General features: G+C 59.2%; 55 protein-coding genes and 1 tRNA gene (2 of these 56 only partly in view). 32 read left to right on the top strand and 24 right to left on the bottom strand.

Annotated features, from left to right (window positions below):
• On the top strand, window positions 1–19 hold the end of the coding sequence (locus tag QRN60_RS10635; protein WP_004430633.1) for an outer membrane protein. It extends 614 nt beyond the left edge of the window; only the last 19 of its 633 coding nucleotides appear in the window; its start codon lies off the left edge, out of view; its stop codon occupies window positions 17–19.
• Between the two features lie 211 nt (window positions 20–230).
• Window positions 231–602, top strand: a complete 372-nt coding sequence (locus QRN60_RS10640) for a hypothetical protein (RefSeq protein WP_112278315.1) — start codon at window positions 231–233, stop codon at window positions 600–602.
• A gap of 159 nt (window positions 603–761) precedes the next feature.
• Here the strand turns inward: QRN60_RS10640 and QRN60_RS10645 are convergent.
• Window positions 762–837: transfer RNA gene (locus QRN60_RS10645), tRNA-Ile, on the bottom strand.
• 177 nt (window positions 838–1,014) lie between these two features.
• Between QRN60_RS10645 and QRN60_RS10650 the strand changes: the two genes are divergently transcribed.
• Window positions 1,015–1,758 carry an SIMPL domain-containing protein gene (locus QRN60_RS10650; RefSeq protein WP_004430464.1) on the top strand — a complete coding sequence of 248 codons (744 nt, stop codon included), beginning with the start codon at window positions 1,015–1,017 and terminating at the stop codon, window positions 1,756–1,758.
• 168 nt (window positions 1,759–1,926) lie between these two features.
• Here the strand turns inward: QRN60_RS10650 and QRN60_RS10655 are convergent, their stop codons facing one another.
• Window positions 1,927–2,262: a hypothetical protein gene (locus QRN60_RS10655; RefSeq protein ID WP_004430463.1), complete on the bottom strand. Its 336-nt coding sequence runs from the start codon at window positions 2,260–2,262 to the stop codon at window positions 1,927–1,929.
• A 152-nt stretch (window positions 2,263–2,414) separates the two neighbouring features.
• Complete coding sequence (locus QRN60_RS10660) at window positions 2,415–2,837, bottom strand: secondary thiamine-phosphate synthase enzyme YjbQ (protein ID WP_004430462.1); 423 nt, start codon at window positions 2,835–2,837, stop codon at window positions 2,415–2,417.
• 253 nt (window positions 2,838–3,090) lie between these two features.
• Between QRN60_RS10660 and QRN60_RS10665 the strand changes: the two genes are divergently transcribed.
• Window positions 3,091–5,643: an HWE histidine kinase domain-containing protein gene (locus QRN60_RS10665; RefSeq protein ID WP_129564909.1), complete on the top strand. Its 2,553-nt coding sequence runs from the start codon at window positions 3,091–3,093 to the stop codon at window positions 5,641–5,643.
• Window positions 5,644–5,925: 282 nt separating this feature from the next.
• Here QRN60_RS10665 and QRN60_RS10670 read toward each other — a convergent pair whose 3' ends face one another.
• From QRN60_RS10670 to dnaG, 3 genes are all read right to left on the bottom strand, one after another.
• Complete coding sequence (locus QRN60_RS10670) at window positions 5,926–6,843, bottom strand: DUF930 domain-containing protein (RefSeq protein ID WP_060725258.1); 918 nt, start codon at window positions 6,841–6,843, stop codon at window positions 5,926–5,928.
• Between the two features lie 195 nt (window positions 6,844–7,038).
• The gene (rpoD, locus tag QRN60_RS10675; RefSeq protein ID WP_003494761.1) at window positions 7,039–9,093 is read right to left on the bottom strand and encodes an RNA polymerase sigma factor RpoD; all 2,055 of its coding nucleotides are present in this window, start codon (window positions 9,091–9,093) and stop codon (window positions 7,039–7,041) included.
• 393 nt (window positions 9,094–9,486) lie between these two features.
• Window positions 9,487–11,472, bottom strand: a complete 1,986-nt coding sequence (dnaG, locus tag QRN60_RS10680; RefSeq protein WP_129564910.1) for a DNA primase — start codon at window positions 11,470–11,472, stop codon at window positions 9,487–9,489.
• A 198-nt stretch (window positions 11,473–11,670) separates the two neighbouring features.
• On the opposite strand from dnaG, the gene QRN60_RS10685 reads away from it, so the two are divergent.
• Both QRN60_RS10685 and QRN60_RS10690 read left to right on the top strand, forming a co-directional pair.
• On the top strand, window positions 11,671–11,952 hold the full coding sequence (locus QRN60_RS10685; RefSeq protein WP_129564911.1) for a BrnT family toxin: 282 nt from the start codon (window positions 11,671–11,673) through the stop codon (window positions 11,950–11,952).
• The gene (locus QRN60_RS10690; protein ID WP_060725127.1) at window positions 11,915–12,244 is read left to right on the top strand and encodes a BrnA antitoxin family protein; all 330 of its coding nucleotides are present in this window, start codon (window positions 11,915–11,917) and stop codon (window positions 12,242–12,244) included. The genes QRN60_RS10685 and QRN60_RS10690 overlap by 38 nt, the downstream gene beginning before the upstream one ends.
• A gap of 360 nt (window positions 12,245–12,604) precedes the next feature.
• Here QRN60_RS10690 and QRN60_RS10695 read toward each other — a convergent pair whose 3' ends face one another.
• Window positions 12,605–13,114: a GNAT family N-acetyltransferase gene (locus QRN60_RS10695; protein WP_129564912.1), complete on the bottom strand. Its 510-nt coding sequence runs from the start codon at window positions 13,112–13,114 to the stop codon at window positions 12,605–12,607.
• 250 nt (window positions 13,115–13,364) lie between these two features.
• A complete protein-coding gene (locus QRN60_RS10700; protein WP_004430448.1) occupies window positions 13,365–13,817 on the bottom strand; it encodes a GatB/YqeY domain-containing protein in 453 nt (150 codons plus the stop codon).
• 335 nt (window positions 13,818–14,152) lie between these two features.
• Here QRN60_RS10700 and carA point away from each other — a divergent pair, with 335 nt between their 5' ends.
• The gene (gene carA, locus QRN60_RS10705; RefSeq protein ID WP_004430447.1) at window positions 14,153–15,358 is read left to right on the top strand and encodes a glutamine-hydrolyzing carbamoyl-phosphate synthase small subunit; all 1,206 of its coding nucleotides are present in this window, start codon (window positions 14,153–14,155) and stop codon (window positions 15,356–15,358) included.
• Between the two features lie 37 nt (window positions 15,359–15,395).
• On the opposite strand, the gene QRN60_RS10710 is transcribed toward carA, so the two are convergent.
• Window positions 15,396–16,793 (bottom strand): MATE family efflux transporter, encoded by a 1,398-nt coding sequence (locus QRN60_RS10710; protein WP_020808732.1) that lies wholly within the window; start codon window positions 16,791–16,793, stop codon window positions 15,396–15,398.
• Window positions 16,794–17,121: 328 nt separating this feature from the next.
• Here QRN60_RS10710 and mcpU point away from each other — a divergent pair, with 328 nt between their 5' ends.
• Both mcpU and QRN60_RS10720 read left to right on the top strand, forming a co-directional pair.
• Window positions 17,122–19,212, top strand: a complete 2,091-nt coding sequence (gene mcpU, locus QRN60_RS10715) for a methyl-accepting chemotaxis protein McpU (protein WP_080866317.1) — start codon at window positions 17,122–17,124, stop codon at window positions 19,210–19,212.
• A gap of 306 nt (window positions 19,213–19,518) precedes the next feature.
• A complete protein-coding gene (locus tag QRN60_RS10720; protein WP_020808734.1) occupies window positions 19,519–19,998 on the top strand; it encodes a DUF2938 domain-containing protein in 480 nt (159 codons plus the stop codon).
• Between the two features lie 30 nt (window positions 19,999–20,028).
• Here the strand turns inward: QRN60_RS10720 and ypfJ are convergent, their stop codons facing one another.
• Together ypfJ and QRN60_RS10730 are read right to left on the bottom strand one after the other, a co-directional pair.
• Window positions 20,029–20,961 (bottom strand): KPN_02809 family neutral zinc metallopeptidase, encoded by a 933-nt coding sequence (gene ypfJ, locus QRN60_RS10725; protein WP_004430442.1) that lies wholly within the window; start codon window positions 20,959–20,961, stop codon window positions 20,029–20,031.
• Window positions 20,962–21,059: 98 nt separating this feature from the next.
• Window positions 21,060–21,548, bottom strand: a complete 489-nt coding sequence (locus tag QRN60_RS10730; protein ID WP_129564913.1) for a DUF2306 domain-containing protein — start codon at window positions 21,546–21,548, stop codon at window positions 21,060–21,062.
• A gap of 92 nt (window positions 21,549–21,640) precedes the next feature.
• Between QRN60_RS10730 and QRN60_RS10735 the strand changes: the two genes are divergently transcribed.
• The 3 genes from QRN60_RS10735 (at window position 21,641) to QRN60_RS10745 (ending at window position 26,510) form a co-directional block, all read left to right on the top strand.
• A complete protein-coding gene (locus tag QRN60_RS10735; RefSeq protein ID WP_165000635.1) occupies window positions 21,641–22,462 on the top strand; it encodes a LytTR family DNA-binding domain-containing protein in 822 nt (273 codons plus the stop codon).
• Window positions 22,463–22,619: 157 nt separating this feature from the next.
• Window positions 22,620–26,108, top strand: a complete 3,489-nt coding sequence (carB, locus tag QRN60_RS10740; RefSeq protein WP_020808737.1) for a carbamoyl-phosphate synthase large subunit — start codon at window positions 22,620–22,622, stop codon at window positions 26,106–26,108.
• 216 nt (window positions 26,109–26,324) lie between these two features.
• The gene (locus QRN60_RS10745) at window positions 26,325–26,510 is read left to right on the top strand and encodes a type II toxin-antitoxin system antitoxin (protein ID WP_020011319.1); all 186 of its coding nucleotides are present in this window, start codon (window positions 26,325–26,327) and stop codon (window positions 26,508–26,510) included.
• A 35-nt stretch (window positions 26,511–26,545) separates the two neighbouring features.
• On the opposite strand, the gene QRN60_RS10750 is transcribed toward QRN60_RS10745, so the two are convergent.
• The 3 genes from QRN60_RS10750 to QRN60_RS10760 form a co-directional block, all read right to left on the bottom strand.
• The gene (locus tag QRN60_RS10750; protein WP_080866319.1) at window positions 26,546–27,685 is read right to left on the bottom strand and encodes a GGDEF domain-containing protein; all 1,140 of its coding nucleotides are present in this window, start codon (window positions 27,683–27,685) and stop codon (window positions 26,546–26,548) included.
• Window positions 27,686–27,829: 144 nt separating this feature from the next.
• Window positions 27,830–29,278 carry a UdgX family uracil-DNA binding protein gene (locus tag QRN60_RS10755; RefSeq protein WP_129564914.1) on the bottom strand — a complete coding sequence of 483 codons (1,449 nt, stop codon included), beginning with the start codon at window positions 29,276–29,278 and terminating at the stop codon, window positions 27,830–27,832.
• A complete protein-coding gene (locus QRN60_RS10760) occupies window positions 29,278–30,510 on the bottom strand; it encodes a putative DNA modification/repair radical SAM protein (protein WP_065695261.1) in 1,233 nt (410 codons plus the stop codon). The genes QRN60_RS10755 and QRN60_RS10760 overlap by 1 nt, the downstream gene beginning before the upstream one ends.
• A gap of 221 nt (window positions 30,511–30,731) precedes the next feature.
• On the opposite strand from QRN60_RS10760, the gene greA reads away from it, so the two are divergent.
• Both greA and QRN60_RS10770 read left to right on the top strand, forming a co-directional pair.
• Entirely contained in the window at window positions 30,732–31,208 is a 477-nt protein-coding gene (gene greA / locus QRN60_RS10765; RefSeq protein WP_004430419.1) for a transcription elongation factor GreA, read from the top strand.
• Window positions 31,209–31,296: 88 nt separating this feature from the next.
• A complete protein-coding gene (locus QRN60_RS10770; RefSeq protein ID WP_004430416.1) occupies window positions 31,297–32,352 on the top strand; it encodes a glycosyltransferase family 4 protein in 1,056 nt (351 codons plus the stop codon).
• 31 nt (window positions 32,353–32,383) lie between these two features.
• Here the strand turns inward: QRN60_RS10770 and QRN60_RS10775 are convergent, their stop codons facing one another.
• Window positions 32,384–32,851 (bottom strand): Lrp/AsnC family transcriptional regulator, encoded by a 468-nt coding sequence (locus QRN60_RS10775; RefSeq protein WP_004430414.1) that lies wholly within the window; start codon window positions 32,849–32,851, stop codon window positions 32,384–32,386.
• 254 nt (window positions 32,852–33,105) lie between these two features.
• Here QRN60_RS10775 and trxB point away from each other — a divergent pair, with 254 nt between their 5' ends.
• The 4 genes from trxB (at window position 33,106) to QRN60_RS10795 (ending at window position 37,128) form a co-directional block, all read left to right on the top strand.
• Window positions 33,106–34,080 carry a thioredoxin-disulfide reductase gene (trxB, locus tag QRN60_RS10780; RefSeq protein ID WP_004430412.1) on the top strand — a complete coding sequence of 325 codons (975 nt, stop codon included), beginning with the start codon at window positions 33,106–33,108 and terminating at the stop codon, window positions 34,078–34,080.
• Between the two features lie 24 nt (window positions 34,081–34,104).
• The gene (locus QRN60_RS10785) at window positions 34,105–35,001 is read left to right on the top strand and encodes a LysR family transcriptional regulator VtlR (RefSeq protein ID WP_020011327.1); all 897 of its coding nucleotides are present in this window, start codon (window positions 34,105–34,107) and stop codon (window positions 34,999–35,001) included.
• Window positions 35,002–35,601: 600 nt separating this feature from the next.
• The gene (locus tag QRN60_RS10790; protein ID WP_026363860.1) at window positions 35,602–35,892 is read left to right on the top strand and encodes an ArsR/SmtB family transcription factor; all 291 of its coding nucleotides are present in this window, start codon (window positions 35,602–35,604) and stop codon (window positions 35,890–35,892) included.
• Window positions 35,893–36,015: 123 nt separating this feature from the next.
• Complete coding sequence (locus tag QRN60_RS10795; RefSeq protein WP_060725136.1) at window positions 36,016–37,128, top strand: alkene reductase; 1,113 nt, start codon at window positions 36,016–36,018, stop codon at window positions 37,126–37,128.
• 54 nt (window positions 37,129–37,182) lie between these two features.
• Here QRN60_RS10795 and QRN60_RS10800 read toward each other — a convergent pair whose 3' ends face one another.
• Window positions 37,183–37,572 (bottom strand): DUF6220 domain-containing protein, encoded by a 390-nt coding sequence (locus QRN60_RS10800; RefSeq protein WP_004430402.1) that lies wholly within the window; start codon window positions 37,570–37,572, stop codon window positions 37,183–37,185.
• Window positions 37,572–38,609 (bottom strand): NAD-dependent epimerase/dehydratase family protein, encoded by a 1,038-nt coding sequence (locus tag QRN60_RS10805; RefSeq protein WP_099086029.1) that lies wholly within the window; start codon window positions 38,607–38,609, stop codon window positions 37,572–37,574. The genes QRN60_RS10800 and QRN60_RS10805 overlap by 1 nt, the downstream gene beginning before the upstream one ends.
• Window positions 38,610–38,698: 89 nt before the next feature.
• On the opposite strand from QRN60_RS10805, the gene QRN60_RS10810 reads away from it, so the two are divergent.
• Window positions 38,699–39,643 (top strand): LysR family transcriptional regulator, encoded by a 945-nt coding sequence (locus tag QRN60_RS10810; RefSeq protein WP_020011333.1) that lies wholly within the window; start codon window positions 38,699–38,701, stop codon window positions 39,641–39,643.
• Window positions 39,644–39,678: 35 nt separating this feature from the next.
• Here the strand turns inward: QRN60_RS10810 and QRN60_RS10815 are convergent, their stop codons facing one another.
• Window positions 39,679–39,945 (bottom strand): DUF2188 domain-containing protein, encoded by a 267-nt coding sequence (locus QRN60_RS10815; RefSeq protein WP_004430396.1) that lies wholly within the window; start codon window positions 39,943–39,945, stop codon window positions 39,679–39,681.
• Window positions 39,946–40,138: 193 nt separating this feature from the next.
• On the opposite strand from QRN60_RS10815, the gene QRN60_RS10820 reads away from it, so the two are divergent.
• Window positions 40,139–41,245, top strand: coding sequence for a calcium:cation antiporter (locus QRN60_RS10820; protein WP_087744659.1), 1,107 nt, complete (start codon window positions 40,139–40,141; stop codon window positions 41,243–41,245).
• A 163-nt stretch (window positions 41,246–41,408) separates the two neighbouring features.
• Here the strand turns inward: QRN60_RS10820 and QRN60_RS10825 are convergent, their stop codons facing one another.
• Window positions 41,409–42,611 (bottom strand): pyridoxal phosphate-dependent aminotransferase, encoded by a 1,203-nt coding sequence (locus QRN60_RS10825; RefSeq protein WP_004430390.1) that lies wholly within the window; start codon window positions 42,609–42,611, stop codon window positions 41,409–41,411.
• Between the two features lie 210 nt (window positions 42,612–42,821).
• Here QRN60_RS10825 and QRN60_RS10830 point away from each other — a divergent pair, with 210 nt between their 5' ends.
• The 4 genes from QRN60_RS10830 (at window position 42,822) to QRN60_RS10845 (ending at window position 45,924) form a co-directional block, all read left to right on the top strand.
• Window positions 42,822–43,748, top strand: a complete 927-nt coding sequence (locus QRN60_RS10830; protein WP_087744662.1) for an EAL domain-containing protein — start codon at window positions 42,822–42,824, stop codon at window positions 43,746–43,748.
• A 146-nt stretch (window positions 43,749–43,894) separates the two neighbouring features.
• Complete coding sequence (locus tag QRN60_RS10835) at window positions 43,895–44,206, top strand: hypothetical protein (protein ID WP_080868451.1); 312 nt, start codon at window positions 43,895–43,897, stop codon at window positions 44,204–44,206.
• 154 nt (window positions 44,207–44,360) lie between these two features.
• On the top strand, window positions 44,361–45,263 hold the full coding sequence (locus tag QRN60_RS10840; protein ID WP_060725141.1) for a DMT family transporter: 903 nt from the start codon (window positions 44,361–44,363) through the stop codon (window positions 45,261–45,263).
• 445 nt (window positions 45,264–45,708) lie between these two features.
• The gene (locus tag QRN60_RS10845) at window positions 45,709–45,924 is read left to right on the top strand and encodes a cold-shock protein (protein WP_003494703.1); all 216 of its coding nucleotides are present in this window, start codon (window positions 45,709–45,711) and stop codon (window positions 45,922–45,924) included.
• A gap of 86 nt (window positions 45,925–46,010) precedes the next feature.
• Here the strand turns inward: QRN60_RS10845 and QRN60_RS10850 are convergent, their stop codons facing one another.
• On the bottom strand, window positions 46,011–46,655 hold the full coding sequence (locus QRN60_RS10850) for an MBL fold metallo-hydrolase (RefSeq protein WP_113076553.1): 645 nt from the start codon (window positions 46,653–46,655) through the stop codon (window positions 46,011–46,013).
• A gap of 233 nt (window positions 46,656–46,888) precedes the next feature.
• Between QRN60_RS10850 and QRN60_RS10855 the strand changes: the two genes are divergently transcribed.
• The 4 genes from QRN60_RS10855 (at window position 46,889) to QRN60_RS10870 (ending at window position 50,357) form a co-directional block, all read left to right on the top strand.
• Entirely contained in the window at window positions 46,889–47,488 is a 600-nt protein-coding gene (locus tag QRN60_RS10855; protein ID WP_060725143.1) for a DUF1236 domain-containing protein, read from the top strand.
• A 214-nt stretch (window positions 47,489–47,702) separates the two neighbouring features.
• The gene (locus QRN60_RS10860; RefSeq protein ID WP_020011340.1) at window positions 47,703–48,230 is read left to right on the top strand and encodes a MarR family winged helix-turn-helix transcriptional regulator; all 528 of its coding nucleotides are present in this window, start codon (window positions 47,703–47,705) and stop codon (window positions 48,228–48,230) included.
• Between the two features lie 2 nt (window positions 48,231–48,232).
• Window positions 48,233–48,946 carry a response regulator gene (locus QRN60_RS10865; RefSeq protein ID WP_020011341.1) on the top strand — a complete coding sequence of 238 codons (714 nt, stop codon included), beginning with the start codon at window positions 48,233–48,235 and terminating at the stop codon, window positions 48,944–48,946.
• Window positions 48,947–48,977: 31 nt separating this feature from the next.
• Window positions 48,978–50,357, top strand: coding sequence for an ATP-binding protein (locus tag QRN60_RS10870; protein ID WP_099086026.1), 1,380 nt, complete (start codon window positions 48,978–48,980; stop codon window positions 50,355–50,357).
• Window positions 50,358–50,371: 14 nt separating this feature from the next.
• Here the strand turns inward: QRN60_RS10870 and QRN60_RS10875 are convergent, their stop codons facing one another.
• The 4 genes from QRN60_RS10875 to QRN60_RS10890 form a co-directional block, all read right to left on the bottom strand.
• A complete protein-coding gene (locus tag QRN60_RS10875) occupies window positions 50,372–50,713 on the bottom strand; it encodes a tRNA-binding protein (RefSeq protein WP_060725144.1) in 342 nt (113 codons plus the stop codon).
• 11 nt (window positions 50,714–50,724) lie between these two features.
• Window positions 50,725–51,543: a pyrroline-5-carboxylate reductase gene (gene proC, locus QRN60_RS10880; RefSeq protein WP_060727431.1), complete on the bottom strand. Its 819-nt coding sequence runs from the start codon at window positions 51,541–51,543 to the stop codon at window positions 50,725–50,727.
• Between the two features lies 1 nt (window position 51,544).
• On the bottom strand, window positions 51,545–52,045 hold the full coding sequence (locus QRN60_RS10885; RefSeq protein WP_003522870.1) for a type III secretion system chaperone family protein: 501 nt from the start codon (window positions 52,043–52,045) through the stop codon (window positions 51,545–51,547).
• 429 nt (window positions 52,046–52,474) lie between these two features.
• Window positions 52,475–52,738, bottom strand: a complete 264-nt coding sequence (locus tag QRN60_RS10890; RefSeq protein WP_003522871.1) for an accessory factor UbiK family protein — start codon at window positions 52,736–52,738, stop codon at window positions 52,475–52,477.
• Between the two features lie 310 nt (window positions 52,739–53,048).
• Between QRN60_RS10890 and lgt the strand changes: the two genes are divergently transcribed.
• The 4 genes from lgt to QRN60_RS10910 all read left to right on the top strand — a co-directional run.
• Entirely contained in the window at window positions 53,049–53,861 is an 813-nt protein-coding gene (gene lgt / locus QRN60_RS10895; RefSeq protein WP_162687105.1) for a prolipoprotein diacylglyceryl transferase, read from the top strand.
• Window positions 53,862–53,876: 15 nt separating this feature from the next.
• On the top strand, window positions 53,877–54,977 hold the full coding sequence (locus QRN60_RS10900) for a class I SAM-dependent methyltransferase (protein ID WP_004430340.1): 1,101 nt from the start codon (window positions 53,877–53,879) through the stop codon (window positions 54,975–54,977).
• A 151-nt stretch (window positions 54,978–55,128) separates the two neighbouring features.
• Window positions 55,129–55,923: a peptidoglycan editing factor PgeF gene (pgeF, locus tag QRN60_RS10905; protein ID WP_004430337.1), complete on the top strand. Its 795-nt coding sequence runs from the start codon at window positions 55,129–55,131 to the stop codon at window positions 55,921–55,923.
• A 1-nt stretch (window position 55,924) separates the two neighbouring features.
• On the top strand, window positions 55,925–56,616 hold the 5' portion of the coding sequence (locus QRN60_RS10910; RefSeq protein ID WP_111792213.1) for a M24 family metallopeptidase. It continues 460 nt past the right edge of the window; the window shows 692 of its 1,152 coding nt (coding positions 1–692); its start codon is at window positions 55,925–55,927; its stop codon lies beyond the right edge, outside the window.

Below are 56,616 nucleotides of genomic sequence, written 5' to 3' on the forward strand. Positions count from 1 at the left end.
TCTCGGCGTGAAGTTCTGATCGCGACCGAAGGATTTCGACAAGAAGCCCGGCCGTCCGCCGGGCTTTTTTATTGCGGAAAGCGTGCATCTTCCGCGATCCTGCAGTCGGAAATCAGGAAAATATGAACCGCTTAAAAATGAGATATTCACAGGCCGTTCACCCGTCCCGTGCCATCATCCGGGCATAATGAGCCTCTATCTCCCGAAGCAGGCTTATGGAGTAGCCCCCGATGAAAAAGATAATTCTTTCCACTATTGCCGCGCTGGTCGCCACCGGCAGCATTTTTGCATCCTATGGCACCGCTGCCGCGCAGGACTATCCCTATCGCCCGCGCTACGACCGGGGTTATGACCGTGGCGGCCCACCCCCGCCGCCCTACCGCGAACATCGCCGCCACAATGATGGCGCAGCGATTGCCGGCGGCCTCGCCGCAGGCGTCATCGGCGGCCTGATCGGCGGCGCCATCGCCAACGGCAACGGCGGCCCCCGCTACTACGAACCGCCACCGCCGCCCCCGCCGCGCTGCTGGTTCGAAGACCGCCGCATTCCCAATTCTTATGATGGCGGCTGGCATACGGAGAGTATGCGGGTTTGTAACTGACCCGATAGCCGAAAATTTAATCTTGATGATCCGATCAGCCTAACCGGCTGGTCGGATTTTTTGTTGGATGGAACAAAAAATCCAGAAGAGGGCAATGATCGATGGAAATAGGGATCCGCTGCCTGGAATCTCGCTATTTTGTCTAAAATATGAGAAAAATGGTGGGCCCGGAGAGACTCGAACTCCCAACCAAGCGGTTATGAGCCGCCGGCTCTAACCATTGAGCTACAGGCCCTTTCGGAAAACCGATCCGAAACACCGGCTTCGCAATGGTTCGAATCCGGTGGTCACGCTCTAACGTAATTTTTTGAGCCCGACAAGCCATTGATGCTTTCCCAAAACAGCGCCGCCGTATTAGCTACACAATCTAAGGCAATACCCTTCAAAGGGACTCAATCAACGAGGAAACACCATGAAGACAAAAACGGCCCGCCTTTTCGCACTCACCGCAATGACCGCAGCTGCCATGATGCCGCTTGCCGCCCAGGTGTCTGCGCAGGAGGCTTCCCCGCGCGAAGCCACCATCAGTGTTTCCGGTGAAGGCCAGGCGGCCATTGCCCCTGATATGGCGATCCTGTCCTTCAGCGTCGTCAAGCAGGCGGAGACTGCGGCTGCGGCTCTTACCGAAAATTCCAAGGCGCTCGCCGACGTTCTGAAAGCGCTGAAAGAGGCCGCCATTGAAGACCGCGACCTGCAGACCAGCAATTTCTCCGTGCAGCCGCTCTACAAGCACTATGAGCCTAAGGACGGCGTCTATGTTGCGCCCGAGATCACCGGCTATCAGGTATCCAACGGCCTGACCGTGCGGGTGCGCGACCTGAAGAAGCTCGGCACGATCCTCGATACCTCCGTCAAGCTCGGCATCAACCAGGGCGGCGACATCACCTTCACCAATGACAAGCCCGAAGCGACGGTGACCGAGGCCCGCAAGCAGGCCGTCGCCGATGCGCTGGCCAAGGCGAAGACGCTGACGGAAGCGGCGGGCGTGAAGCTTGGCCGTGTCATTCAGATCAGCGAAAACTCGCAGCGCCCGATGCCGGTACCGGCGGGCGTGATGCGTGCTTCGATGATGAAGGAAGCCGACAGCGTGCCGATCGCGTCGGGTGAGAACAGCTACAGCGTGGTGGTCAACGTCACCTTCGCTCTCGAGCAGTAAGATCGGCGGCGGGCGGCACTCCTGTGCCGCTCTTCCCCCATCCTGAATTCAGCCATTGGCATGATGCAAAACGAAATGCCCCTCGCCTGCCTTTCCGGACAAGCGAGGGGCATTTTTTAATCGTTCTGCCCGACGGGGATATCAGCAGATCGATAAGACTGGCCGCTGTTAGCGCCGGATCACCGGGCAACCGCGCTCATTGGCGAAAACGATACGATCACGGCCGCGACGGTCAAAGCCTGCCACCACGACACGGCGCGGCGATACATCAACCACGCGGGCACGGCGAAGACCCATGCGGCTTGCCTTTTCTTCCGCAAGCGAAACCGAGCAGCCGCGGCGCGGGCGGTCCGGACGGCCCCAGCCGGGACGATGACCATAGCCGTCCTGAACCTGAACTCTGAACTGGACATCCGAGCCTGCGGAAGCCGCTGGCGCCGTAAAGGAAATTCCACCGAGGGCTATGAGGGTAGCCAGGCCGGCTTTTGCAAAGGTGCTGAACATGAACTTCACTCCGTTTGTTTCTTTGCCGACAGGGGAACATCCCCCGGCGATTGACGAGACCCTAGACCCGCCCGTCTGAATATCAGCAGAACCGAATGTTCAGCAGGCGTTCAGAGAGGTTAACGCGCAATACATCAATCCGGATCCAGACATCACGGCGAGATATGCAGCACGATTTCCCGCCGATGCGGCTGGTCGCGATGTTCGAAAAGATAAAGGCCCTGCCAGGTGCCGAGCACAAGCCTGCCGTCGCTGATCGGCACACCGATGGAAACCGTGGTCAGCGCCGATTTGATATGGGCGGGCATATCGTCGGAGCCTTCAAGGGTGTGGATGATCCATCGCATGGAAGGATCATCGGAAGGCGGCACGAGCCGGGAGAAAAACACCGTGAGATCACGCCGCACATCGGGATCGGCATTTTCCTGAATGAGCAGCGAGCAGGATGTGTGCCTAACGAAGATTGTCAGCAGGCCTTCCTCCACCCCGGCATGATTGACGAATGCCCTGGCCTCGGATGTGAACTCGTAAAGGCCCTGTCCATGGGTGGGGACGATCATCTTCTTCTGCGGCACAATTTTTCCTTCAAATAATTTGGAACAAAATCGACGCTGCCAACGTTGCAACATGTCAAATTGTATCCGATGACACCACGGATACGACAATCGCATGACGGCGGCTCATAAAAGCACAACGGAAAACCGGCGTCACAGTTGCAAAAATCGGGGAAGGGTTGGCACTATCAGAATGGACTATTCAGGCTTTCCCATCTCACGACAACCAGATTATCTTCGGCACAGACAGACACAGGGTGCGAAAGACTGATTCATGGCACCCAGTGACTATCAAGTCGACCTGACCAATTGCGACCGCGAACCCATCCACATCCCAGGCTATATTCAACCGCATGGCTGTCTCATCGCCTGCGATAACGCCATGCGCATGGTGGTGCGGCATTCCGAAAACTGCCGCGAACTGCTGGGCATTGACGGCGATATCAATGGCAAAACCGCCGAGGACGTGCTCGGCAAAAAACTCGTCCACGATCTTCGCAATGCGCTGACCGTCACCGGCAGAACCACGCGTCCCGCCATGCTGCCGGCCATGGAAATGAGCGACGGTCGCAGCTTCGATATTTCGCTTCACCGCTACAAGTCCACCACGATCATCGAATTCGAGCCCTCCGGCAGCGAAACGCAGCCGCTCGGCACGGCGCGCAAGATGGTGGACCGCATCCGCGAGGCGGACAGCGTCGAAAGCCTGATTTCCAGAACGACGCGGCTGGTAAAGGCGACGCTCGGTTACGACCGGGTGATGATCTACCGTTTCGAGGAAGATGGCGCCGGCAAGGTCGTGTCGGAGGCGAAGCAGCCGGAACTGGAAAGCTTTCTCGGGCAATATTTCCCCGCCAGCGACATCCCGCAGCAGGCCCGTGCGCTCTATCTCAAGAACACGCTTCGCATTATCTCCGATGCCAGCGGCGCCCGCGTTCCCGTCCTGCCGGCCGTCGATGCATCCGGCGAGCCGCTCGATCTGTCCTTCGCGCATCTGCGCAGCGTCTCGCCCATCCATTGCGAATATCTCCGCAACATGGGTGTCGGCGCTTCCATGTCCATTTCGGTGATTGTCGACGGGGGCCTGTGGGGCCTCATCGCCTGTCATCACTATTCCCCGCGCGTGCTGACCATGCCGGTCCGGATCGCCGCGGAAATGTTCGGGGAATTTTTCTCCATGCATCTGCAGGTCCTGAAACAGAAGCGCAGGCTCGATACCGTCAACCACGCCCATGCCGCGCTCGACCGTTTCCTGCGGCTTGCCGCGCATCACGCCAATATTGAAGAACTGCTGATCGACAGTTTCCAGGATTTTGCCGATCTGATGCCGTGTGACGGCGTTGGCCTGTGGGTGGGAAACAACTGGCACTGCCATGGCGCAACGCCGCCGCATGACGCCATTCCAAGGCTGGCGCGTTTCGTCGCCTCGGCTTCCGAAGGCAAGGTCTGGGCGACCCATGCGCTGTCGCAGGCGATACCGGAAGCGGAAATCTACGCCGGCACCGCGGCCGGAATGCTCGCCATTCCACTCTCGCAGGTAAAGAACGACTATCTCCTGTTTTTCCGCAAGGAGATCGTGCAGAACCTGAACTGGGCCGGCAATCCGGAAAAATCCTATGAGACCGGCCCGATGGGGGATCGTCTCACGCCGCGCAAAAGCTTTGCGATCTGGAAAGAGACGGTGCGTCTGCAGGCGCAACCCTGGTCGGAAGCCGATCGTGAAATCGCCGAAGCCGCCAGAATTGCGCTGGTCGAGGTTGCATTCCATCACAGCGAGCTGATGGCTGGCGAAAGGGAACGCGCCGAAGTACGCCAGCGCATGCTGAACGAGGAACTCAACCACCGCGTCAAGAATGTTCTGGCCATCATCAAATCGCTGGTCGGCAATCCCTCGCAGGAGGGCAAGACCCTGCAGGAATATGTCACCGCGCTGAAGGGCCGCATTCAGGCTCTGTCCTTTGCCCATGACCAGATCATCCGCGGTGAAGGCGGCGGCGCGCTTCGCGATCTTCTGGACGCCGAATTGTCGCCCCATCGCTCGCCGGAAACGACGGTAAAACTTGAGGGGCCTCAGGTCACGCTCGATTCACGCGCCTTCTCGGTGATGGCGCTGGTTCTGCATGAACTGGCGACGAATGCCGCCAAATACGGCGCGCTTTCGCAAAATGGCGGGCAATTGCATGTGCGCTGGCAGATCAGCGAAAACCGCGATTGCGAGATTGGGTGGCGCGAAATCCTGCCCACCAAACTGCCCACCCCGTCGCGCGCCGGTTTCGGCACGGCGCTCATCAGCCGCAGCATCCCCTACGATCTCGGCGGGCGCAGCACGATGCGCTATTTGCCTGACGGGCTGGAGGCGGAAATTTTCCTGCCCTCCCGTCACGTCTCATCGGCGACGGTTGCCTCCAGCGCGCAAACCGAGGATGAAACCGCACCGCAGCCCAGACGCTATAACCGGGAGGAGCCGTTGAAAGTATTACTCGTCGAAGATCAGATGCTGATCGCCATGGATGTCGAGAACATGCTGGAGGATAACGGCATCAAGACCATAGAAACGGCAACCTCGTCGGCAATGGCGATTGAAAAGCTGAAGAGCTATGTGCCTGACGTGGCCATTCTCGACATCAATCTCGGCTCAGACACCTCGATCCCGGTCGCGAGAGAACTTCACCGCCGCGGCGTCCCGTTCCTCTTCGCCACCGGCTATGCGGATGGCAGCATGGTGCCGGATGAATTCGGCAATGTGCCGGTTATCCGCAAGCCCTATGATGAGGATGCGCTGATGGCGGGCATTGGGCTACTGGTGGGTGATACGGAGCGGGTGTGAGGTAGCTCTCTAAGCACGCACCCCTTGCAGCCACATGGAGTACGACACGATGCTTCCCGGCTGGTGTATAGGGAGGCCGTTTTGCAGCGCACTTCCCTCCCTCATCTCTGTGCTTGTCACAGAGATCCAGCCAGCCCAAGTCCTTGGGCTGAAAGGACGTTCTTCGCCGCGCGGACGCGCGCCGGCTGGATTCCTGTGACAAGCACAGGAATGAGGGAGAAGGGATGGAATCGACGAATGGAACCTTTGTTTCACTTACCCTCGCGAGGGACAAATGGTCTGCTACCGCCCCGTGAAACCTCGTTTCTTTGCTTCAGCCGCCGTAATGACATCACCTATTTTAAATCTGAAGGCCGTCACCGCGTAATTCTCGACATCCACCTCACATTGAAACGTGACATCGCGCCAGACGTCGCCGACGTTGAATGCACCTCCGGTAGCGTCAAGTAGATTGCCGGATATGCGTCCACCGGTGTCGGAAAAGCCGTACATGCCTCGGGTGGCCGTATAAACCTCTCTTATTTGGGCCAATGCTTCCGCCTGACAAAGTTGCACGATGCGACGACGGGGCGGTAGATCGCCAAAAATCTGCCGTCGCTGCGCTGGAGTTAACACAGCAGACGACAATAAGCTTTTGGCCGCCGGAAGTTTCGCGGGCTTCTCTTCCGCCACCTCCGCAGGCTTTTCCTCAACCGGCTTTGCCTGCGGCACTGGCGGCTGATCCGGCTGCGATTCTTCCTTGATAGGTGAAACCGCGATTTCCCCCTGCGCGGCGGAAGCCTGAAGATCGCGGTTGGCGGCGGGCGGCGCGGGCTTTTCCTCGGCCGCCTTTTCAGGCTGGCTTGCGGGCTCCTCGGAAGGCTCGGTCTTTTCCGCTTCTTCCGCCTTTCCCGGCTTGTCCTCGCGATCCGCCTGCATTTCCTCAGGCCTCATGGCGATGGCCGGCAACGTCGCCTGCGGCTGCGGCAAAGGTTTTGCCTCTTCCGCCGGTGGGGCCGGCGGTGGTGGCGGAGGTTGCGGCTTTTCCTCTTTCGCCTTCTCTTCACCCGGTGGCGGCGCCTCTTCCGCCTTTTTCTCCTCGGGCGGCGGCACCAGATCGACGCTGATGCTCTCCGGCTCCTGCGGTTCGACTATCCGCTCGGGCAGTTCGAAAAGGAAGATCGCAACAACGGCAAGATGCAGGAGAACGGAGACGGGCACAGCCCATCCCTTCCACCGCCATCTGCCTGCCGAAACCTGTTGCATCTCATCGAACCAAATCGAACCGGAGCATTTCCAATAAAAGCGGAATGCCTGTTTTCACACATAAGGCTTGTCGCAGAGTTCGCCAGTGCGGGAAACAAAAAACCCGGCCAGAGGTGACTGACCGGGTTCAATTTTAAAGGAAGCAAAAGCTTAGCTGTCGAGGAAGCTGCGGAGCTTTCTGGAGCGGCTCGGATGCTTCAGCTTGCGCAGCGCCTTCGCTTCGATCTGACGGATACGTTCGCGGGTAACCGAGAACTGCTGGCCGACTTCTTCCAGCGTATGGTCGGTGTTCATGCCAATGCCGAAGCGCATGCGCAGAACACGTTCTTCACGCGGCGTCAGCGAGGCCAATACGCGGGTCGTCGTTTCGCGCAGGTTCGCCTGAATGGCGGCGTCGATCGGCAGCAGCGCATTCTTGTCCTCGATGAAGTCACCGAGATGCGAATCCTCTTCGTCACCCACGGGGGTTTCGAGCGAAATCGGCTCCTTGGCGATCTTGAGAACCTTGCGCACCTTCTCAAGCGGCATGGCCAGCTTCTCGGCCAGTTCCTCCGGGGTCGGCTCGCGGCCGATCTCGTGCAGCATCTGGCGCGAGGTACGAACGATCTTGTTGATCGTCTCGATCATGTGCACCGGAATACGGATGGTGCGCGCCTGGTCGGCGATCGAGCGGGTGATCGCCTGCCTGATCCACCAGGTCGCATAGGTCGAGAACTTGTAACCGCGGCGATATTCGAATTTGTCGACCGCCTTCATCAGGCCGATATTGCCTTCCTGAATGAGATCGAGGAACTGAAGACCACGGTTAGTGTATTTCTTCGCAATCGAGATCACGAGACGCAGGTTGGCCTCGACCATCTCCTTCTTGGCGATACGCGCTTCGCGCTCACCCTTCTGCACCATCGAAACGATGCGGCGGAATTCGGCGATGGAAATGCCGGTTTCCGTGGAGAGGTTCTGGATTTCCTGGCGGATTTCCCGGATCGTGTTGCTTTCCTCGCGGGCAAATTCCTTCCAGCCGCGGGCGGCCAGATTGGCGATCGACTTCATCCAGTTCGGATCGAGTTCCGCACCGTGATACTGCTCGAGGAAGCTGTCGCGCTTGACGCCGTAGGATTCGGCAAGGCGCAGCAGACGGCCTTCGTTCTGCATCAGGCGCTTCGAAATGTCGTAGAGCTGCTCGACAAGGCTGTCGATACGGTTCTGGTTCAACGACAGCGACTTGACGGCCGTGATCAGCTGATCCTTCAGTTCCTTGTAACGACGCTCCTGACCGGAAGACAGGGTGCCGGTGCAGGCAAGACGCGCCTCGACCTGCTGATCCTGAAGCTTGCGCAGCTTCTTGTAGGTATCGGCAATGGTGTCGAGCGTTTCCATGACCTGCGGACGCAGTTCGGCTTCCATCGCGGCAAGCGAAAGATTGGACTCGTCGTCGTCCTCTTCTTCCTCTTCCGGCGGAAGACCATCGCCGCCCACATCAGTCACATCTTCGTCACCGGTCGGCGCACGCAGCTTGCGGGTCTTTTCCTTCTCTTCGGCGGCCTTGCGGTCAGCCTCGATCTTTTCCGGGCTCTGGAACTGGGGAGCCGCCTTGGCTTCCGGACCGGAATAGGTCGTTTCGAGATCGATGATCTCGCGCAGAAGCGTCGTGCCCTCATTCAGTTCGTCGCGCCAGATGATCAGCGCCTGGAACGTCAGCGGGCTTTCGCAAAGGCCCGAAATCATCGTTTCGCGGCCAGCCTCGATACGCTTGGCGATGGCGATTTCGCCCTCGCGCGACAGAAGCTCGACGGAACCCATTTCGCGCAGATACATGCGCACCGGGTCATCGGTACGGTCGGTCGGTTCTTTCTTCTTCGCGGTCGCAAGTGCGGTGCCGCCGGAGGGAGCGAGTTCGCCACCTTCGGACTCTTCGCCGTCGGAATCGCTGTCGTCGTCGCTCGCGGTTGCCTCTTCGGCATCCTCGTCCTCGATGACATTGATGCCCATGTCGGACAGCATCGCCATCGTGTCTTCGATCTGCTCGGAAGTCACCTCTTCGGACGGCAGGACGGAATTCAGCTCGTCCATCGTCACATAGCCGCGCTTCTTGGCGGCCTTGATCATTTTCTTGACCGCGTCATCCGAAAGGTCGAGAAGCGGGCCGTCCGTCGCACCGTCGCGTTCGTTTTCTGCTTCTTCGTTTTCTTTGACTTTGGTTGCCATCTATCTCGTCGCTTTCCCTGACGCTAACACCTGTTCCGCCGCATCGCCGTCCGCCCCTTGAGCATCCAGCGGTTTGCCGCGAATCACTGTCAGACACCTAACGGAGTGATCTTTAATTGCCGATTAACCACGGCAGCCTCAGGCAGAATGCAAAGACAGTGCACCCGGAAATGCTTGCTCATGCAATTTCTATCCGCCAAGGCTCATTCCACCTTACTTTTCCTGAAATGGTGATTCCCGCTATTTCCCGCCCCGTCAAGCCTTTGCGGGCGAGACAGACACGGAAATTCTTAAAAAGAGCCGCATTTTGCGGGTTATCACCAAACTATCCCCTATTTAGGACGCTTGCCGCAAAAGGCAACCCCAAACACCTTTCAATTCTGCCGACCATCATCAGCCATGGCCAACAGCCGGCCCCTTCACCCGGCCGGACATGACCCCGAAACCATCGATGATCGCTTCCTGGTTTTCCATGCGGCCGATTTCCAGCTGGACCTCGGCAATCGCCCGCACCAGAAGCGTGCCACGCTCATCATCGGTCGCCTCGGCGATTTCCCGCTCCAGCTCCCGTTTCTGCCAGAGCAGGGATTTGGTTCTCTTGTGCAGTGAAAGAGCCTGCACATAGCCTTCGCGCGCATCCTCCATCGCCGCCTGTTCGGTCGCCGTCCACAGGCGGGCATTACGCACCTGCTGATCCATGGTTTTCAAAAGCGGCTCGAAACCCTGCTGCGACAACCGGTCGATCAGCCCTGCCCGCGATATATCCGCCGCACTCTCGGCCGCGTAGGTCAACACCGTCGACCACAGCCGCTGCAGATCGCGGTTCTCGTAATCGATAGCAGCGATCTCGTCATATTCCTCCAGCAGCAGCTCGGGGTGATTGACGATGGTGATGGCGAGAACGCTTTCCCTGAGAGACGGCTTGGTCTGATGCCCCCTGACAAGACCGGATTGCGTCAGCCGGTCGGAAATGCTGCTGGCCGGTGCGGCCATCGCCCCGCTCCGCCCCGGCGCATTGCGCTGGAAACCGCGACCAGTGCCCTGACCGCCTTCGCGGCGGAAATTCCCGCCCTGCGAGCCGCCAGACTGAAAACGGGGCTGGAAAAAGCCATTCAGCCTGTCGCGCATATCCTGCTGGTAAAAGCGGCGCACCGTCTCGTCGGCAATCACGGCAACGATCTGGCGCAGACGGCTTTCAAGCTGCGCCCGTTTTTCAGGCGTATCGAACGTGACGCCCGAGGTCTCCCGGCTCCAGATCATCGCGGCAAGCGGCTTGGCTTCCGAAAGCACCCGGTCGAACGGCGCGCGCCCCTCCAGCCGCACGAGATCGTCCGGATCCTTGCCATCGGGCAGCAGCGCAAAGCTGACCGACCGATCCGGCTTGATATGCGGCAAGGCGAGATCGGCTGCACGGTTGGCGGCGCGAATGCCGGCGCCATCGCCATCGAAGCAGAGAACAGGCTGCGGCGACATCTTCCAGAGGAGATCGAGCTGGCTTTCCGTCAGCGCCGTGCCGAGCGGCGCGACGGCATTTTCGACACCCGCCTGATAAAGCGCGATGACGTCCATATAACCTTCGACGGCAATGACAGAACCGCCTGCCGCCTGCGACGCGCGGCGGGCGCGGGCAAAATTGTAGAGGACATTGCCCTTGTGAAAGAGCTCGGTCTCGTTGGAGTTCAGATATTTCGCCACCGCATCCGAAGCCATCGCGCGACCGCCGAAAGCGATCACCTTTTCCCGCGAGGACAGGATCGGGAACATGATGCGGTCGCGAAACCGGTCATAGGAGACCGGCACGTTTTCATGCACCACCAGTCCGCAGGCTTCCATCTGCTCCTTCGACACGCCCTTGCTTGCCAGGTGCTCCTTCAGCGCATTACGGCTATCAGGCGCATAACCCAGCCGGAACGTCTCGATGGTGCGCCCGGTCAACCCGCGATCGCGCAGGTAAGCCCGCGCCCGCGCGCCAAGCGCCGTCTGCAACTGGTCCTGAAAGAACAGCGTCGCCATTTCCATGACGTCCTGCAGCGAGGTCCGCTCGCGCTCGCGCTTTTCCGCCTGCGGATCGGGCTGCGGCATTGAAATGCCTGCCATATCAGCGATCTGCTGCACGGCCTCCGGGAAACTTAAGCCCTCAAGCTCCGTCAAAAAACGGAAATGGTCGCCCGAAACACCACAGCCAAAGCAATGGTAGCGGCCCTTACGGTCCTCGCAGTGAAAGCTCGGGCTTTTCTCGCCATGGAACGGGCAGCAGGCCCAATAATCCCCACGCGACGTGTTGGTCTTCTTCTTGTCCCAGGACACACGTCGGCCGATCACATCGGAGATGTGCACGCGGTCGCGTATCTCATCGAGGAAAGAATTGGAAAAACGCATGGGTTACCTGTTCGAGGCCAGTCTTTCATATAAGCGCATAACAGCGGCAATACAAAATGGAGAGACAAACAATACCCACTATTCACAGGCGGCATTGACATTGGTGTATATACAGAAGAATATACGAGTGTATATACATACTCGGCGCATGAGTGCCTATGAACTGACATCAGTTGTAGGTAGCGCATGGAAATCGTGATGAAGGATTTCATCTCCTTTGAATGGGATGAAAACAAGCGGTTGATCAATATCGAGAAACACGGGATCGACTTTCTGAGAGCGGCAAAAGTTCTGTCGATGCCCCATCTGGAAAAGAGATCTGACCAAAACGGAGAGAGCCGGGTTCTGGCCATATGTCCGGAAACGGACACATTGATCGCAATTGTGTATACGATGCGTGGAGACGTGTGCCGGATAATATCGGCAAGAGCGGCGAGACAAAATGAGCGAAGAACGTACTGTCAGCTATTCCCTGGATGAAATCCAAAAGAAGATCGCCAAGGGCGACGACCGAACGGACTGGAAACGCGTCGATGCCCTGACCGACGAGGATATCGACCGCGCCACACGCGACGATCCAGATTGGGCCGGCTTTGAGGATATCGACTGGTCGAAGGCCGAAGTGGTTTTCCCTACTCCCAAACAGTCAATTTCCATTCGCGTCGATCAGGATGTCGTGGATTTCTTCAAGGCCACCGGGAAAGGTTATCAGACCCGCATGAATGCCGTCCTGCGCCACTATGTGCATGAGCAGAAAAAGCGGCAGGGCTAAGCGTGGCAATGCCCTTTGCGCCTGCTTCGGGCAAATTTGTGGCGCCGCAACATCACCAAAAATTATGTTTTTGTAATTTGAGTGCCACGCAGCGGCGATGTAAAAACATACTTACAGACAGAGCGATGAATTTTCGCAGAAATCTGCCGACGCCCGCAGGCACGTCCCCCGAAAAAAGCCTGCGCTTGAGAGCATTCTGATCCGCCGGAATGCGTTTTCGTCGACAGAAAAAAGGCAGGGCAGCCCACATCTGCCCTGCCTTTACTTTTTGCTATACTTCTGCTCTGGCGAGACACGGTGCTACCGTAGAGTGGGCTGCATTCGCCATCGCCTCTTTAAAAAGCAGCTTCAGACGCCTTCCTATGCGGAGACATGAAACCGGATGATGGCACCATTCCATTCGGGGCGGTCCCAGTCCAGCTCGGAAACGCTGCCCGCAGAGGCACATTTGCAGATCGCTCCTTGCCAGAATCTCAGCGCCTTGGTGTTTTTTCTGGCGACGGCAACTTCCCAGGCTCCCGGATGCTGCTGAAAGAGTCTCTGCGCCGCAATCAGACCAAGCCCCTGTCCACGATACTTCCGCACGATGAAAAACTCTCCGACGGAATATTCGGTCGGTAACGTCGAGTGGCTCTCATCATTTATGAGTGCAGATCCAACAGGCCTATGGTCTGCATTGAACAGGAAAGCTGACCACCGGGGGCGCTCAAAATACGGTTCGAGCGGATAATCGGGAAATCTGCCATTTTGGCCAAGCTCTCCTCGCGACGTCCCCGCCCAAAATTCGGAGAAGTCATGCGTATATAATTGCATCATATTTTGAAGAGCAGATATATCGGCTACCGATGCTGCATCGAGACTGAAATTCACAAGCTACTCCGTTGTTAATGTCCCGCCGGCGAACAAGCCTTTGGATGTGACAAAACAAATGGGCAATTGCGATCGCCCCTTTTGTTTTACCCGGACTGCCCGATTTTTATGCCGCAGCCGAGCGGGCTTTTACGCCGCCCTTGATACCTGCGCATGACAACACTTCGGTCCATCGGAGTGGAACTTCGTCGACAAAAAAAGCAGGGCAGCCAAGGCTGCCCTGCTTTTGGTTTTTCTGAATCGGCAAAACCTACTTCAACAAATCCTTCACAACACCGGAGGCCTTCGCGAAGTCGATCTGGCCCGGATAACGCTCTTTCAGCGCATTCATGCACTTGCCCATGTCGCGCAGGCCGGAAGCGCCGGTCTCCGTGATGACGGCCTGGCAGAGTTCGCGCACCTTCTCGGCCGGGATTTCTTCCGGCATGAATTCCTTGATGATGACGATTTCCTCGCGCTCCTGAGCGGCAAGCTCGGGACGGCCGGCACCTTCGTAGATGGTGGCGGATTCTTCCCGCTGCTTTACCATCTTGGTCAGGATCTGCATGATATCTTCATCGCTGACGGGGTCCTTGCCCACGCCGCGATTGGCGATATCGCGATCCTTGATGGCCGTCTGGATGAGACGCACGGTCGATGTACGTCGGGCGTCACGAGCCTTCAGTGCATCTTTCAAAGTATTAGCGAACACGTCGCGCAGCATTTTTCTTCTCCTTGGGAAAGCCCGTTCCGCAGCTTCCTGATCGGCAAACTTTCCGCCTTATTTTTCGCAACGACATAAACGAGCAAACACGCTCAAGCAAATCAATTGCATAAGCCCTTGAATCTACGACAGCTTAAATCCGCGTAAATCTTGGACCTGCGGTTGACCGCTTGGGCTGCTTTCGTTATTTTCCGGCACCTGCACGAGATTTTAACGAAGGGTCGGAACGCGAGCTTTATCGCGCGCCCCTTTATGTCACGAAGCCTGCGACAAAAATGGCCCCTTACCCCCTGCCTTTCAAGAGGCGGGGTGCGAAGCGGCAGAAACGGAACGAGATGACCGAGACAGCGCCCTGGACTACCCGCAAACCGACCGCAATGCTTGTTCTTGCCGATGGCACAGTGATCGAGGGAACAGGCATCGGCGCAACCGGCAAGGTTCAGGCCGAAGTCTGCTTCAACACGGCGCTCACGGGTTACGAGGAAATCCTCACCGACCCTTCCTATCTCGGCCAGATCGTCACCTTCACCTTCCCGCATATCGGCAATGTCGGCACCAATGAGGAAGACATTGAAGACCTGACGCCTGCCGCCCGCCGCGGCGCTGTCGGCGTCATCTTCAAGGCCGACATCACCGATCCCTCGAACTTCCGCGCCGCCAAGCATCTGGATGCCTGGCTGAAGGCCCGCGGCGTCATCGGCCTTTGCGGCATCGACACGCGCGCGCTGACGGCATGGATTCGCGAAAACGGCGCGCCGAACGCGGTCATCGCCCATGACCCGAACGGCGTCTTCGATATCGAAGCGCTGAAGGCGGAAGCCAAGGCGTGGAGCGGCCTCGTTGGTCTCGATCTCGCCATCGAAGCGACCTCGGGCCAGTCCTCTACCTGGACTGAAACCCCCTGGGTCTGGAACAAGGGTTACGGCACGCTCGGTGAAGCCGATGCCAAGTATCACGTCGTCTGCGTCGATTTCGGCGTCAAGCGCAACATCCTGCGCCTCTTTGCCGGTCTGGATTGCAAGGTCACCGTCGTTCCTGCCCAGACTTCGGCCGAAGACATCCTGGCGCTGAAGCCGGATGGCGTGTTCCTGTCCAACGGCCCGGGAGACCCGGCCGCGACGGGCGAATATGCCGTGCCTGTTATCCAGAACCTCATCAAAAGCGATCTGCCGATCTTCGGCATCTGCCTTGGTCACCAGATGCTCGGCCTCGCCGTCGGCGCCAAGACCGAAAAGATGCATCAGGGCCACCACGGCGCGAACCATCCGGTCAAGGACTTCACGACAGGCAAAGTGGAAATCGTCTCCATGAACCACGGCTTTGCGGTCGATACCAAGTCGCTGCCCGAAGGCGTCGAAGAGACCCATATCTCGCTGTTCGACGGCACCAATTGCGGCCTGCGCATCGTCGGCAAGCCGGTCTTTTCCGTCCAGCACCATCCGGAAGCATCGCCCGGCCCGCAGGACAGCCATTACCTCTTCCGCCGCTTCGTCAACCTGCTGCGCGAGAACAAGGGTGAGGCAGCGCTCGCCGAGCGCTGATACCTCCGGAGATCAGGAAAGATTATGCGGCCCGCTTTCAGCGGGCCGTTTGCATTTCACGCTTCACCAGAAGCACGAAGCGAATGGTGAGCAAAACGGCCGCCGTTGAAAGGCCGATCACGAAACCGAACCAGACGCCGCGTCCGCCAAAGCCGAGCGGAAAAGCCATGATCCAGGCAAGCGCCAACCCGATCGGCCAATAGGAAATCAGCGCCAGCATCGCCGGAATGCGCGCATCCTTCAATCCGCGCAGCAGACCTGCCGTCACAGCCTGAATGCCGTCGACCAGCTGGAATATACCGGCGATCACCACGAGGCTGCTGGCATAGGCAAGCACTTCCGCCGCCTCGGGCAATTTCGCATCCAGGAACCACTTCGCCAGAAATTCCGGCACGGCCGCAAACAGGATGCCACCGCAAATCGCAATACCGCAGGCGATCGCATAAATCATGATGGCGGCGCGGATGAGATTCTTGAAATCGCCCTGACCGCGGGCGATGCCCACCCGCACGGTCGCCGCCTGCGACAGGCCGAGCGGGATCATGAAGGCGATGGAAGCAAGCTGCAAGGCGATGCCATGCGCCGCAAGCTGCACGGTGCCGATTTGCCCCATCAGGATCGAGGCGGCGGCAAACAGCGTCACTTCGGCGAGAATGGTGATGCTGATCGGCAGACCAAGCCGCAGCACTTCAAAAAGCGCGTGCCAGTCCGGCCGCCAGAAGCGCACGAACAGCTCGTATTTCCTCGTTTCCTCGCGCGTCTGCACATAGGCGACGATGAAAATGAAGCTGAAGGCATTGACGATGACGGCAACGACGGCCGCGCCGTTCATGCCCATCGCCGGCAATCCGAAATGGCCGAATACCAGCATATAGGCCAGCACGCCGTTCATCACGAGCATGATGATGGTGACATAAAGAATGATGCCCGCACGCCCGATGGCGCTGACGAGACTGCGCAGCACGTAAAACAACAGTGCCGGCAGGAGGCCGAACTTGGCGATGGCGAGATAATGCCCGGTCAGCGCCGCAACATTGGGGTTCTGCCCGAGCGAAACGAGAATGCGCTCCGCATTAAAGAAGATCGGCAGGGCAAGCAGCCAGTAGGCGATCGCCACCCACATGCCCATGCGAAGTGAGCGACGGGCCGCCGTCGCATCACCCTGCCCGTAGGCCTGCGCCACCATCGGCACCACGGCGACGGAAAAACCAGAGCCGAAAATGAAGACGACAAAGAAGAACTGCCCGGCCAGCACCATGGCCGCCAGTTTTTCGGCGCCAAGCTGGCCGACGATGATCATGTCAGTGGTGTGGATGCCAAGCTGCGCGAGCTGAGCGCCGATGAGCGGAATTCCCAGCACAAGCGTAGCCTTGAAATGCGAAAACCACGACCCCGATCCGGACGGAACGGTTCCTGCAACAACCGACGAAGACATTGTAATTCACCTGAACCTTGGCCGTTGCCCGCGAATTGCGCAACGGCAGCATGGTGATGAATAAAATATTCCCTTCCTGCACGCAACCTTTGCAGAACGATGATCAAAATTTACGCAAAACGGCAATCTGGCGCGCCGCGGCCGAGCCCGACTGACATAAGACAAATTTAGCTGAATTTTACCATTTCGCTTTACTTATTAGAATATCGCGTAGTTCTTCTAAACCACAAGCTGCATGACGCAGAATATTCCCGCCTTTGAGGCATGTCTTTCCCACCATTTTCCAAGATGAGCCGAACGGGTTCACCCGGTTTCAAGGACGTGTAGCTTGCCCAAAAAAACCAATCTCATGACGCGCATTCTCGTTGCTGCGTCGTCACTTGTCGTCGCCGCCTTTGCCGGTTTCTCTTTCTACATCGACAGTCTTCAGCACCGGGTCACGACGGAAGCGGTGGCGGAGAATATCGATTCTTCCGGCAAGCAGGCCGCGCAAAGCATCGCCAACTGGCTGAATGGCCGCATCATGCTGACCGAAACGGTGGCAAAGACGCTCGCCAAGCTGCCTGATGACGAGGCCAAGCTGCGGTTTCTGGAAAACGACGTTCTCACCGCCCAGTTCATGTCGACCTATTTCGGCAATGCCGACACCGGCAGCTTCACCACCTTCCCGAAAACACCACTGCCTGAGGGTTATGATCCTCGCAAACGCCCGTGGTATCTGGATGCGGTGAAAGCCGGTAAGACCGTCCTGACCGAACCCTATAATGATGCATCGACCGGCGGCCTCATCATCACCGCCGCCATTCCCGTTTCCATCGATGGCAAGCTTGCCGGCGTGACGGGCAGTGACTTCTCGCTGGATTCGCTGGTGAAGATGATCAAGTCGGTGGATGCCGGCACGGATGGATACGCTTTCCTCGTCAGCAAGGATGGCAAGATCCTCATCCATCCCGATCCGAAATTCGTCGACAAGCCGCTGGCCGACCTCTTCAAGGTCGACACACCGGCTATTTCCTCCGCCATTTCCCAGACCGAGATCGACGGCAAGGGCAAGATCACCAGCTTCATTCCGGTCGCCGGCCTGCCCTCAGTTGACTGGTATCTCGGTTTCGTCGTCGATTCCGATGTTGCCTACAGCGCAATCGGCCAGTTCCGGTTGGCGGCAACCATCGCCACGATCCTCGCAGCCACGATCATGATCGGACTTCTCGCAACCGTCCTTTCACGCTTCATCGTCCGCCCCGTCACGCAGATGACCTCGGCCATGGAAGGCCTTGCAGCCGGCAATCTCGATGTCGCCATTCCCGGTCAGGAGCGCACCGACCAGATCGGCTCGATGGCGGCAGCGGTTGCCGTGTTCCGGTCGAACGCCATGGAACGTCTGCGCCTCGAAGGCGATGCCGAGCAGAACCGCACGCTTTCCGAACAGGAACGCAGCGACCGCGAGAGACTGGCGGCAAAAGACGCGGCGGACATCCAGTTCGCGGTCGATTCGCTTGCCAAGGGACTGGCTCATCTTTCGAACGGCGATCTCAACTATCGCATCGACACGCCCTTCGTGACCCGCATCGACCGCCTGCGCGACGATTTCAACAATTCCGTCGCCAAGCTGAACGCAGCGCTCAGCACCGTCGGCCAGAATGCCCGCGCCATCGATGCCGGCGCCGGAGAAATTCGCCAGTCGGCGGATGATCTCGCACGGCGCACCGAACAGCAGGCAGCCTCCGTGGAAGAAACGGCGGCGGCGCTTGAGGAAATCACCACGACGGTGAAGGATTCCGCCCGCCGTGCGGAAGAAGTCGGCCGTCTGGTCGATCGCGCCCGCAACAATGCCGAACAATCAGGCGTCATCGTGGAAGATGCCGTGCGCGCCATGGAAGGCATTGAAAAGTCATCGTCGGAGATCAGCAACATCATCGGCGTGATCGACGAGATCGCCTTCCAGACCAACCTGCTTGCGCTGAATGCCGGTGTGGAAGCCGCCCGCGCCGGTGAGGCGGGCAAGGGTTTTGCCGTCGTCGCACAGGAAGTGCGCGAGCTTGCCCAGCGCTCCGCCAATGCCGCGAAGGAAATCAAGACGCTGATCAACGCCTCGACATCGCAGGTGCAGTCCGGCGTCGATCTCGTCGGCAATGCCGGCAAGGCGCTGGAAACCATCGTCCGCGAAGTGCAGGAGATCAACCGTCATATCGACGCCATCGTGACCTCGTCGCGCGAGCAGTCGACCGGGCTTCAGGAAATCAACACCGCCATCAACACCATCGATCAGGGCACGCAGCAGAATGCCGCGATGGTCGAGGAACAGACGGCGGCAAGTCATGGGCTGGCGTCCGAAGCGGCGGCGCTTAACGATCTGCTCGCACAGTTCCAGCTCGCCACGGCCACGCGGCGGCAGGCGGAATATGGGCGTGCTGCTTAAGGAACCGCCTGATCGTTTGGCGGAGGCAAAGCATACAAACGCCGTCACCCCGGACTTGATCCGGGGTCCAGCGCGATCAAGTCCTTGATCGCGAAAGACTCATTCCCCACGGCGCAGACGCGCCGTGGCTGGATGCCGGATCATCCTCGGGCTTGTTCCGGGGACCGGCATGACGGAGGAGAGGTTTCAACCTCTTTCATGGCCGGAGCGATCCGGCCATTTTTATTTGCCGCGCGAACGATACCCGGTTCTCTCTACCGGCCCGATCCGCTAGAGCTTGATCGATCATGATTTGCGGAGGGATCTATGCTGGATTTGATTTGGCGCGGCATTGCCATGGGCATTGGCGGTACCGTGTTTATGGATATATGGGCAATCATACTGCACCGGTTTTTTGGCCAGTCCGCCCCCAACTGGGCGCCGGTCGGCCGCTGGTTCTGGCATGTGCCGAAGGGCAGGATATTTCACGACAGCATCGCCACGGCGGCACCTTACGAGCATGAGCTCGCGCTCGGCTGGATTTCGCATTACGCCGTCGGCATTCTCTATGGCATCATTCTTGCGCTGGTGGTCCCGGCCGCGTGGTTTGCAAACCCGTCCTTCATTGAGCCGTGGATCATCGGCATCATAACGGTGGGCGCGGGCTGGTTCCTGCTGCAGCCGGGTCTCGGCATTGGCTGGGCCGCATCGAAAACGCCGAACCCCACGAAGGTTCGCGTCCTCAACCTCGTGGCCCATACCATCTTCGCCCTCGGCATGTATGCCGTAGCGCTTTTGATGCGTTGAATGAAAAGGGGGCTGAAAAGCCCCCTCTCCTTAGATATTCGCCGAGAACGTATCGCAATCCTCGACACGGCCGCTCTGGAAACCGCGCTTGAACCATTCCGCGCGCTGTGCCGAGGTGCCGTGGTTGAAACTATCAGGCACAACATAGCCTTGAGTCTGCTTCTGCAGCGTATCGTCGCCAATCTGGTGGGCGGCATTCAGCGCTTCCTCGAGGTCGCCGGTTTCGAGAATGCCCTTCTGTTCGGTAAACTTGCCCCAGATGCCGGCATAACAATCAGCCTGAAGCTCGACTCGCACCGACATCTTGTTCGCGTCCACCTGGCTCATGGACTGGCGGCGGCGGTTGAATTCCGGCAGAACGCCGGTCAGGTTCTGGATGTGGTGGCCCACCTCATGCGCAATCACGTAAGCCTGTGCGAAATCGCCGGCCGCACCGAAACGCTTGTCCAGTTCATTGAAGAAACTGGTGTCGAGATAGACCTTGCGGTCACCCGGGCAATAGAACGGGCCGCTGGCGGCAGAGGCATAACCACAGGCAGAAGACACCTGCCCGGAGAACAGAACCAGCGTCGGTTTCTGATAGGTCTCCCCGGCGGACTGGAAGATGCCGCTCCAGGTATCTTCCGTCTCAGCCAGCACGGTGCGCACGAAAGCCGTCGTCTCGTCCGACGATTCGCCCTGCGGGCGTGTGCCGGATTGCTGGGTGCCGGATTGTTGCGTCGTGCCACCGCCATCCATCGAGATGTCGCCGCCCGTAAGCAGCGTCAGCGGGTTGATGCCAAGCACCCAGCTGATCAGCAGGATGACAACAATACCGCCAATACCGATGCCGCCACCGCGACGCCCGATCGGCACGCGCATTCCGCCACGGGAAAAAGGATCGTTACCGCCTGGCCCCGATCCCGCCGACATGCCACGCCGATCCTCGATATTGTCCGACTGGCGGCGCCCTCTCCATTCCATGCTATTCTCCCGGCGGATACCGCCTTAACAAGCTGCCATATAACGGCACTATAATACATCTTGTTCCGGAAGAAAGCAGAGGCGGCGAACGGAGTCTCTCAAGCGGCTCTGCGTCTTTGTTTCAATACGGTCAGAAACAGGAAGGCAAACACGAGAGCGCCGGCGGAAAGGGCCGCAAAACCGGCTTTGCCATCACCAAAAGCAACCTCATGCATGAGGCGACCGGGAACGAAGGTGAAACCTCCGGCAACAACGATGCCGCCGAGATAAACGCTCTGCATGATGCGCATATGGCGTCTGATATCGCCGCGCCGGGCGAAATAGACCGATTGCAGACAGCCATAGAGGGTGAAGGCGGAGAGCAGATGGATCGGGCTGAAACCGTAAAACACCCTTAATTCATGGATGAAGAACGTCGAAACGGAAGTCGTGACCATCAGCATCACCCAGATCTTGCCGAGCAGCCGGTGGATGGTGGTTCCCTTGGGGCGCAGGAAGATGAAGGCGCCGAGAATGGCTGCGGGCACGACGGTGGCGACATGGAATTGCACGGCGAGCGGTGCGTCTAACAAAGGCTGGAATGACATGGTTGCTGTTTCGGCTCGGTTGAAATCACCGGCAATTTCGGCAAAACATGCGCTCAAGAAAAACGGATTGACGCCAACCGCAGGAAAACTTCGTGGATCACCCGTATCTGCAATCCACGCTTCGTGAAATGCACGCCGTCCTGCAATCGCGCAGGCTGTGGCTGACATTTCTCGCCGTGCTGTCGATCTTCATCGTGACCGGGCCTTTCGGCACGAGCGAAACCATGAGTTTCGCCGACCGGCTGCTTTACTGGACAATCATTCAGGCCGGCGCCTGGACATTCGCGATATCCTTTTCCATCATCGCCAACAGCATCCTTGCCGGCAGCATCGAAAACATGCTGACGCGCATGATGATCGGTTCGCTGACGGCCACCCTGCCGATCGGGCTCATGCTTACCGTCACGAACCGGGTATTTTCAGGTAAGGAAATGGGTTTCGGCCCCTTTTTAGAAAGCAGCCTGTCGGCCCTGCCTCTCTGTGCCATCTTCTGCCTGCTGAGTTATCTCACCACCGGCCAGTCGCTCGAAACAACGGCCAACGCCGTTACGGACACAGACGATGATACCAAGCGTGAGGTGAAAGGCGTCGCGCCGCTGCTGGAGCGGCTGCCACCGCAAAAGCGCGGAGAATTGCTGCGGCTTTCGGTGCAGGACCATTATACGCAGATCGTCACCACGCGCGGGCGTCAGCTCGTTCTGCTGCGTTTTGCCGATGCTCTGAAAGAGATTGGCGAGACGCAGGGCTTGCAGGTACACCGGTCGCACTGGATCGCCGATGCCGATGTCGTCGCGCTGCGTAAACAGGCGGGCCGTCTGCTTCTCATGACAAGGGACGGTTCGGAAATCCCCGTCAGCCGCTCTTATAATGCAGCGGTGCAGGCCCGTTTTGCGGCCCTTGCCCCAGCCCGTTAAGAGTTTCTGTCGATTCCGGAATTTATGGGGTTCCGTTCTCAAAAACATTTGCCTATAAGCCGCTTCTAGCCTGAAAACTTTGAATTGCGCGCCCCGGCCGGTGATCCTTCACCCTGGCTGGTGTTTTGCGCAACCAAAAAGCGGAACGAGAGAGCCCATGCCGAAGCGCCAAGATATCAAGTCCATCCTCATCATCGGCGCGGGACCGATTGTCATCGGCCAGGCATGTGAATTCGACTATTCCGGCACGCAGGCCTGCAAGGCGCTTAAGGAAGAGGGTTACCGGGTCATTCTGGTCAACTCCAACCCGGCCACCATCATGACAGATCCGGGCCTTGCCGACGCCACTTACGTTGAGCCGATCACGCCTGAAGTCGTCGCCAAGATCATCGCCAAGGAGCGCCCGGACGCGCTTCTGCCGACCATGGGCGGCCAGACCGCGCTCAACACCGCGCTTTCTCTCAAGCGCATGGGCGTTCTCGACCGCTACAATGTGGAAATGATCGGCGCGAAGCCCGAAGCCATCGACATGGCTGAAGACCGCGCCCTCTTCCGCGAAGCGATGGCACGCATCGGCCTCGAAACGCCGAAGTCCATGCTCGCCAATGCGACCGAAATCAAGGACGCCGACCGAAAGAAGCACGAAGCCGCCCGCACTGAACTGAAGGGCAAGCTTTCCGGCCCCGATCTCGACAAGGCGCTGGACGACCTCGAAAACCAGTGGAACCTCGGCGAAACCGATCGCAAGCAGCGTTACATGGCCCATGCAATGGCAATCGCCGCCCAGGCCATCGACCATGTCGGCCTGCCCGCCATCATTCGCCCGTCCTTCACGCTCGGCGGCACCGGCGGCGGCATTGCCTATAACCGCTCGGAATTCTTCGACATCGTCTCCGGCGGCCTCGACGCTTCGCCGACCACCGAAGTGCTGGTGGAAGAGTCTGTTCTCGGCTGGAAGGAATATGAGATGGAAGTGGTCCGCGACACCGCGGACAATTGCATCATCATCTGCTCCATCGAAAACATCGATCCGATGGGCGTCCACACCGGCGACTCGATCACGGTTGCGCCAGCGCTGACGCTGACCGACAAGGAATACCAGATCATGCGCAACGCCTCCATCGCGGTGCTGCGCGAGATCGGCGTGGAAACCGGCGGCTCGAACGTGCAGTTCGCCGTCAACCCGAAGGACGGCCGCCTCGTCGTCATCGAAATGAACCCGCGCGTCTCGCGCTCTTCGGCTCTCGCTTCCAAGGCGACCGGCTTCCCGATCGCCAAGATCGCCGCCAAGCTCGCCATCGGCTATACGCTGGACGAGCTGGAAAACGACATCACCGGCGGCGCGACGCCTGCCTCGTTCGAACCGTCGATCGACTACGTCGTCACCAAGATCCCGCGTTTCGCCTTCGAGAAATTCCCCGGCGCCTCGCCGATCCTCACCACCGCCATGAAGTCGGTCGGTGAAGTCATGGCCATCGGCCGCACCTTCGCAGAATCGCTGCAGAAGGCGCTGCGCGGCATGGAAACCGGTCTCACGGGTCTCGACGAAATCGAAATCCCGGGCTTTGAAGAAGGTGAAGGCTCCAAGAACGCCATCCGCGCCGCCATTGGCACGCCGACGCCGGATCGCCTGCGCATGGTCGCACAGGCGCTTCGCATGGGCATGACGGCGGAAGAAGTTCACGAAAACTCGAAGATCGACCCCTGGTTCATCGCCCAGTTCAAAGCCATCGTGGATATGGAAGCCCGTATCCGCGAGCAGGGCCTGCCGCAAGACGCTGAGAACCTGCGCATGCTGAAGGCCATGGGCTTTTCCGACGCCCGTCTCGCAATTCTGACGGGCAAGCGCCCGAAGGAAGTGGCGGAGCTGCGCAACAGCCTCAACGTCCGTCCGGTCTTCAAGCGCATCGATACCTGCGCGGCCGAGTTCGCTTCGCCCACCGCCTATATGTATTCGACCTACGAAATTCCCTTCGTCGGTGCTGCCCGCTCTGAAGCGCAGGTTTCCGACCGCAAGAAGGTCGTCATTCTCGGCGGTGGCCCGAACCGTATCGGCCAGGGTATCGAGTTCGATTATTGCTGCTGCCATGCCGCCTTCGCGTTGAAGGATGCCGGCTTCGAAGCGATCATGATCAACTGCAACCCGGAAACGGTTTCCACCGACTACGACACCTCCGATCGCCTCTATTTCGAGCCTCTGACGGCCGAAGACGTGATCGAGATCATGCGCGCCGAGCAGGAACGCGGCGAGCTGGTCGGCGTCATCGTGCAGTTCGGTGGCCAGACTCCGCTGAAGCTTGCCGAAGCGCTGGAAAAGAACGGTATCCCGATCCTCGGCACCGCGCCTGACATGATCGATCTTGCCGAAGACCGCGACCGCTTCCAGAAGCTGCTGATGAAGCTCGATCTCGCCCAGCCAAACAATGGTATTGCCTATTCGGTCGAGCAGGCACGCCTCGTCGCCTCCGAAATCGGCTTCCCGCTGGTCGTGCGTCCGTCCTACGTTCTGGGTGGCCGCGCCATGCAGATCATCCATTCGGAAGGCCAGCTGCAGACCTACCTGCTCGATACGGTTCCGGGCCTCGTGCCTGAGGACATCAAGCAGCGTTACCCGAACGACAAGACCGGCCAGATCAACACCCTGCTCGGCAAGAACCCGCTTCTGTTCGATAGCTACCTGACCAACGCCGTCGAAGTGGACGTCGATGCACTGTGCGATGGCGAAAACGTCTTCGTCTCCGGTATCATGGAACACATCGAAGAAGCCGGCATCCACTCAGGCGACTCGGCCTGCTCGCTGCCTTCGCGTTCGCTGAGCAAGGAAACGCTCGACGAACTGGAACGCCAGACGACGGCTCTTGCCAAGGCGCTCAACGTCGGCGGCCTGATGAACGTTCAGTACGCCATCAAGGACGGCACGATCTACGTTCTCGAAGTCAACCCGCGCGCCTCGCGTACCGTGCCTTTCGTGGCGAAGACCATCGGCGCGCCGATCGCCAAGATCGCCGCCCGCGTCATGGCCGGTGAAAAGCTCGATGCGGCGATTGCCGCCTATGGCCAAAAGCCTGATCCGCGCAACCTGAAGCACATTGCCGTCAAGGAAGCGGTCTTCCCCTTCGCCCGCTTCCCCGGCGTCGACATTCTGCTCGGACCAGAAATGCGCTCGACCGGCGAAGTCATCGGCCTCGACACGGATTTCGCGCTTGCCTTCGCCAAGAGCCAGCTTGGCGCCGGCGTCGACCTGCCGCGCTCCGGCACGGTCTTCGTTTCCGTGCGTGACGACGACAAGGAAGGCGTTCTGCCGGCCATCCGCATTCTGGTGGAAAGCGGCTTCAAGGTGCTGGCAACCGGCGGCACCCAGCGTTTCCTCGCTGAACAGGGCATCAACGCCGAAAAGATCAACAAGGTGCAGGAAGGCCGTCCGCATATCGAAGACGCCATCCGCAACCGTCAGGTCCAGCTGGTCATCAACACCACCGACAGCAACAAGGCGATCTCTGACTCGAAGTCGCTGCGCCGCGCGACGCTGATGCAGAAGGTGCCTTACTACACGACGATGGCCGGTGCGGAAGCCGCAGCCCTCGCCATCAAGGCGCTGAAGGCCGGCAATCTGGAAGTGAAGCCGCTGCAGAGCTACTTCAACTAAGTTTCTGCGGAAAAAGTCCGCAAGATTGAAAACAAAACGCCGCGGATCGCCATGTCCGCGGCGTTTTGCATCTCGTAATCCCGCTGCAATCCGTTGCGGGTATCAAAAAGACATCATTCCCACGCGAGGCCCATGATGTCTTTTCCTACACCTGAAAAATCCGCTCCCGCCAGCGGTCGCATGATTTCCCTGAACTTGAAGCTGCAGGGTTAAATCATGGCTGGACGTCCGCCAGGCCCGGAGCGCGTGGCTTTTCCGCTGCGGATCGAACCCGCAATCTTGAATGAAATCCGCCACACCGCGAGCGATGAACTGCGCAGCATCAATGCCCAGATCGAGATATTGTTGAAAGAGGCCCTACGGCATCGCGCCGCGATGGATGCGAGTGCGCCGAGCGGCTGAGCCGCAAGCTGCCAGCCGCAGAAACGAGGATGCCCCTAGGCCGCCAGCGCCTCGCGGACACAGTTGCGCCCTTCGGTCTTTGCCCGGTAAAGCGCACGATCCGCCATTTCGGCGAGCGTCTGGAGATCGCAGCGCATGTCGCCGGTGGCGGCAACGCCGATGCTGATCGTCACGCCGACACGCAGACCGCCGCAGTCGACCTCGCTGACCGCAATCGCATCGCGAATGCGTTCGCCGATCATGCAGGCTTTGTGAACGCCGGCGCCCGGCAGGTAGATGATGAATTCCTCACCACCGTAGCGCGCCAGCACGTCCCCACCGCGAATGCTGCCGCCGATGCGCTTCGCCACTTCCTGCAGCACGCTATCGCCGACGGCGTGGCCGAAACGGTCATTGATCGACTTGAAGTGGTCGATATCCAGCAACATGGCCGCGTCAGTGGGATGAGGCGTCGCAGGCATGGCCTGGAAGAAGAAGCGTCGGTTCTTGACGCCGGTCAGGGGGTCCGTATTGGCAAGAACCAGCAGTTTCCGTTCCGACCGCTCGGCAACCAGCATCATCACGAACAGGGCGATGGCAAAGTTCAGCATGATGATGAAGAAAAACGCATTGACCAGATTGAGGGCGGCATAAGCCGGGAAAAGCACGCTTTTCATCACCGCCAGCGAAATGAGACCGGAGACGCCGGTAATCGCACCCAGCGCCAGACGGGAAAGCAGCGGCTCCCTGCGCCATCCTTCAAGAAGCACCAATGCCCCGGCGAGATAGGCCAGCGACGCGCAGCCATTAAAGAGCGCCGCGCGAAGCGCATTATTGTCCGCCACCTGATACGCGACAACCATCGCCAGCACGGTGATAAAACACACAAAGAGTAGGATTCGCCGGTCGACGGCGCGTCCATCGCTCAACGTTTTCAAGCCGAGCCAGATCAGCGCATAGCCCACAATACCAAAAACGACACTGCCGAGTTGCCACAAGGCCGGCGACAATATTCCCCATTCTCCGTAACCGGCAAGCGTGGAGCCAATCGTCATCGTCGCAAAACCCGCCGCGAGAGGAATGGGACCGCGCAAATCGCGATTGGTCATTTTCAGGTAGATAAAACTCAAAAGCCCAACGATGTAGGAACACTTTTGCATCAATATGACTGTCGTAAGGTCGAGCTCACCCAACATGATTTGTCCATATAAATTCGGAGGACTTAATTATAATATTAAGTATAAAATTTTAATAAAAATAACATATAAATAATCCATAAATTATACTACTGTAAGTTAATATTCGCCTATTGAAATAAATCTCCAATCGCAGATAGAAATCTATTCGAACGCTCTAATAAACTGCATATCCTTTGTGAATTTTGCCATTTCCGCCTCTTTCGCCTGCGTATCGACAAGGCGCAGTAGATAGGACGGGTGCACGGTGACAAAAAGCGTCCGGCCCTCCTCCATTGGTAAAGGACGCCCCCGTATCTCCGTGACCTTTTCCTTGCCGCCGGTCAGCGCATAAAGCGCCGTTGCGCCCATGGCAACGATCAGTTTTGGCCGAACAAGCGCGATTTCCTGATTGAGCCACCAGCGGCATTGCTCCACTTCGCCCGCATTCGGACGCTGATGAATGCGCCGTTTGCCGCGCGTTTCGTATTTGAAGTGCTTGACGGCATTGGTGACGTAAAGCTTTTTGCGTTCGATGCCGATTTGGGCGAGAGTCCGGTCAAAGAGCTGGCCGGCCGGGCCGACGAAAGGTTTGCCGGCGAGATCCTCGTGATCGCCCGGCTGCTCGCCCACGATCATGATGTTCGCATCCTCTGGGCCAGAGCCGAAAACCGTCTGCGTGGCGTTGCAATGCAGGGGGCAGCGGGTGCAATGGCCCGCCTCCCGCGCCAGCGACGCGAGCGTACCATCCGGCGCCGGTTGCGGCGTCTCCCGTGCAGCGGCCGCAGCCTGCAGGCGGTGGTGAAACGGCTGCGGCTGGCTTGCCGCTTTGGCGGCCATCTCCAGCACCCGCGCCTCTGCTCCGAGAACCAGACCGGGAATGAGATCGGCTTCCGGCAGGTTCTTCCAGTATTTCTTTGGCATCTCCGCCGTCATGGCTTTGATCTTCAGGCGGGCCGGATTGAATATATTGGCATAATAGGTCCGCCAGAGTTCATCCGTCTCGTCCGTCAGATCAGGCTTTTCCGCCGCTTCCCGCGATGTCTCCAGCGCGTTTCCGTCCCACCGTGCAGAGCCCTTCGGCGTGGCGATCAGCCAGTCCATGTCGGTAAACCGCCGCTGGAAAAACGCGGCCGTGCGCTCGACGATGAAATGGTCAGGCTCAAACCAGGCAATAAACCGCCGCCGCCCGCCCTGCCCCTGAGGCAAGGGCACTTCCTTGAAACGGACAAAAGCAGTCATCTTGTGACAATCGCGTCTGACGGATTTCTCAAGCAGCCGGACCTCTGAAACATCCGGATCGGACTTGAACTGCAACAGTGCGCGATCCTGCCTCAGCCGCCACAACAGCCGGTAAAGCAGTGCAAAACGCCCGGGATCGCCATGACAGATGACGGCCTGCGCCAGCGCCACGAACGAGGCTGGAACGGAAACCTGCCCGGACCCAGAACCGGCCGCCGGCAAGGGCTCGCCGGCAAAATCCAACAGCCCTGCCCCGTCATCCCGCAACCGCCAGTCAATCATCTCGGGTCGAATATCGGCGGCAAGCGCCGCGCGGGCGGCATCGCGCCACTCGCCGAAATCACCCCGCCCTTCCAGAACCGGGCCGTACATCACAGGAGCGATAATTGCTCGGGCTGCGGCGCAAACATCGCCCGCAAATCCGGCCGCTCGGTCAGCTTGCCCGGCGTCCAGCCCTCTGCGACGATGAAGGCCTTCACCTTTTTCAGGGAAACACCAAAGCGGGCAATATCCTCCAGCCGCAACCGCCGGAACCGTCGCGACGACAGGATGGATGCGACCGTCTTCGTGCCGAAACCGGGCACGCGCAGCAGCATTTCCCGATCCGCCACGTTGACGTCCACAGGGAAACGCTCGCGATGCTTCAGCGCCCAGGCGAGCTTCGGGTCGATATCGAGATCGAGCATGCCATCGCCCCCGATCGCGGTTATCTCACCGATGTCGAAGCCATAAAAGCGATACAGCCAGTCGGCCTGATAAAGCCGGTGTTCACGCATGAGCGGCGGCTTGATGAGCGGCAGGTTCTTCGACGAATCCGGAATGGGGCTGAAGGCCGAATAATAAACGCGCCGCAAACCGTAGCTGCCATAAAGCCGGGCGCTGGTGGAGAGAATGGTGCTATCGTCTGCGCCATCGGCCCCCACGATCATCTGCGTGCTCTGACCGGCCGGCGCAAAGCGCCTGGTCTTGCGTGTCCGGACGGTCGGCTCCCCCGCCTCCTCGATCTTCAAACGGATATCGGCCATGGAGCGGCGAATATTGGCGGGCTGCTTTTCCGGCGCGAAACGGCCAATGCCGCTATCGGTCGGCAATTCGATATTGATCGAAAGACGATCCGCATAAAGCCCCGCCTCCTCGATCAGCCTGGGCGACGCTTCGGGAATGGATTTCAGGTGGATATAGCCGCGAAAACCATGGGTAACGCGCAGTTCACGCGCCACGCGCACCATCTCTTCCATCGTGTGATCGGAGGAGCGGATGATGCCGGAGGACAGGAACAGCCCCTCGATATAGTTGCGCCGATAAAACTCCAGCGTCAGCCAAACCACTTCTTCTGGCGTAAACCGCGCTCGCTCGACATTGCTGGAAGAGCGGTTAATGCAATAGGCGCAATCATAGATGCAGAAATTGGTCAGCAGAATTTTCAGGAGCGAAATGCAGCGCCCGTCCGGCGCATAGGCATGGCAGATGCCCGACCCTTCCGTGGAGCCCAGACCGCCTGACGCTGCGGAGTTGCGTTTTGTCGTGCCGCTCGATGCGCAGGAGGCATCATATTTCGCCGCGTCGGAGAGAATGGCCAGCCGTTGCCTGATCGACTTCTTCATAGCTATGTTCACTATATGTTCCATTGAAGAATGTCAATAATGGCAGTCAAGCCTTTGATTGAATGAGGAAATACTCACACCTCAAATTTGCTGGCATTTCGCTGTCGTCTTCTGATATAGTCGGCTCAGTTATGATTTTGGCATGGTTCCGGAGTTCCTCTCCGGAACCTGTTTCTTTTTGTGTCTGCAAGTAAAGCGACCGGAATGCGAAGGATAAAAAAATGGTAGAAAAAGTACCGATGACTCAGGGTGGATTCGTAAAGCTGCAGGAGGAGCTGCGCTTTCGCCAGCAGGAGGAGCGTCCCCGTATCATCGAGGCAATTGCGGAAGCGCGCGCCCATGGCGACCTTTCGGAAAACGCCGAGTACCATGCTGCCAAGGAAGCCCAGAGCCACAATGAAGGCCGCATCACCGAACTCGAAGACCTGACCGCACGCGCGGAAGTCATCGACCTGTCCAAGATGTCCGGTTCCAAGATCAAGTTCGGCGCCACCGTCAAGCTGATCGACGAAGATAGCGACGAGGAACGAACCTACCAGATCGTCGGCGACCAGGAAGCCGATGTGAAGGCTGGCCGCATCTCCATCTCCTCGCCGATTGCCCGCGCCCTGATCGGCAAGGAAGTCGGCGACAGCATCGAGGTCAACGCGCCCGGCGGCGCCAAGGGCTACGAGATTCTCGCGGTACAGTGGGGCTGATTGCCCCGACGTGCAATGCGCCCCACGCGGGCGCATTGTTTTTTGACGTATTGAATCTCCAAACCAGCCGCAGAGACGGAAGCCCATCTTGTCCCACGTCAGTCTGAAAGATGTGCAGGTGCTTGCGCCGAACTTCAAGCGCAGGCTCTCCGGCGTCACCTCCACCATCGTCCAGCTGATACCGGTGCAGAACCGGCTGAGACAGAAGGTGGCCACCATCGGCCCCGGCCTGCCACCGCATCTGCCGCATGTGCGCTTCCGCGATCTGTGGCGGCTCTGGCAGAATGGCCCTGTCGGCAGCCCGCGCATCTGGCATGCCCGCCGCAATCTCGAAATGTTGCCGGGTCTTCTGATGCGTGATGTGCTGCGCATGAAGGTGAAGCTGCTCTTTACCTCCGCGGCACAGAGGCGGCATTCCGCCTATACCCGTTTTCTGATTTCGAAGATGGATGCCGTGGTTGCGACCAACGCCCGCTCCGGCTCGTTCCTGGAAGTGCCCCATCGCGTCGTCATGCATGGCGTCGATACCGACCTTTTCCACCCGGCCACCGGTCCGGAAGATACGATCGCGGCAACCGGCCTGCCGGGCCAATATCTGATCGGCTGTTTCGGACGCGTGCGCCACCAGAAGGGCACCGATCTATTCGTGCGCGCCATGATCGAACTTCTGCCCAACCATCCGCAATGGACAGCCGTAGTGTCCGGCCGCGTCACGGCGGAACACAAGGCCTTCGGTGATGCGCTCAAGGCCGATGTCGCCGCAGCCGGCCTTGCCGACCGCATCGTATTTCAGGGCGAAGTTGACGACATCAAGCCCTGGTACCGGCGGCTGACGCTCTATGTCGCCCCATCCCGCAATGAAGGTTTCGGCCTGACACCGCTCGAAGCCATGGCCTCCGAGACGGCCGTTGTCGCCAGTAATGCCGGCGCTTACGAGGAAATGATTGTCACGGGCGAGACCGGGGCGGTTGTCGATGCGGGTGACTATGCCTCGCTGAGAGACGCGATAAAGACCTATCTCGCCGATCCTGCTCTGGCCAAAGCCCACGCAAGTGCCGGACTTGCGCATGTGCGCAGCACTTTTCCGCTGGAAAAAGAAGCGACAAGTCTCGGCGAAGTCTATGAGGCGTTGCGGCGGGGGTAATGCCCCCCGAAGCCGACAAAAAGCCGGCCGATCAGATTTCCACCAGACCGACGCGCTTGACCTGACGGATGGTGAGCATGGTGCGCACCGTATCGACATTTTCGTCCGCCGTCAGAACCTCGATGACGAAATCCTGAAATTCCGTCAGGTTCTTGGCGACGCAATGCAGCAGAAAGTCGCTTTCGCCCGACACCATCCAGGCCTGCCGCACCAGCGACCAGCCGGCAGTTGCCGCCGCAAAAGCCTTCAGATTGCTGTCCGACTGGCGCTTGAGACCGATCATGCAGAAGGCGACGAGGTCGAAACCGAGCTTCGGGGCGTTCAACATGGCGTGATAACCCTCGATCACGCCCGCCTCCTCCAACTTGCGGACCCGCCTCAGGCAGGGCGGCGCGGAAATACCGACCCTTTCGGCCAGTTCCACATTGGTCATACGCCCGTCGCGCTGCAATTCGCGCAGGATTTTCAGATCGATGGCATCGAGTTCGACGCTGGTCACGGAGGAGTACCTCGTTAAGCTGGAGAACTTCCTTGTACTATTCGGCGCGGGATTCGCAACATTATGCCACCTCCCGGTCACAAAATTGCGCGCGCATCCACAACTGCCTTGTTGGTAACGCAAGGCTGCCCTTGAATAAAGACACTAGACAACCTTAAATACCGGGCAATGAAGGGGTTGTGGCCTGTCCGCCGTGTTGCGGCTGGAAGGTCTTGCTGCTGAAAGGCCCCGCTACCGTAAAAAGGAATGTTTCCATGTCTGCCCGCCATACCAAGGTATTGATCATTGGCTCTGGTCCCGCCGGTTATACCGCGGCGATCTACGCGGCCCGCGCAATGCTGAAACCCGTGCTGATTGCCGGCATGGAACAGGGCGGCCAGCTGATGATCACCACCGATGTCGAGAACTATCCGGGCTTTGCCGATCCGATCCAGGGCCCTTGGCTGATGGATCAGATGCTGAAGCAGGCGACCCATGTGGGTGCGGAAATCGTCAGTGACCTCGTCACCGAAGTTGAAACCAATGTACGGCCTTTCGTGGTCAAGACCGATTCCGGTCAGGTCTGGACCGCCGACACGCTGATCATCGCAACCGGCGCCAAGGCCAAGTGGCTGGGTATCGAGAGCGAACAGCATTTCCAGGGCTTCGGCGTTTCCGCCTGCGCCACCTGCGACGGCTTCTTCTATCGCAACAAGGATGTGATCGTGGTCGGCGGCGGTAACTCCGCCGTGGAGGAAGCGCTCTATCTCGCCCATATCGCTAAATCTGTGACCGTCGTGCACCGCCGCGACAGCTTCCGCTCGGAAAAAATCCTTCAGGAACGGCTGTTCGCGAAGGAAAACGTCAAGATCCTGTGGAACACGGAAATCGCCGAAATCACCGGCGCTCCCGCCAAGCCGCCAATGCCGCCCTCCGTCTCGGGCGTGAGGTTGCGTGACACCAAGACCGGCGCGATCAGCGACACGCCGATCGACGGCGTCTTCGTCGCCATCGGCCACGCGCCGGCGGTTGAACTGTTCAAAGGCAAGGTGAAGCTCAAGGACAACGGCTATATGTGGACCGCACCCGATTCCACCGCAACCGATGTTGAGGGCATTTTCGCCGCCGGCGACGTCACCGACGACATCTACCGCCAGGCAATCACCGCCGCCGGCATGGGCTGCATGGCCGCCCTCGAAGCAGAACGGTACCTCACCGCGCAACAACCGCTCGCGGTAGCAGCGGAATAACCGAAAGGCAGGATAGGCATGGCAATGCCATTGGACTGGGATAAACTGCGCATTTTTCATGCCGCAGCCGAAGCAGGGTCTTTCACCCATGCTGCCGACAAGCTGCATTTGTCCCAGTCGGCCATCAGCCGTCAGGTCAGCGCGCTGGAACAGGATGTCGGCGTCAAGCTGTTCCATCGCCACGCCCGAGGCCTGATCCTCACCGAACAGGGCGAGCTGCTTTATCGCACCGCCCATGACGTGCTGCTGAAGCTCGAAACCGTCAAGATGCAACTGACGGAGACGACGGAGAAGCCGAGCGGCAAGCTGCGCGTGACGACGACCGTCGGTCTCGGCCAGGGCTGGCTGACGGACAAGGTGCAGGAGTTCCTGCAGCTCTACCCGGAAATGTCGATCCAGCTCATCCTCGACAATGAGGAGCTGGACGTGAACATGCGCCACGCCGATTGCGCCATCCGCCTGCGCCAGCCGCAGCAGTCGGACCTCATCCAGCGCAAGCTGTTCACGGTGCATATGCACGTCTATGCCGCGCCGTCCTACATCAACCGTCACGGAGAGCCGCAGTCGATCGAGGATCTCGACAACCACCGCATCATCTCTTTCGGCGAGCCGGCGCCCAACTATCTCCTTGATGTCAACTGGCTGGAAAATGCCGGACGGTCTTCCGACAATACGCGCACGCCGCATCTGCAGATCAACAGCCAGACATCGATCAAGCGCGCCTGCCTGTTGGGAATCGGCATCGCCTGTTTGCCTGACTATATCGTCGGGCGCGATCCCGGCCTCATCCAGCTGTCGCTCGCCGCAGATATTCCGTCATTCGATACCTACTTCTGTTATCCCGACGAGATGAAAAACGCTGCAAAGCTGAAAGCCTTCCGCGACTTCATCGTCGCCAAGGCGCGGAACTGGAACTTCTGACGTTAAAATAGACGGTGCTTGGCTATCGCGCTTTAATTTCAACAGCTTACGCAAAGCGTTGCGTGAGCGGAATGCTTGCGCTCTCCGGCAGCATTGCACATAAAATATACCGGAAATATCGAGGGCTGCGTGGTACGCATGCCTGACCTGCACAAAAAAGAGTTGTTTCGTGCACAAAAAAGCACCATATCGCTCTCAGCTGATGCACACGGTGGCTTTTCCTCCCAGTTCCACCGCATCAGCTGTTCCCCTCTGGAGGTTTTTGACCTTCACACTTAAAGGGCCCTGGATCTATCCGGCGGCCCTCTTTTTTTACCCGCAAGAATTTTCTCCAAATTGGCGAAATATCGCATGATGCAACCTTGTTTTGCATTATTGCCGCTCCCATATTTTAGTTGGCTGTCACGCTCGCCCAAGGCACGCGACAGCTGTTCCCCTCTGGAGGTTTTGACCTTCAAACTTGTCAGGCCGCGGAGACATCCAGCGGCCTTCTTTTTTGGAACCGCCTGCCCACTCCCCACGGTCCTCACAGAGACGTGACTTGTATATCGGAAATGACCGATATAAATATCGCTCATGTCAGATATTAAAGAAACCCAGATGAACCCGGAGGAAATCCTCAAGGCCCTTTCGCACCCTGCAAGGCTGAAATTTCTGGAATGGCTGAAGCGCCCGGAAAGTCACTTCTGTCAGGAGCACCCGCTCAGCATGGGGGTGTGCGCCAACCAGTTTCAGATCAGCGGCCTGTCGCAATCCACCGTCTCGTCGCATCTGGCGGTGTTGCAGGCGGCTGGCCTCATCAGGTCGAAAAAGGTTGGGCAATGGGTGTTTTTTGAGCGCAACGAGGAAACCATCGACGCCTTCCGCAATTATCTGCACGCCAATCTCTGAGCCTCCCAAGCTTTGAGCCCCGCGGTGCCGGATGGGAACTGCAACGCAGGTTTCGATCCGGCACCCGAACCAGATAGCGCGCCTGCCGCGCAATTTCGCCAACCGACCAGAAAGTGAAGTCGCATGACCAGTCTTTTCGAACCGGCACAGGCCGGCGATATCGCACTCGCCAACCGTATCGTCATGGCCCCCCTCACCCGCAACCGCTCGCCGGGCGCAATTCCCAACAATCTCAACGCCACCTATTACGAGCAGCGCGCCACAGCCGGGCTGATCGTCACCGAAGGCACCCCGATTTCCCAGCAGGGTCAGGGTTATGCGGACGTTCCGGGTCTCTACAAGCGGGAAGCGATCGAAGGCTGGAAACAGGTCACCGATGGCGTGCATTCAGCCGGCGGCAAGATCGTCGCGCAGATCTGGCATGTGGGCCGCATTTCCCACACCTCGCTGCAGCCGCATGGCGGTCAGCCGGTTGCTCCTTCCGCCATTCCCGCCAAGTCGAAGACCTATATCATCAATGATGACGGCACCGGCGCCTTTGCCGAAACCTCAGAGCCCCGCGCGCTCACCATCGACGATATCGGCCTCATCCTCGAGGATTACCGCAGCGGCGCACGCGCGGCTCTGGAGGCCGGTTTCGACGGCGTCGAAATCCATGCCGCCAATGGCTACCTGATCGAGCAGTTCCTGAAATCCAGCACCAACCAGCGCACGGATGAGTATGGCGGCTCGATCGAAAACCGCGCCCGCTTCCTGCTGGAAGTTGTCGATGCGGTGGCGGAAGAGATTGGCGCGGGCCGCACCGGCATCCGCCTTTCCCCCGTTACCCCCGCCAACGATATTTTCGAGGCCGACCCGCAGCCGCTCTACAATTACGTGGCGGATCAGCTCGGCAAGCGCAATCTCGCCTTCATCCACGTGGTTGAAGGCGCAACCGGCGGTCCGCGCGATTTCAAGCAGGGCGACAAGCCTTTCGATTACGCAGCCTTCAAGGCCGCCTATCGCAATGCCGGCGGCAAGGGCCTGTGGATCGCCAATAATGGCTACAACCGCGAGAGCGCCATCGAAGCCGTCGAAAGCGGCAAAGTCGATGCCGTAGCCTTTGGCAAGGCTTTCATCGCCAATCCGGATCTGGTGCGCCGCCTGAAAAACGATGCGCCGCTCAACGAGCCGAACCAGCCGACCTTCTATGGCGGCGGAGCCGAGGGTTATACCGACTATCCGGCGCTCGCCTGATAAAGGATCAAGCAAAGACGCCGCATTGCTCAAGAGCGGTGCGGCGTTTTTGTTTCAGCGCAGGCTTCGCGCCTGCCGTGCGGCAAAATCGGAAAACGCGCCCATGACGAAGGCGTTGGGCACATGCAGCGCCTGCAGAAAGCCATTGCCCGTTTCCCGGCCGATGCTCATCAGCGCCACCTGAAGACAATAAAGACCGAGCAGGACCAGCGCGCGGGCAAGGTTAGGCCGCAGCTCGTCATATCGCAGAGCGAGGACCATCAGCGACAGGATCGGAACGGCGATCAGGAAACCGAGCCCCTTGTGCAGCGAAAGCAGCGATCCATCATAATAGAGCGACAGCCCGGCCAGCAGCACCTGCGCGAAGATCAGCACCGGCACGCTTGCCGAAATTACGGCAAACAGGCGACGCCGAGCCGACATTCCATTCGCAGCCGTCGCCATCACACCCTGCCCCCGGCATCCGCCGGATGAGGAAGGCTCGTCGGGTCCTGCCTCTGCTCAAGGCAGCCGAGGCTCGCCAATGTCGTCGATACCGCGACATCGATTGGTGTTTTGGGTTCCGTTCCAAGGAAATCCGTCAGCTTGCGATTGCTCATCCGGATCGGCATCTGCCAGAGATATTGCATTTCAAGCACTTCGCGGAACAGGGGAACGAAAGGCGCGGCCAATTTGATCCCCGGCCAGAATAGCCGCCGCCGCTTGACCGGATGCCCCACAACCCGCTCGATCGCGTCAATCAGCTGCAGCCCATCGAAATCCCAGAAACCTTCCATGTGATAGACGGCGAAAGCCGGAAGCTCGCCTGCCCGGGCCAGCAGCCGGCCAATCGTCTCCGCCACGTCAGGCAGATAGGCCCATTGATGCCCCGCATGAGGGGCGGCGGGATTCTGGACGCTGCGGACCGGCTTTCCCGGCCTTACCAGCATCTGCGAAAACCAGTTATTTCTCGCATCCGGCCCAAAGAAATCCCCCGCCCGGACGATCAGTACCGGCACGCCACGCATCGACGCCATTTTCAGCCGCCGCTCCATTTCCACACGCAGCGTGCCCTTGCGGGTAAAGGGCTTTTGCGGGCTCTCTTCCGTCAGGAGGGGAAAAGCATCCGGGCCGAAATTATAGACGCTGCCCGGAAAGACGATCCTCGCCCCGCAGGCCTCGGCGGCGGCGATGGTATTGTCCAGCATCGGCAATACCTGCCTGTCCCAGTTGCGATATCCGGGAGGGTTGACCGCATGGACGATCAGCCGCGCATCCTTTGCCGCGTCCAGAACGTCCTGCCGGTTCATGGCGTCGCCGGTCACCAACTCGATATCACCAGTGGTCCGGGACCCTGTTTGCTGGCGCGTCATTGCCCTCACCCGCCATCCGCGTTGCTGCAGCATCCTGGAGACCTGGCTGCCGACACCGCCATTCACCCCCAAAATCAGGGCCAGAGGCCGATCATTCGCCGCTGTATCTGCGTTGTTTTCATATATCATCGCCGTACTCCATGTTGTGGGCTGGAGTATCGTCCCGTTCTGCGATATACGAAATTATCGAAATAAGTGGAGCAGCTATACAAAATCTTATGACCAGAAGCCGTGACATCAGCTGGGATTTTTATCGCACCTTCCTCAGCGTGCTGAGCGACGGTTCGCTTTCCGCCGCCGCGCGCGAACTCGGCATCACCCAGCCGACGGCGGGACGCCACATCGGCGCTCTGGAAGAAGCCGTCGGTTTTCCGCTGTTCATTCGTTCGCCCCATGGATTGATGCCGACGGAAGCAGCGCTTGCGCTCCGTCCCTATGCGGAAAATCTGGCGGCGACGACCGCGGCCCTCATGCGCGCGGCCTCCGGCGAGGTCGGCAAGATCGAAGGCACCGTGCGCATCAGCGCCTCTGACATCATCGGCGTGGAAATGCTGCCGCCGATCATCACGGCCATGCAGGAAATTCACCCCCGGCTTGAAATCGAGCTTTCGCTCTCCGATACGCTGGAAGACCTCTTGAGGCGTGAGGCCGATATCGCCATTCGCATGACCGAACCGCAGCAGGATGCGATCGTCATGCGTTACATCGGTAATTTCCGTCTGGGATTTCACGCGACGCGCGACTATCTCGCGAGAGCCGGCGCTCCGAAGAGCATGGAAGATTTGAACCATCACCGCATGGTCGGCTTCGACCGCAAGACGCCTTTCATCCGGGCGGCCATCCAGCGGATGCGCTCGCTCGATCCTGAAATACCCGATATTGAGGAAATTTCCTTCGAAATCCGCGCCGACAGCAACCTCGCCCAGCTTGCCATGATCCGCGCCAGCGCGGGCATCGGCGTCTGTCAGATCGGTCTGGCGCGCAAGGACCCTCGGCTTGTGCAGGTGCTTCCGAAAATCGACATCCCGCTCCACACCTGGGTCGCGATGCATGAAAATCTCAAGACTTCACCGCGATGCCGTGCCGTCTTCAGCGCCCTCGTGGAAGGCCTCAAGGGTCATCTCAAAGAAACCGATCCGGGTGCTCCGCCGAAACGGCGCTAGCGCCAGTCCAGCATCGATACCGCAAAACTCGCTCATCAAAACGGTCTGGCCGGCTGTGACGTCTTGTCGACCACCTCGGCTTCCGGCCGGTCGCCGCCCTGGCTATATTCCTCATGCCAGTGGCCGCTCTCATCCTGATAGCTGATTTCCTCGTCATCGCCTCCCACCTGTTGTTCGGCGGCAACGATGCGCGCGGCCTCGACCGCATCGGCATAGGTAGGAAATGTTTCGGAATAAGCGCCGTTCATGCGGTAGGCGAAGCCTCCGTCATGTTCGACGATTTCATACACCACTTTGGTCATGCATGGTCCTCCTGTCTCGGTAGGCGACATGGCAACCACAACCGCGTTTCAAGCATTGCACCCAATGGGACAGCGCGGCATGAGCAGCATGTCCTGCAACACCACTATCCTACCAAAAGCATTCAAGCGCAAATCCTGCTTGATCTCACGGACGATACGTCACAGCCTGGGTCTGACAGGGGAAGGGAAATCAATGGCGGGTTCTATTCTGAAACAGGAGCGGCTGCTGCTTCTCGCGATACCGGCGGCAATCATCGCCTATATGACCGAGCATGCCATATTCGAAGCCGGAAAAACGGCGGCGCTCATTGCCGCAATCTTGCTGATCGGACTGATCGTTCTCATCTCGATGCGGGTCGCCCACCACGCCGAAATCCTCGCCGCCAAGGTCGGCGATCCCTATGGAACGATGATCCTCACCCTCTCGGCGGTCGCCGTGGAAGTGCTGATCCTCGCCATCATCATGAGCGAATCCAGTTCACCCACCCTCGTGCGCGATACGATCTATTCCGCCGTCATGATCGACATCAACGGCATTCTGGGCCTCGCCGCCCTGCTCGGTGGCCTCCGCCATGGCGAGCAGCCCTATAATGACGATTCCGGCAAGACCTATGGCGTGATGATCCTCACGGCCATGGGTATTTCGATGATCGTGCCGGAGTTCATTCCAGAGCGGAGCTGGCACGTCTATTCCGCCTTCACCATCGTCGCGATGATCGCGCTTTATGCGCTCTTCCTCAAAATGCAGGTTGGCCCTCACAGCTATTTCTTCAGCTACGCCTATCCCCGCAAGGCGCATCCGGCCGGCCAGCCGTCACACGGTCATGCCGAGGAGGAAGACGAAGGCAGCGTTCCGCTTTCCATCGGCCTCATCATCGCCGGCGTGGTGCTGATCGGCGTGCTGGCGGAATTCATGTCGACCTTCCTGAGCGAAAGCCTCGAGGGCACCAGCGCACCGCCCGCACTGATGGCGGTCGTGGTGGCAACAATCTCGGCATCACCGGAAATCCTCACCGCGCTCCGCTCCGCATTGCGCAACCGCATGCAGGCCGTGGTCAATATCGCCATGGGCGCATCGCTCTCGACTGTTATCCTGACCGTGCCTGTCATGGAGGGCATCGCGCTCTATACCGGCCAGCCCTTCATTATGGCCATGACGCCGGTTCAGACCGTCATGGTCTTCATCACCCTCATCGCCGCCGCCATCAACCTCAATGACGGTGAAACCAACGCGATCGAGGGAATGACGCATTTCATCCTTTTCGCCACTTTCATCATGCTGCTGTTTCTTGGGCTTTAAAAACGGGCGTCGCGCCTGGATTTCAGGCATCTGACAAGGCGTAGAAACCTCTCCTCCGTCATCCTCGGATCAAGCCTAAGGATGACGTCTAGCGTGCGGAAGCCCCATCGAACAAAAAAGCCCGGCATCGCTGCCGGGCTTCTTTCAAGACTGTATCAACCGATCAGCGGCAATCGGCGCAGAAGCGCTGGATGCGCTTGCAGGCTTCTTCCAAGAGCGCTTCCGACGTGGCGTAGGAAATGCGGAAGTTCGGGCCGAGGCCGAAAGCCGATCCCTGCACGACGGCGACGCCTTCGGCTTCCAGAAGCTCGGAGACGAAATCCACATCCGACTCGATGACCTTGCCCGACGGCGCGGTCTTGCCGATCATGCCGGCGCAGGACGGATAGACGTAGAACGCGCCTTCCGGAGCCGGGCAATTGATGCCCTTGGCCTGGTTGAGCATGGAGACGACGAGATCACGACGACCTTCGAAAATCTTCTTGTTGGTCGGAATGAAATCCTGCGTGCCGTTCAGCGCTTCGACAGCTGCCCACTGTGCGATGGAGCTCGCGCCCGAGGTCTGCTGGCCCTGGATCATGTCCATGGCCTTGATCAGCGGCAGCGGGCCGGCTGCGTAGCCGATACGCCAGCCGGTCATGGCATAGGCCTTGGAGACGCCGTTCATCGTCAGCGTACGGTCATAAAGCGAAGGCTCTACTTCCACCGGGGTGACGAATTTGAAATCGCCATAGGTCAGGTGCTCATACATGTCGTCAGTCAGCACCCAGACATGCGGATGCTTGACCAGCACGTCCGTCAGCGCCTTCAGCTCGTCATGCGAATAGGCAGCGCCCGAGGGGTTGGACGGCGAATTGAAGACGAACCACTTGGTCTTCGGCGTGATCGCCTTTTCCAGCGCTTCCGGCTTCAGCTTGAAATTGTCTTCGAGCGTCGTGTCGACAAAAACCGGCGTACCACCGCAAATCGCCACCATTTCCGGGTAGCTCACCCAGTAAGGCGCGGGAATGACAACTTCATCACCCGGGTTCAGCGTGGCCATGAAGGCGTTGAAAAGGATCTGCTTGCCGCCCGTGCCGACAATCGTCTGCTCCGGCTTGTAGTCCAGGCCGTTTTCACGCTTGAACTTGTCGGCAATGGCCTTGCGCAGTTCCGGAATGCCGGAAACAGGCGTGTATTTCGTTTCACCGCGCTTGATGGCGTCGATGGCCGCTTCCTTGATATTTTCGGGCGTATCGAAATCCGGCTCGCCGGCGCCAAGGCTGATCACATCGCGGCCCTTCGCTTTCAGCTCACGGGCTTTCTGGGTAACAGCGATGGTGGCGGATGGCTTTACGCGGGAGAGAATGTCGGCAAGGAAGGCCATTTTTAATCGGTCCTATTGGGGTTGACATCAGCAGAGGTTGGAAAACTTGTCATCTGCGGCATTTTCTATGTCGAAAGACAGGCCTTCTTTCAAGGTCAAAAGCCGGCTTATGTGCCGCTGCAGAGAATTTAACCTTCCTTAACCCGGAAGTAACGCTTGATACGCTACATTCGCGAGCCTAGAGGTCGTGTCTCTATAGCTGGTTGAAAAATGGCGCTCAAAAGCATCTTTTCCAGTCTTGTCCGCGAGGTCGATGGCACATGGTCCACGGCCTATCGCACCTTTAACCTGAAATCGGCACTGCAGCCCATTTTCCGCCGCACGATGAGCGGGGTGCTCGACATCGATTCCTTCGAGGGTCTGGTGCGTCCCCACCGCAATGGCGAGCCGGTGACGCCGGGCGAATTTTTCTCGCTGGTCGCGCCGGAAGACATCGAAAATATCGACAGCATCCTGCGCACGATCCATATTCTCAACACCGGCAGGCTCAACCGTTCCCGCGCCCGCATCTTCGTCAACTTCCATCCGGGCCTGTTCCAGACGCCGGCCAAGATGCGCCAGGAAGTAGAGCGCATGCGGCTTGCCGCCCACGAGGCCGGCATGACGGCGGATCGCATCGTCTGCGAAATCTCCGAGAAAAAGGCCTCCGACACACAGATGGTCGCGGACTTCGCTTACCACATGCACGATATCGGCTTTCGCGTGGCGCTTGATGACTATGGCGCCGGCGATTCCGACATCGACCGGGTAAAACTCATCAAGCCGGATTATGTGAAATTCGAAGCGGGCTGGGTGCGCGATTTCATGCAGAATTCGGCGGGCGCCGCCCTTCTGCGCGTCATCGTCCACCAGTTCCGCGACGATGGGATTGAGCCGGTCTTCGAAGGGCTGGAAACAGGCTGGCAAGTCGATCTCTGCGAGGAACTCGGCGTCCTGCTCATGCAGGGTTACGTGCTGGCGAAGCCCGAACTTGCCCCGACCAGTTTCGACGCACGTTTCCCGGAACTCGGCAGTGAATATTTCGCCCCGTCAAGGGCGGAGAGAAACGCTGCACCACCCACATTTTCAAGGGAAGACCGCCCGGTCGATCCGCATCCTCTGCGCCAGGTCAGGACCTTCGGAAAACGCGGCCTCTGACGTCATATCCGGCCAAAAGGACGCCATATCAGGCTTTGCCACAATATTGCCGCAATAAATGCTGCGGAACGCCAGAATTCGGTCTCTAAGCCGTCCATTTCGAAGCCTCTTTTATCCTTTAAGAACAGGGACAAGAGGCGACAGCCATGTTTACCAACGATCGGACTTCCGTTGAAAGGTTAAGGGCGCAGAGAACGCTGTTTTCCCTCTGGATGGCCGTTGCGGCTTTTCTTGTCATCGTCACCATGGCCGCCGGCATCGCAACCTCGGCCAATGCGGCTGCTCAGGCGATCGACACCCTGCACACCTCCGCCATCCCTCAGGTAGCGGCAACCACGAAGGCCGGCCCTCACATCCTGCTCATCGTCCTGTCAGCCGCAGCCTTCATCGGCCTCGGCATTGGCGGCCTGACGCTCACCCGGCGCAGCCTGAAGGACGAGGCCCGCCGCTACAAATAAGCGGCCTCCCCCCCCTCGACTTGCGGCCTCGGCATGTTGCTGCTAAAGCACCCGGGAACAGTCGTCCGCGTCGCCGGATCGACATTCCAGAAATCCCCTGTTTGCCACGGCCGTGACTGAATGATCTCTCGGCCCTGCTCTGCTGGTGCCAACAATGACGCGTATTCAGGCCAATATGCTGCTTCTGCTCGCCGCAGCAATCTGGGGAGGCGGCTTTGTCGCGCAATCCTCCGCCATGGCCTCGATCGGCCCGTTCTGGTTCGTCGGTCTGCGTTTCGCCATTGCCGCCATCGCCGTGCTGCCTTTCGCGCTCATGGAAACACGGTCGCTGAAATCGCCGCCGCGCCGGCGCGAAATCGGCAGTTTCATTCTCGTGGGCCTCGCCCTGTTCGGCGGCGCCACTACCCAGCAGGTCGGGCTCCTGACCACGACCGTCACCAATTCCAGCTTCCTGACCGGGCTCTACGTCATCTTCGTGCCCGTGATTGCCGTCGTGCTTTACCGGCGTCATCCCCACTGGATCGTCTGGCCATGCGCGCTGATGATGCTGGGCGGCATATTCCTGCTCTCCGGCGGCGCCTTCGAGACGCTGACAACGGGTGATATTCTCAGCATCATCTGCGCCTTCTTCTGGGCGATCCAGATCACGCTGGCCGGACGCTTCGTTTCCGAAAGCGGAAGGCCGCTGGCGCTTTCCTGCACCCAGTTCGCCGTTTGCTCCCTTCTTAGTTGCATGATCGGTGTCGTGTTCGAACCGATCAGCATGGCCTCCATCGAGGCTTCGCTCGCGGAAATCCTCTATGTCGGCCTCGTCTCCTCCGGCCTCGCCTTCGTGCTGCAGGTCATCGGCCAGCGTTACACCACGGCCCCGCAGGCTGCGATATTCCTGTCTTCGGAGGCGCTTTTCGGCGCTTTGCTGGCCTCGATTTTCCTCAAAGAAACTATTTCGGGCGCCGGCTACATCGGCTGCCTGATCATATTCGTCGCGATCCTGATCGTCGAACTGGTGCCGGAACTGACGCGCAAACGGCAAAAACCCATGGCCGGAGCGGCCTGACGCAAAAAGAACTTATTTTTCTTATTCCGCCATAAATGCGGGGTACGGCATTCAAATTTTGCCGTGAAATCCTGCGGCAAACGGCAATTATTTCATCAATTGTCGCCCCTGCAGAAAAAATATGCGATTGCGCGATGTTATTCTACCGCAGGTTTTTTATCTGACAAAAAGCCCGTGAAAACTTTTGCTTGCCAATTTTTGATAAACGCATCACTCTACCGCGGTTCGGGCAATTTGCGAGCATGGGAAGGCCTATAAATTTGCGCACTGGGGACGCTATAAACCTCGGGCGGTGGGACGAAAAACGTTGGATGAAAACGCCATTACTTCCCGCTGCGAAGGTCCATTTTCTCAATAGTCAAAAACTGCCTGCCAACGCCCACGCGGGGCAAAACTGTAATGCTGCCTGTAGCTGAACGCGGGCAGAGCGAAAAGGACCTGATGCATGGCCGAAACTGGCACCGTAAAATTCTTCAATACAGACAAAGGCTTCGGCTTCATCAAGCCAGACAATGGTGGCGCTGATATCTTTGTTCACATCTCTGCTGTACAGGCTTCCGGCCTGTCCGGACTTTCAGAAAATCAGAAAGTGAGCTTCGACACGGAACCGGATCGTCGCGGCAAGGGCCCGAAGGCAGTCAATCTGCAGATTGCTGGCTGACCCTAAAACGGCTTTCTTTTCTAGTTGAAGCCCGGCAGGAATGCCGGGTTTTTTTGTGCCGTCCATAGGCGTAAATCGCCGGGACCTCAGATACCCTTGAGATAGGGATTGTTGCGCCGCTCTTCGCCCAGCCGCCCACCGGGGCCATGGCCGCAGATGAAGCCGACTTCATCGCCGAGCGGCAGCAGCTTGTCGCGAATGGACGCCATTAATTGTTCGTGGTTTCCGCCAGGCAGGTCCGTGCGCCCAACCGATCCAGAAAACAAGACGTCGCCGACATGGGCGAACTGCTGGTCGCGGTTGTAGTAAATGACATGGCCGGGTGCGTGGCCCGGGCAATGATAGACCTCGAAGACATGGTCTCCGAAGGATACCTTGTCGCCATCCTTCAGCCATTTGTCGGGCACGACATTCTTCAAACCGCTGATACCGTATTTTTCGGCCTGCACCTCGATCCTCTCCAGCAGCGGCCGGTCATCCTCATGCGGCCCGATCACCGGCAAAGAGAGCTTTTCGCGCAGTTCGTCGGCGCCGCCGGCATGGTCGAGATGCCCGTGCGTCAGCCAGATTTCCTTCAGCGCGATGCCGTTTTCAGCCACGACCTGAAGAATGACGTCCACATCCCCGCCGGGATCAACGATGACGCCCTCCTTGGTGTCCTGATCGAACAGGATGGTGCAGTTCTGCTCGAATGGCGTGACCGGAATAATACCCGCCTGCAACTTTCCCATATCCTGCATCTCCTGTCTGAAAGGTTGCGCCTCCTATAGCCCGCGACCGCCTGCGGCACAATGGCGGCGGAAATGACACCCGCTTTCAGCGACCCACCCATTTTAAAAATAACCATGAAATACAGCATGATAACAAGAAGTCCTCCGCATATCGCGGGAATTGCCGGCGAAAAATGTGGAACGCCCTGATGGTTGCGACGTTCTAGCTCCAGTCTTGAAAAGGAGTGAGACACATGGACAAGACGCTTAAAATGCTCATGGCTGGCGGCGCCTTCGCCCTGATGGCTGGTTACGCGAACGCCGCCATGGTCGCCACGACAGCATCGGATATTTCCGTTCGCTCGGGCCCCGGTGAAGACTATCCCGAAGTGGGGCTGGCCACCCGCGGCAGCAATGCGGTTCTGGATGGCTGCATGGAAGGCAGCAGCTGGTGCCGCATCGAAGTCAACGGTCTGCGCGGCTGGGCTCATGCGGATTATCTGAATGTCATGTATGAGGGTTCTCCGGTCATTCTCGAACAGCGCCGCTCGGACCTCAGCGTTCCGGTGGTCACCTATGAAAAGACCTCGAGCGTGCAGGCCGAACCCAATCCCGGCGATCCAAACCTCGGCCGGGTTGGCGAGGTGGACCCGCCGCAATCGGTGATAACCTATATTGACGAACATCCCGCCGACACCGTTACCTATGATGGCGACATAGCCATCGGGAGTGTATTGCCGTCAGATACACGTCTCGTCGAAATCCCCGACTATCAGTATCGTTATGTCCGGGTGAACGATGTGCCGGTTCTCGTCGAACCTTCAACACGGCGGATCGTCTACGTTTACCAGTAGAGGCTTCTGCCGAACAAATCGTCCATCGGGCGACATGAAACCAATGAAGAGCGCGGGCTTTCCGCGCTCTTTTCTATTTCCGGTAAAGGTCACCCAGAATTCCAGTTGCACCCGCACCCGCAGCATATTATCCACCGCAACAGAAAATGATCGCGGCATTCTCCCGAGCGGACGCATTTTCGGCTATGTTTACAGAATATTGGCGCATCGACGTATGTCAGCCGCAGAATATGAAGGAACCGCAGTGCCACCGCAATCGCTCAAAACCGCAGCCGCCAGACAGACACCGGCACTTCCGAAGGTGGACGACGGCAAGATCGACTTCGACACGATCGAGGCGCTGTTTTTCGCCTATCGCGATTTCGTCTCCGATCCCGATGTCATTCTGTCGAAGCTGGAATATGGCCGGGCGCATCATCGGGTGGTCTATTTCGTCAGCCGGCAGCCGGGCATGACGGTGGCGGATTTGCTCGACACGTTACAGATCACCAAGCAGAGCCTTGCCCGCGTGCTCAAACAACTGATCGACGATGGTTACATCCGTCAGATGGCAGGCCCGGAAGACCGTCGCCAGCGCAGGCTTTATCCGACGCTGACGGGCCGCGAACTGGCGCTGGCGCTGAGCGAGCCGCAATCGCGCCGCATCGACCGGGCGCTGGAAGGGCTCGGGCCTGACGCCCGCGCCTGCGTGCGCAAGTTTCTGGCGCAGATGCGCAGCCCGACAACCGTGGAAGGCGAGTGACGATGGCGCAAGCTCCGACAAAACGACCGCCAGCGGATGACGATGCGGCCCATCTCCTGATCGTCGACGACGACGCCCGCATTCGCGATCTCCTGCAGCGCTTCCTTGGCGACAAGGGTTACCGCATCTCCGTGGCAGCCGATGCGGCCGAAGCACGGCGTAAAATGATAGGCATCCGCTTCGATCTGCTCATCCTCGACGTGATGATGCCGGGCGAAAACGGGCTTTCGCTGACCCGCTCGCTGAACGAGGACAAATCCGTGCCGGTCATTCTTCTGACCGCCCGTTCGGAGGCGGATTCGCGCATTGCCGGGCTGGAAGCGGGCGCGGACGACTATCTCGCCAAGCCCTTCGATCCGCGCGAACTCGTCCTGCGCATCAACAACATCCTGCGGCGCAACACCTCGCCAGATACGCCCAAGATCGAACAGATCATGTTTGGTCCCTACAGCTTCTCCATTCCGAAGAAGGAATTGCGGCGCGGCCCAGAAACGATCCGCCTGACGGATCGCGAACAGGAGATCATGCTGCTTTTTGCACTGCGCGCCGGCGACACCATTCCACGCCACGAACTGGTGGAAGCGGAATCGGAAGTGGGTGAAAGAACCATCGACGTGCAGATCAACCGTCTTCGCCGCAAGATCGAGGACGACCCTGCCAATCCTGTCTATCTGCAAACGGTGCGCGGCATCGGTTACCGCCTGAGCGTGGACTGACGAGCACCAAAGGAAAGGCGAACGCACGGCCATGGCGAGCCTCGATTTTCTGAGCACGGTCAAAAAAAGCGGCGTGGCCAAGGCCTGGCGCCTTTCCGGTAGATGGTTGCGCCACTGGCTGCCCACCGGCCTTTACACACGCTCGTTGCTCATCATCATTCTTCCGATGATACTGCTTCAGGGCGTGGTCGCGGCGGTCTTCATGGAACGCCATTGGCAGTTGGTGACCGAACGCCTCTCCTCCGCCGTGACGCGCGATATCGCCGCAATCATCGAGCTTCTGCAGACGGACCCCGAGGAAGATGACTATCAGCGCGTCATCCGCATCGCCCGCGACAAGCTGGCTCTGAGCGTCTATATCGAACCGAAGGCGGATCTGCCTGCTCCGAGACCTGAGCCGCTGTTTTCCATCCTCGACAGGATTCTGGCAGATCAACTAACCCAGCAGATCGGCCGGCCGTTCTGGATCGATACCTATGGTAACGGCTCGCTGGTCGAAATCCGCGTCCAGCTGGAAGACAAGACGCTGCGCGTCTTTACCAGCCGCAGCGCGGCCTATGCCTCCAACACTCATATCTTCCTTGTCTGGATGGTGGGTGCATCGCTGGTGCTGATCGCCATCTCCATTCTGTTCCTGCGCGGCCAGATCAAGCCCATCGAAGCGCTTGCCAAGGCGGCTGAAAACTTTGGCAGAGGCCAGAAGATCACCGCCTATTCCCCGCGCGGCGCGGACGAAGTGCGGCGCGCGGGCCTCGCCTTCATATTGATGCGCGAGCGTATCGAGCGGCAGATGGAGCAACGCACCGCCATGCTGAACGGCGTCAGCCATGACCTGCGCACCATCCTCACCCGCTTCAAGCTGCAACTGGCGCTCGCTGGCGACAATCCCGATCTCGAGGGGCTCGACAAGGATGTCGAGGACATGCAGTCTATGCTGGAGGCCTATCTGACCTTTGCCCGCACCGATGTCGAAGAGGATGTCGGCACGCTGGAGCTTCCAGCCCTTCTCGAAAAAATCGGCCATGATTTCGAACTGCACGGCAAGAAATTCAGCTACGAGCTCTATAATATCGAGCGGATCATCGCGCGACCGAACGCGCTTTCACGGCTCGTCGCCAATCTCGCCGAAAATGCGCGGCGTTACGCCGGCAATCTCCACGTCGATATCCGCAAGGCGCCACGCTCCATCATCATGACCTTTGACGATGATGGCCCCGGCATTCCGGAAATCTCACGCGAGGATGTGTTCAAGCCGTTCTTCCGGCTGGACGAGGCGCGCAACCTCAATGCCTCGGGCACGGGCCTTGGCCTCTCCATCGTCCGCGACATCGCCCGCAGCCATGGCGGCGACGTATCGCTGGATGAAAGCCCGATGGGCGGATTGCGGGTAATCGTCAAAATTCCGGCTTAGCGGCATAGCGCCGGTCAGCACATCTTCTCGCCGTTCGGCACCGGCCGCTCAACCGCGGCAAGCACGATATCGCCATTGGCATCGGCAAAACCTAGCGTCAGCACTTCGGACCGGAAAGGGCCGATCTGGCGCGGCGGAAAATTCACTACGCCCAGAACCTGCCGCCCGACAAGACTTTCCGGCGTATAATGCACCGTGATCTGCGCCGAGGATTTCTTGATGCCGATGTCCGGCCCGAAATCGATCTTCACTTTGAAGGCCGGCTTGCGCGCTTCGGGAAAAGGTTCTGCTTCGACAATGGTGCCGACGCGGATATCGACCTTCTCGAAATCGGCATAGGAAATTTCACCGCTCATGGCTCGCCCCTTCAGCCCGCCAGCTCTTCGGCGCGCGTTTTCGCGGCAGCGACCGCCCTGTCGAACAGGGGCTGCATGCCGTCCTCAGCCATCAGCACGGACAGCGCCGCAGCTGTTGTGCCGCCCGGCGAGGTCACATTCTGGCGCAGGCGCGCCGCCTCGTCGGAAGACTGGTGCAGGAGTTCGCCAGCACCGGCCACGGTTTCACGCGCCAGACGCATGGCGACATCCGCCGGCAGGCCGGCCTTGCGCCCAGCCTCGGCCATGCATTCCACGAGATAAAAGACATAGGCAGGGCCACTACCCGAAACCGCAGTCACCGCGTCGATATCGCTTTCGGCATCCACCCATTCAACCGGACCGCTGACCTTCAGCAACCCGTCCACAACGGTTTTAAGCTCGGGCGTCACCAGGTCGTTGGCATAGGCCCCCGTCACGCCGCGGCCGACCATGGCCGGCGTGTTGGGCATGGCCCGCACAGCGGCAACCGAACCGAAATGCGAAACGAAGGTGGCAATGGTGGTGCCCGCCGCGATGGAGACCACAACCGTTTCCGGGCCCAGCAGAGGCTTCAGCGACGGCAGCACGGCTTCCATCATCTGCGGCTTCACCGCCACGAAAAGAATGCCGGCCTTCACGCCCCCAGGCACGCTTTCGGCATGGGTGGCGCCGGCTTCCGCAATCGTCGTGCGCATGGCGTCGGAAGGGCGCGGGTCGATGACGATGACCTGCGATCCCGGCACACCCTTTTTCAGCCAGCCTGAAAGCATGGCGCCGCCCATATTGCCGGCGCCAACGAGGACGAGAGGCCCGGAAGCCTTGTACACCATGTTACGCTTCTCCCACGGTCTCAAACATGACCGCTTCGATTGCACTTTTCGCATCCAGCCCCGACCAGACGACGAACTGGAATGCCTGGTAATATTGCTCGCAGGCCTCAAGCGCGCTGGAAAGCAGCACTTCAACCTGCTGGTTGTTCGGTTCGGCGCCGCCGGCCAGAAGCAGGGACTGGCGGAAGATCACCACGTCTTCCTGCCGCCACAGATCGAAATGACCCATCAGCACCTGACCATTGACCTGCGAGAGCAGACGAATGACTTCGTTGACGCGCTGGTCCGGCACCTTGATATCGAAGGCGCAGGCCAGATGCAGCGCCTCGAATTCTTCCATCCATGAAAAGGAGACGTGATAGTCCGCCCAGTGACCAGCGACAGTCATGGCGATCTCGTCTTCACCGGAGCGCTCGAAAGACCAGTCGTTCGAGGCAGCGACAATCTCGATCATGTCCACGGGATTGGACTGACGCTCAATTTCAAATTCTATCAGACTCATGCGGCACCTTCTCAGCCGGTAGGGATGTCCTGTTTTGAACGCCGGGCACAAAACGCACATACAAACCGGGATAAACATTTGAGACGATTGCCCGACACCACCAGAATTACGCATTCACCCTGTCTGGAGCTTACCAGGTCTTTTCGAATCATCATTTAAAATCAGTGTATAATGGCCGAGTCCTGCTGCCACCCCTTCCCCGCCATTTTTGCTTTTTGAACAGTGGATATCTTCTCCCCCATCACCTCAGGCGAGATACATAAGCGACTCTGCCGACTGCGTTTTTTGGAAGTGTCCACAGGCCCAAAAAATTCGCGTCCGAGGCCCGTTTTTTTAACAACCGGGAGTCATTTCGGACGCTATGAGCCGCAAATAAAAAGTCCCGGAATCGCAAGCGATCCGGGACCCGTCAGAAAAGGCGCTAGAAAATCAGTCCTTGGCGGCCGAAAGCTTCGCTTCCAGGGCCTCGATACGGGCGCGCAGCGCATCGTTTTCATCACGCGCCTGAATGGCCATTTCGCGAACCGCATCGAATTCCTCGCGGCGGACAACGTCCAGACTGTTCAGCCAGCGATCCGCCTGGGCATGAAAAGCCGCTTCGGCTTCCTTGCGCACGCCCTGCGCCGCGCCGGCCGCGTCGGTCATCAGCTTGGCGAATTCATCCAGAAAACGATTGGTGCCTGTCGTGCTCATGGCGCTTGTCCTTCGTCGGTTCAGGGGCATCGTCTTGCCCGCTGTTGATAGTCTTCAGGTAGGCACTCCACCGCCGCCTTGCAAGCGAAATCGAAAAATCGCAAGAGCTTGCGTGGCCTTCGGTATCTTAAGCAGCAGCTTGAAGAATCACCTTGACCGCCGCCACCGCAATCGCCATTTTCCTTGGCGTCAGGGAGACCGGTGAGCATCATCGCCCGGCCCCTCCTGAGGCAATGGATCGTTCCGTTGTCCGCCCAGCAACGATGACGGAATATACGGATTGTTAGCCGCTCCCACCCAACTCGCCATCATGCCCTTCCCCAATATCGATCCGGTGGCGCTGTCCCTCGGCCCGCTCTCGATCCACTGGTACGGCATTGCCTATGTTGCCGGCATCATGCTCGGCTGGTTTTACGCCCGCCGCCTCGCCCGCACGGATCGCCTGTGGCCGAACGATGTGTCGCCCGTCTCGGCGCAGCATCTTGATGATTTCATCCTCTGGGCGGCCGGCGGCATCGTACTCGGCGGGCGCATCGGTTACATCCTGTTTTACGATATGGCAGCCGTGGCCGCCAACCCCATCAGGGCGATCGAGATCTGGAACGGCGGCATGTCGTTCCATGGCGGCCTGATCGGCACGACGATCGCCATGATCCTCTTCGCCCGCAAGAACGGCATTCCGGTCTGGAGCATGTTCGACGTCGTCGCCGCCGTCGCGCCCATCGGCCTGCTGTTCGGGCGCATCGCCAATTTCATCAATGGCGAATTGTGGGGCCGCATTGCCGACGTGCCATGGGCGGTCGTGTTCCCGACGGGCGGCCCCTTTGCGCGGCACCCGAGCCAGCTTTATGAAGCGGGCCTCGAAGGGCTCGTGCTCGTCATCATCCTGGCAATCGCCATCTACGCCTTCAGGGCGCTGAAGACGCCCGGCACCGTCACCGGCATCTTCGTCTGCGGTTACGCGCTGTCACGCATCTTCGTGGAATTTTTCCGCGAGCCGGACGCCCAGATCGGTTATCTCGCCGGCAACTGGCTGACCATGGGCATGGTGCTCTCCACCCCGATGTTCGCTCTCGGCCTCTGGGCGGTCCTGCGGGCGCGCAGCGCGACAAAAAGCGCCTAAGCGGTATGATTGCCCATGACGACACCGCTTGCGCAACGTATCAAATCACTTATCCGGCTCAATGGTCCGCTCAGCGTTACCGACTATTTTTCGCTCTGCCTCGCCGATCCTGAACACGGTTATTACAAGAGTCGCGAACCCTTCGGCCGTTCGGGTGATTTCATCACCGCGCCAGAGGTCAGCCAGCTTTTCGGCGAAATGCTCGGGGTCTTCGTGGTGCATGCCTGGCAACGGCATGGCGCGCCCGCACAAACGCAACTGGTGGAAATCGGCCCCGGCCGCGGCACCATGATGTCGGATATGCTGCGCGTCATCCGCCGCATCGCGCCGCCGCTTTATGAGACGATGCGGGTGCATCTGGTCGAAACCAGCCCCCGCCTTTCCACCATCCAGAAAGAAACGCTGGCCGAACATGCGGACAGGCTGACATGGCATGACAGTTTCGACGACGTGCCGGATGGTTTCCTGCTGCTTGTCGCCAACGAACTCTTTGATGCCATTCCGATCCGGCAATTCGTCAGGACGCCGCAGGGTTTCCGCGAGCGCGTGGTCAGCCTCGATGCCAATGACGAACTCGTCTTCTCGACGGGTCTTGCCAGCATAGACCCGTCCCTGCTGCCGCCGCAGCCCGAACAGCAGCCGCTCGGCGCCATATTCGAGATTGCACCGGCCCGCGAAGCCGTGATGACCGCAATCTGCCAGCGCCTGTCCGCCCATGGCGGCACGGCGCTCGCCATTGATTACGGCCATCTGGTCGCCGGTTATGGCGACACGCTGCAGGCCATGCGCAACCACGCCTTCGACCCGGCGCTTGCGCATCCCGGCGAAGCCGATCTCACCAGCCATGTCGATTTCGAAAGCCTTGTGAAAACAGCCGAAGCGACCGGCGTGCATGTCAACGGCGCGCTGCGACAGGGCGATTTTCTGTATGGCCTCGGCCTCAAGGAAAGAGCAGGCGCGCTTGCGGCGAAGGCGACGCCCGACCAGACGCTTGAAATTGCCGAAGCGGTCAATCGCCTCGCCGGTGAAGGCGCCGGCAAGATGGGGGAACTTTTCAAGGTCATCGCCGTTTCAAGTCCCGCGCTTCATCTTCTGCCGTTTCGCGCGGTGGATTGACAGCGCAACAACCTCTGGGCCAACATCGCCGCGACACACGAAGCAGGCACACTGCATCACACGCGCCGCGCAACGCCGCGGCAACCGGAAACATCTCGCTTAACCGTAGCTCACTGGCCAACAGCGATATTCTCCAAGGAACTCCCGCACCATGCAGAACGCAACGCTGCCGCTCCCGCTCCAGTCCCCCCTGCTCGCCGCGTCAGGTGAAAACCGTGTCCGCCACGGTTTCTTCACACGGCAGGGCGGCGTCTCGGAAGGGCTTTATCAGGGCCTCAATGTCGGCCTCGGCTCCCAGGATGAACCCGAAAAGGTGCAGGAAAACCGCCGGCGCGTGACGCAATGGTTCGGCCTGCCCTCAGGCCGCCTCGCCACCGTGCATCAGGTCCATTCCCCCGATGTCCTCGTGGTCGATGACACCTATGACGGCAGCCGCCCGCAGGCGGACGCCATGGTGACGGCAACGCCGGGTTTCGTGCTGGGCGTGCTGAGCGCCGATTGCGGCCCGATCCTGTTTGCCGACGTGGAAGCGGGTGTCGTGGGTGCCGCCCATGCCGGCTGGAAGGGCGCGCTCTTCGGCGTGCTTGAAAATACCATCGAGACCATGACGAAGCTCGGCGCCAGCCGCGAGCGCATCGCTGCCTCGCTCGGGCCTTCCATCAGCCAGAGCAATTATGAGGTCGGGCCGGAATATGTGGCGCGCTTCACCGATATCGATCCGGCCTATGCGGATTATTTCGCCGAGACGGAGAAACAGGGCCACGCCCTGTTCGACCTCAAGCAATTCACCATCGACCGCCTGACCAACGCCGGCGTGAAGGCGGAAAATCTCGGCCTCTGCACTTATCCGGACGAAGAGCGGTTCTATTCCTATCGCCGCACGACCCACCGCGCCGAACCCGATTATGGCCGGCAGATTTCCGCAATCGCAATTCTGGAGGACTGATATGGCCCTGCATTTCGAGCTTTCGGAATTCGATGCCCGTCGCGAGCGGCTGCTCGCGAAAATGGCCGAAGAGAAGCTGGACGCGCTGCTGCTTTTCGCGCAGGAAAGCATGTATTGGCTGACCGGCTATGACACTTTCGGCTACTGCTTTTTCCAGACGCTGGTCGTCAAGTCGGACGGCTCCATGACGCTGCTGACCCGTTCAGCGGATCTGCGGCAGGCCCGCAATACCTCCATCGTCGAAAATATCCTCATCTGGGTCGATCGGCCAAATGCCGACCCGACACTCGACCTGAAGAACCTGCTGAGCGATCTCGACCTGCTCGGCGCAAAGATCGGGGTGGAGTACGACACCCATGGCATGACCGGCCGTGTCGCCCGGCTACTGGACAACCAGCTCGCCAGCTTCTGCCAGATGAGCGACGCCTCCTATCTCGTCAGCACGCTCAGGCTCGTCAAAAGCCCCGCCGAGATCGTCTATGCGCGCAAGGCAGGCCAACTGGCCGACGATGCGCTGGACGCGGCTTTACCGCTGATCAAGCCCGGCGCGGACGAAGCCGCGATCCTGGCGGCGATGCAGGGCGCGGTGCTGGCCGGCGGCGGCGATTATCCCGCCAATGAATTCATCATCGGCTCCGGCGCGGATGCGCTGCTGTGCCGTTACAAGGCAGGCCGTCGCAGGCTCGACGCCAA

It is taken from the genome of Agrobacterium sp. CFBP2214, assembly GCF_030209895.1.
Lineage (GTDB): Bacteria > Pseudomonadota > Alphaproteobacteria > Rhizobiales > Rhizobiaceae > Agrobacterium > Agrobacterium radiobacter.

Coding starts and splice junctions, on each gene's coding strand:
- QRN60_RS10640 (WP_112278315.1), top strand. CDS start 231: ATGAAAAAGATAATTCTTTCCACTATTGCCGCGCTGGTCGCCACCGGC.
- QRN60_RS10650 (WP_004430464.1), top strand. CDS start 1,015: ATGAAGACAAAAACGGCCCGCCTTTTCGCACTCACCGCAATGACCGCA.
- QRN60_RS10655 (WP_004430463.1), bottom strand. CDS start 2,262: ATGTTCAGCACCTTTGCAAAAGCCGGCCTGGCTACCCTCATAGCCCTC.
- QRN60_RS10665 (WP_129564909.1), top strand. CDS start 3,091: ATGGCACCCAGTGACTATCAAGTCGACCTGACCAATTGCGACCGCGAA.
- rpoD (WP_003494761.1), bottom strand. CDS start 9,093: ATGGCAACCAAAGTCAAAGAAAACGAAGAAGCAGAAAACGAACGCGAC.
- dnaG (WP_129564910.1), bottom strand. CDS start 11,472: ATGCGTTTTTCCAATTCTTTCCTCGATGAGATACGCGACCGCGTGCAC.
- QRN60_RS10685 (WP_129564911.1), top strand. CDS start 11,671: ATGAAGGATTTCATCTCCTTTGAATGGGATGAAAACAAGCGGTTGATC.
- QRN60_RS10690 (WP_060725127.1), top strand. CDS start 11,915: ATGAGCGAAGAACGTACTGTCAGCTATTCCCTGGATGAAATCCAAAAG.
- QRN60_RS10700 (WP_004430448.1), bottom strand. CDS start 13,817: ATGCTGCGCGACGTGTTCGCTAATACTTTGAAAGATGCACTGAAGGCT.
- carA (WP_004430447.1), top strand. CDS start 14,153: ATGACCGAGACAGCGCCCTGGACTACCCGCAAACCGACCGCAATGCTT.
- QRN60_RS10710 (WP_020808732.1), bottom strand. CDS start 16,793: ATGTCTTCGTCGGTTGTTGCAGGAACCGTTCCGTCCGGATCGGGGTCG.
- QRN60_RS10720 (WP_020808734.1), top strand. CDS start 19,519: ATGCTGGATTTGATTTGGCGCGGCATTGCCATGGGCATTGGCGGTACC.
- ypfJ (WP_004430442.1), bottom strand. CDS start 20,961: ATGGAATGGAGAGGGCGCCGCCAGTCGGACAATATCGAGGATCGGCGT.
- QRN60_RS10730 (WP_129564913.1), bottom strand. CDS start 21,548: ATGTCATTCCAGCCTTTGTTAGACGCACCGCTCGCCGTGCAATTCCAT.
- carB (WP_020808737.1), top strand. CDS start 22,620: ATGCCGAAGCGCCAAGATATCAAGTCCATCCTCATCATCGGCGCGGGA.
- QRN60_RS10745 (WP_020011319.1), top strand. CDS start 26,325: ATGGCTGGACGTCCGCCAGGCCCGGAGCGCGTGGCTTTTCCGCTGCGG.
- QRN60_RS10750 (WP_080866319.1), bottom strand. CDS start 27,685: ATGTTGGGTGAGCTCGACCTTACGACAGTCATATTGATGCAAAAGTGT.
- QRN60_RS10755 (WP_129564914.1), bottom strand. CDS start 29,278: ATGTACGGCCCGGTTCTGGAAGGGCGGGGTGATTTCGGCGAGTGGCGC.
- QRN60_RS10760 (WP_065695261.1), bottom strand. CDS start 30,510: ATGAAGAAGTCGATCAGGCAACGGCTGGCCATTCTCTCCGACGCGGCG.
- greA (WP_004430419.1), top strand. CDS start 30,732: ATGGTAGAAAAAGTACCGATGACTCAGGGTGGATTCGTAAAGCTGCAG.
- trxB (WP_004430412.1), top strand. CDS start 33,106: ATGTCTGCCCGCCATACCAAGGTATTGATCATTGGCTCTGGTCCCGCC.
- QRN60_RS10785 (WP_020011327.1), top strand. CDS start 34,105: ATGCCATTGGACTGGGATAAACTGCGCATTTTTCATGCCGCAGCCGAA.
- QRN60_RS10790 (WP_026363860.1), top strand. CDS start 35,602: ATGAACCCGGAGGAAATCCTCAAGGCCCTTTCGCACCCTGCAAGGCTG.
- QRN60_RS10795 (WP_060725136.1), top strand. CDS start 36,016: ATGACCAGTCTTTTCGAACCGGCACAGGCCGGCGATATCGCACTCGCC.
- QRN60_RS10800 (WP_004430402.1), bottom strand. CDS start 37,572: ATGGCGACGGCTGCGAATGGAATGTCGGCTCGGCGTCGCCTGTTTGCC.
- QRN60_RS10805 (WP_099086029.1), bottom strand. CDS start 38,609: ATGATATATGAAAACAACGCAGATACAGCGGCGAATGATCGGCCTCTG.
- QRN60_RS10810 (WP_020011333.1), top strand. CDS start 38,699: ATGACCAGAAGCCGTGACATCAGCTGGGATTTTTATCGCACCTTCCTC.
- QRN60_RS10815 (WP_004430396.1), bottom strand. CDS start 39,945: ATGACCAAAGTGGTGTATGAAATCGTCGAACATGACGGAGGCTTCGCC.
- QRN60_RS10820 (WP_087744659.1), top strand. CDS start 40,139: ATGGCGGGTTCTATTCTGAAACAGGAGCGGCTGCTGCTTCTCGCGATA.
- QRN60_RS10825 (WP_004430390.1), bottom strand. CDS start 42,611: ATGGCCTTCCTTGCCGACATTCTCTCCCGCGTAAAGCCATCCGCCACC.
- QRN60_RS10830 (WP_087744662.1), top strand. CDS start 42,822: ATGGCGCTCAAAAGCATCTTTTCCAGTCTTGTCCGCGAGGTCGATGGC.
- QRN60_RS10835 (WP_080868451.1), top strand. CDS start 43,895: ATGTTTACCAACGATCGGACTTCCGTTGAAAGGTTAAGGGCGCAGAGA.
- QRN60_RS10840 (WP_060725141.1), top strand. CDS start 44,361: ATGACGCGTATTCAGGCCAATATGCTGCTTCTGCTCGCCGCAGCAATC.
- QRN60_RS10845 (WP_003494703.1), top strand. CDS start 45,709: ATGGCCGAAACTGGCACCGTAAAATTCTTCAATACAGACAAAGGCTTC.
- QRN60_RS10850 (WP_113076553.1), bottom strand. CDS start 46,655: ATGGGAAAGTTGCAGGCGGGTATTATTCCGGTCACGCCATTCGAGCAG.
- QRN60_RS10855 (WP_060725143.1), top strand. CDS start 46,889: ATGGACAAGACGCTTAAAATGCTCATGGCTGGCGGCGCCTTCGCCCTG.
- QRN60_RS10860 (WP_020011340.1), top strand. CDS start 47,703: ATGTCAGCCGCAGAATATGAAGGAACCGCAGTGCCACCGCAATCGCTC.
- QRN60_RS10865 (WP_020011341.1), top strand. CDS start 48,233: ATGGCGCAAGCTCCGACAAAACGACCGCCAGCGGATGACGATGCGGCC.
- QRN60_RS10870 (WP_099086026.1), top strand. CDS start 48,978: ATGGCGAGCCTCGATTTTCTGAGCACGGTCAAAAAAAGCGGCGTGGCC.
- QRN60_RS10875 (WP_060725144.1), bottom strand. CDS start 50,713: ATGAGCGGTGAAATTTCCTATGCCGATTTCGAGAAGGTCGATATCCGC.
- proC (WP_060727431.1), bottom strand. CDS start 51,543: ATGGTGTACAAGGCTTCCGGGCCTCTCGTCCTCGTTGGCGCCGGCAAT.
- QRN60_RS10885 (WP_003522870.1), bottom strand. CDS start 52,045: ATGAGTCTGATAGAATTTGAAATTGAGCGTCAGTCCAATCCCGTGGAC.
- QRN60_RS10890 (WP_003522871.1), bottom strand. CDS start 52,738: ATGAGCACGACAGGCACCAATCGTTTTCTGGATGAATTCGCCAAGCTG.
- lgt (WP_162687105.1), top strand. CDS start 53,049: ATGCCCTTCCCCAATATCGATCCGGTGGCGCTGTCCCTCGGCCCGCTC.
- QRN60_RS10900 (WP_004430340.1), top strand. CDS start 53,877: ATGACGACACCGCTTGCGCAACGTATCAAATCACTTATCCGGCTCAAT.
- pgeF (WP_004430337.1), top strand. CDS start 55,129: ATGCAGAACGCAACGCTGCCGCTCCCGCTCCAGTCCCCCCTGCTCGCC.